Raw genomic sequence first — 57,477 nt, 5'->3', positions numbered from 1 at the left:
GGGTTAAGTAAGGGAAATATTCATGACCAGATTCAAGAAGTAATTTCATATTAAAATTCTAGAACTTTCTTCAGCAATTGAGCACTTTACTTGAAGATTATTGAGCTGTTTAGACATTAGACAGCTCTTTTTTCTTATTCAACTAAAGGGGTAGGTTAGTTGAAGAAGTACAAAATAAAAAGACCAATAAGTGGTCTTTTTTAAAGGGAGATATCTAAAGTTTTTAGTAACGTATCAATTTCTGTTTTAATGGTGAAAAAATGAGGCTTACTTTCATTATCAAATATGAGTAAATAAGGCTTTTCATCTTCGGGAATAATAATGATAACTTCATCAATCAAAGTATTCACCCATTTATTTTCTATACGAAGAGATGGAGTTAAGGGGATTTTAACTATAAAACCTTTGTCTGGAATAGGTTTTATTTTTACAACAATATTGTCAATTTCTTCAATAATTTTTTTGGTCTCTAATTGTATTTCGGGATTTATTGGGATTTTTATAATCTTATGTTTTTGAATATCAAGAAGTTCAATATTTGTTGTACTTTGTGCACTTACTATAATTAGATTAAATAGGAAAAGTATAGGAATTGACGTAAATAATATTTTACGAATCACATTTATCACCTTAGATTTAGACTTACCAAAGAATATTTTGTTATACATGCTTATTCAACTAACGAGTGCTTTACTTGAAGATCGTTGAGTTGCATATGCAGCTCTTTTTTCTTTATTGGACTATAGGGGCAGCTTAGTTGTATAAGTGAAAATATAGTTTTTATTGAAATTTATGTAATAATAGATATATTAAAACATAATTCAGGGAGGTTTTTATGCAAACTGCAATACCAGCTACTTCTATGTTTCTAATTATTGGATTGTTCATTTTAGTTCGTAGAATCCGTTCTATGTACAAACCAACCAAAGGTAGAGGAGGGCGAATAATTCTTCCTATTCTATTTTTAACACCAGGATTTTCATTTCTTCTAAACGCTTCTGGGCACGTCACATACCTTCAATTATCAATAGCAATTTTTTTAGGAGTGGGTTTTTCTATTCCTCTTATTTTATGGTCAGATTATGAAATACGAAATGATGGTTTAATTTATGCTAAGAAAAGTCCTGCTTTTATAATTACTTTCGCCATTATGATTGCTTTACGTTATTATTTTCGACAACATATTTCTACTATCGAATCAGGTACACTCAATATGCTAATTTTCTTACTTGTTATTTGTTATTTAATTCCTTGGAGAATAGCTTGCTATATAAAGTACAAAAAGGTTCTTAAACTAAAAAATACAGTCAGTTTGTAGAACTTCGTATATCTCTAACACCCTCCAAAATGAAAAAAGAAGTATAAGTTTGTGAATAAATGCACTTAAACTAGCGGTTGCTTTAGTTCAATAAACGAGTTATAAAAACAAACGAACATTTAACAAGTAAAAGATCGATTCCTTAAAGGAATCGATCTTTTTTGTTAATTTAGAAGTGGGATTTCTTATTTGCTGTACAAAGACGAGGGGTTTGATCTAAGAAGGATAACGTGAACTTATTGAACTAACGAGGCAGGTAACAAATAGAGGTGATTATCGGTATTGAGCCTGGTCTTTTTTTTGCAACAAATGTAAGTAACAATAATCTTTTATCGTTTTACGATAAAAGATTATTGACTAAGGATGTTTTTTTAATTATTATTATAGCTATAGGAAGTTGAGAAGGCGGTGAATTATGAAACAAAAGGAATTAGCAAAATGGTTAAAATTAATAATTGTTTTTTGCGGATTATTTGGATTGTTATTCTGTATCTTCGTTGGACCAGAAATCGGAAGGAATGTATTACTAGAATCTAAATCTTTAAAGCCGTTATTTAATCCTTTTTTAGTGTTTATTTGGATAACTGGAGTTCCATACTTTATAGCTTTATGTGTAGGTTGGATTATCTGTTCAGATATTAGCGTGGGTAATGATTTTACAGTTGAAAATGCGAAAAGGTTAAAGCTAATAAGTGTGTTAGCAATGATAGAAGGGGCATTATATGCTGTTGCATTGCTATACACCGTTATCATTAGAAATTACAACACTAATCTATTAATGATTCTTTTGCTTATTCTGTTTTTTGCAATTGTTATTTCTGTATTTACTTCTTTGCTTTCTTATTTAATGCGTAGAGCAAGTGAAATAAAGCAGGATAACGAATTTACGATTTGAGGTGTAACATGGTTATCATAGTTAATCTTGATGTAATGCTGGCAAAGAGGAAAATGAGTGTTACTGAATTATCGGGAAAACTAGGTATCACAATGGCGAACGTTTCAATATTAAAGAATGGAAAAGCAAAAGCTATCAAGTTTTCAACTTTAAAAAAAATATGTGAAGTATTAGACTGTCAACCAGGTGATATCTTGGAATATAAAAAAAATGATTAAACTAATTTTTAATGGGAGGAAAATGATTATGAAAAAGTATTTAATTGCATCTACACCAATTTTTTTAGGAGTAATTTGCCTTATTGCAAAAGCAATAATAGGGAGTAACGTGGCTTCAGACGGTACCTTAGAAGAACCCTTTTTCTTGATTCCAATTGGTTTTTTACTATTCTTCTTAGGCATTGTATTAGTAATTGGTATGGCATTAATTTCAATGTTTAAAAAAACTCAAATTTCTAATTAACAAACGTACACTATTTACCTTTTAAACATAATATTAAATTGTAAAATATTTAATTTTATTAATATTATACCAATCTTTAATTATGTAGTTTTATTGTAAAAGTGCAATTAAAAAAGCTCCTTCTTCAACTAAAGAGGCAGTTTAGTACAAGAAGAGTTTAAAAAAATATTAGCAAGGACATTTGGAAACCAATATTCTATAATGGGATTTAAATACAAAAGAGGTGAATGAAATGCGACCCATATTATCAAGGGATTTGAATGAAAAAGATTTCAGAAATTTTTACTGATTAAAAGAAGAACTACTGGTTTTTTGTAGAGAAAATGGGTTAAGTACTTCAGGTTCTAAAGTTGAAATCACAGATAGAATTGTTTTCTTTCTTCAAACATTGCTTTTGGAGTACCAGATACTAATAAGTTTTTTTGGTAATCATTCATAAGGGGAAAATTGATCAAGCAGATGATTTAACAGCGTATGATGCATCTCCTTATCCCAAAAAGGAGTTTGTAATATTGGAAGATATTAAGTATGATTCACCAGAGTTGCTTAAAATAGCACTGAAAACGGGCAGTATTTATCCCGGTAAATATTGGGCGAAAGGTTATAATTTTATACTTAGAAAAGACACAGAGAGAAATATTAACCTAATATTAGTGATAGGTTAGAATAGTGACCAGACAGAAATGAAAGCAGCGAGCTTTAATGCTTCAACAGGAGAATACATTAAACCTAGTTTATCAGTTATTGTTCCTTATTAAGCTAACGGGTGCTTTAGTAGAAGATCTTTGAGTTGTTCAGACAGCTCTTTATTTAATTAAAGGTAGAAAGTATTCATCAGAAACCTCTTCGCAATATCTCAACAAAGTTTAACGCCGAAATTAGGCATACACGCTGCCTTGGGTGAATATCTTAATGGGAAATTACTTTTTAATAATTGGGGTGATACACCTGGGATACTTTGTAACTGTCGAACCAGGCGTCAACGTATTTATAGAGGACATCAATCCAAAGGGAAATAAAACGATACTTTTTATTCATGGATGGCCGCTAAACCATAACCAGTTCGAATATCAGTTCAACTTCCTTCCAACACTTGGATATCGTTGTATCGGAATGGACTGGAGGGGATATGGCAATTCGGATAAACCTTTTAGCGGGTACAGTTTCGATAGATTAGCAGATGATGTCCGCATGGTCATCGAAGCGTTACAGTTAAAAAACATAACACTGGCAGGACACTCTACAGGAGGCGCAATCTCGATTCGTTATATGGCTCGTTACAAAGGGTATGGGGTATCTAAACTCGTCCTGATTGACGCTGCCTCTCCATCTAGCGTTCCAAAAGAATTTACAAATAAAATCATCGAAGATACAAATCATGACCGACCGCAAATGCTGCAAGACCAAACGGGAATTTTTTTCTTTCAGTATATTTCCGAACCGAAATCCGATTGGTTCGTTTTAATGGGATTACAAGCGGCGAATTGGGCGACTTCCGCCATTATGGTCACGCTTAGAGATGAAAATGTTTACAACGATCTTGGTCAGATCGATGTACCCACATTAATTATTCACGGAATTCATGATAAAGTCGTTCCGTTTACCCAAGCTGAGGAAACAAATAAGCTGATCAAAAATTCGAAGCTAGTTCCGTTCCAATACAGCGGCCATTGCGCTTTTTTAGAGGAGCGAGATAGATTCAACCAATTATTATCTTCTTTTGCATAACGACTCGGAATAGCAACACCGTCGCCAATTAATTTGTAAGCGTCAAATAGCCCCCACCTTAAATAGCTACATGCCTTGGTCGAAAAATATCCAAGCCATATGTGCAAAATAGCCATCTATTTGAATAAATTTCAGATAGATGGCCATTCGTCGTGCGTACCGGAAAGGTGCGCATATTAATTGTATTTCGGGCTTACTAACAACTATCGATATCAGTGGAACTTGAAAAAGATGACCCCTAGAGAAATTGCTTCAAAGCTACAAAGTTGATGAAGATATAGCAAATAATGAAAGTTCTATCAAGGTTAATACAGATTTATTTGAACGAATCAATCAGTTCAATAAATTTAATCTTTTAGAAATAATCCAGTATAACAAGAAGATCAAGTAGCAAGTCAATTCCATTACACCTATGATAAATCTGGGAATATAAGACAAGAAGAAAGTGACAAAGGAACATCTAAATTTGAATATGATGCAAATAGTCAGTTAACAAATGAAAAACTGCCAGATGGTTCAACAAATGCTTATGATTACGATGCAGTAGGCAATCGTAAAGAACGCATATCGATTAAACAAACAGATTCCTTTGAATATAACGCAGCCAATCAAATCAAAATAAAAAATGGACAGGCCTACAACTATGATGATGATGGAAATCTAACTCAAGATGAAAACTTTAAGTATGAATACAATGGACTGGGTCAACAAGTTCGAGTGACAGATTTAGCGGATAAAGAGATTGCTAGATATGAATATGATGAAACAAATCTTCGGAGTAAAAAGATTGTGGGTTCTAAATCATACGAATATTATTATGGTAATGATAATTTAACACTGGAAATCATTAAAGAAAACAATAATATATTGGAATATAGATATTATCAATGGAATGGTAATACGCCGCTTGGTATGATTGTGAAGAAGAAAGGTTCGGAAGGTAATTGGAAAGAAAAAATATTCCATTACTGGACGAATCAACGTGGTAATGTTATTTCGATTCGAGATAATAGTAACAATGAAATAGGTTCATATACGTATGGTGTGATTGGAAATGTGTTAGATGAAAAAGGCGAAATTGCTAAGTACAACACTATTCGTTATGCAGGTTATTATTACGATCATGAAACAAAAAATTATTATCTACAAGCTAGATTTTATAATCCTGAAAATGGTAGCTTTTTAGCATTACCTATGAAATAGAAAAGAGATGAAGTAGTTTTGAATATAGAAGAGTTTTCAGAGGTTGAACGATTATTAATAGAGAAATTTGGAAGATTAGATGTTCAAGAAGATGAGTTAGCTTATAAACATTTTATTACAGGAAATCTTGATCGTTTTAATAGGTTATTAACTAACGAGGAATGCATTAATTTAATGATATTGTTTAATCCGCGAAATGATTTTGAAACTCAAGAGTTCTTTGGTATAGAAGAAAAATTCTTAGAAATTTTTAGATATTTATTTAGGAAAAATGGGGAAACTCCAGTGTATATATATTGCCCAGAACTAGAAAGTAAAAGGAAGTATATTTTCAGATACCTGAAGAAGGTGTTAGATAAGCAAGAGTTCTCTCTTTTTAAAAAAATAAAAAATACTATTGTTCCTCATAACGGTTTATTTGAAATTAAGACTCAAGAGCATTTGGAAATTTTCGCAAAGCTATCACTAAGACATTTACATTTTTCTAATTTCTTTTTTGAAGACTCTGTAATAATTGGTAATTACGAATTAAATATTCCGATTTACTGCTTTGATATTTCATATCTCAAAGAATGTGAAAGCGAAGCAAATAAGGTAGGCTTGTATATACGAAGTAAATACTGATTAATACTGTATAATTCAAGCAGTTCGCCATGTTGGTTTATAGAGAAGTCGTTTTATCATTATGATCGAGTTGATCACGAAGAAGGAGAATGTCTCCAACAATGCGAATAAAGTCCGCTGCAAAGCAATGACGAAGCTTGTGAGGGCTGATGCCATTAATACTAATCATATTATAGTTTTGAGAAACTAATTGTTCGAAAATAGATGGATGCCAGGATTAAATGATGAATCAATAATTCATGTTTCCTTTGAGTTAAAAAAGAACAACAATTAGAAAAAAAGAGTAAGTATCCAACAAAATTACATTGTTCGAAAAATATCAATTAACTCTAAAATTATAATATTTAAAATGTACTTAATCCCTTGATACAAAAGGGATTAGGCGCTCTTTTTTATTGTAATATATTGGAGCGGAAAGAAGGATTACCGTTTTTGTTTGGAACATATTGTACTAACGGAGATGGTTAGGTTGAACGAGCAGGGACTTTTTTGGAGGCGAAGAAGTAATTTTGTAAATGAAGAATTATTCTAGAATCTGTAGAGAAATCGAATGGGGTGTGTATCAATGTTAATTAAAGGTTATAAAGTTATGGATCATTTCTTTGTAATGAGGAATGCTTCTATTTTGTCTGGGGTTAAAAAGGTATTATTATAACAATAAATGAATAAAAAAATCGATATATATTTATTGTAAAACGATAAATTCGGTGATAAGATAATATTTATAATAAATAAGTGAGGTGCTTTTTATGAAACAAGTATCAACGCTCTTTTTAAAGGTAGCTGTTGTTCTTATTGGAATTCCGATTCTTGCTTTGTGCATCTTTTTAGTGCCTGAGATCGCGAAGTTTGCAGCAGAATTGTTTCCAAATATTACTTATATTAAATATCTTGTAATAATCTATTTTTACCTAACGGCGATACCTTTTTACTTTGCTCTATATCAAGCTTTTAAACTTTTAATCTATATTGATAAGAGCAAAGCTTTCTCGGAACTATCTATAAGAACTTTAAAAAATATAAAATTTTGTGCAATTATAATTACAACTCTGTATGTGGTAGGCATGCCACTCTTTTATTTCATAGCGGAAATGGACGACGCCCCAGGTATCATAGTAATCGGAATGGTTGTTATTTTTGCTTCGCTTGTAATTGCAGTATTTGCTGCTGTTCTTGAAAAGCTTTTAAAAGATGCGATTGTTTTAAAATCTGAAAATGATTTAACGGTCTGAGGTGAATAAAATGGCAATAATAATCAATATTGACGTCATGTTAGCGAAACGGAAAATGAGTGTCACAGAACTTTCCGAGAGAGTTGGAATAACGATGGCTAATCTTTCTATATTGAAAAATGGAAAGGCAAAAGCGATTCGATTATCAACTTTAGATGCGATTTGTAAGGCTTTAGAATGTCAGCCAGGAGATATATTAGAATATAAAAGTGATGTAGAAACTCAAGAATAATAGACGACAAATTTCTCAAACTAACGAGGTGCTTTAGTTTAATTTGAGATAAATGTGTTCAAACTTTTTATGAGAATTGTATATGACAGCAAAGTAGATTTAGTTGTAATCGGAAATCGTGGTTTAAATGGACTACAAGAAATGGTTCTTGGTAATGTCGTTTAAAAAATTAATAGTGTAAATGTAGCTTTGTAAAAAAGATTGATTAAACTCATCTCACCTCTATAGATTTCTTAGAGGTGAGATGAGTTTTTTATTGGATACTTATGTTAATGGCACTATAAAGATTGTAAAGAAATGTACATAAAACAACTGGGCAGTTTAGTTGAAGAATAATGATACAAAATCTTTAAAAGCTTCAAGGAGGTATTACTATTGGAAATTAAAACGAAGACTTACTTATTGTTGAAGAATTTTAAGGAATGGTCTGAATAACAAAGCCATATAAAAGGTGCAGCGGTTGTGGGTTCATTTGCAATGGGATCTTCTAGTCACCTTCACCAGAGGAGCTAGACATCCGTCTACCAAAATGAGCTACCCTTAAGGTTATTTACCATGTGATTAATTGTCACTTCACTTAAATCAGGTAGGCTTGGCGAATATCTGCTTTTGTGAAAAGTCCCATAAGTAGAGATGCTAATGTTGTTTAGCCTTATAAGCTGACTAATTTACTACTTTCCCTTTGTTATTTAAAATTTTTATTTCATATGAGTCAATATGAGATACTGAGTTCAGTTTTTTAGAATGTAAGATTTCATTTATTTTCTCTTCAAGTCCCATAGTAAACTTATATGTATCTTTATCTAAAGTCTTTATGGATGTATGAATGGTAATGGATTTTTGATAATCCGTATTTATATTTTCAATTATGTCGTAATCTTTAAGTCCTTCCATTAAAGTCGATGTTAAAAGGCTAAGTTCTTTCTGTCTATTTTTAACTTCTTCTGTAATGATAGATAGATCCAGCCTCTCTACAACAACTGTATAGTCTTTTAGTGTTGAGGATTTAATTATACTTTTTGCAATGGACCCCATATCCTTTTTAACGGATTTAAAATATTCTTCATTCGCTTCAACTTGTATCACCAATTCTTTCTTTGAAGTCATTTTTACAACAAAGCCCTCGTATTTTTCATGAAGTTTTTCACTTACTCTTTTCAATGTAGTTATATTTAGAACTTCTTCTTTAGTAGCTAAAGGTTCTTGTTTCTCTTTAGTTGATATAGAAGTATCAACTTCTAAAGGCCGATTTAACAGGCTAAATGAAGCTATTCCTACTATAAGTATTCCAGCAATTATCAATATCCTTTTTAACAAATAATCCCTCCCGTTAAGAAGGTATGCCCTATATCACCTCAAAATGTCACGAAAACACAATGTCCTTCTGGTTGTTTGTATATTGACTGATGATTCCTAAAGGCTGATTGTTGTCATCTTTCAATTATCTAATTTTTGCTACGAGATCTCTTTTCAGTAATGAGTGAGGAGATAAAAATGGCTTTTGGTACTTTGATAAGCATTATTACAAAAAAATAGCTTATCTAATTAATATATAGGTAGATTTACTGTTTAAAGATGTCATGACTCGGGTAATGGGAAAATGATAATGAAAAAAACAGTCTATATGTTTATATTGGTCTATCCAGATTCATTTAAAACTTTGTATCATTTTTCAATAAATGATAATAGTAGATAAATTGGAGGAATTTGAATGAACGGTGAAGTTATCCAAACACGCTATGGAAAAGTAATCGGAATACCATCCGATACGCAAGGTGTAACTGTGTTTAAAGGGATACCGATTGGTGCAGACACGGGGAAAGAAAATAGATTTCGTGCTCCTCAGCCTCCAAAATCTTGGGAGGGTGTAAGAGGTTGTGACCATTATGGAGATCGTTTTCTGCAAAATCCAGATCCAAATTGCCAAGGAGCATTTTGGTTTAGTGAATTTAACTATGCTTCAGAATATAGACCACCAGTAAGTGAAAACGGTCTAGTAGTAAATATTTATCAACCAGAAGTACAAGAAGGAAGAAAGTTACCTGTATATGTTTGGATTCATGGTGGTGCAGGTAATTATGGGAGTGCTTCTGATATTAAATTTGATGCAACCAAACTAGCTGCAAAAGGTGTAATCGTTGTATTAGTTCAATATCGATTAGGTTTCCTTGGATGGTTGACGTTACCTGAACTGTGTAAAGAAAATGAGCACGGTGCGTGTGGTAACTACGCTGTACATGATAATATCTTTGCATTAAAATGGGTTCAAGAAAATATCGAAGCCTTTGGTGGAGCTAAAAATAAAGTCACTATTGGAGGTCAATCTGCAGGTGCTATGCAGGTTATGAATCTTCTACGTTCACCACTTGCAAAAGGTCTTTTCCAACGCGCTATCATTCAAAGTGGATTAACTGGATTCCTAAATGATCCAGGCGCTATGGGAGAAGCTTTTGGAGCAGGAAAACCATTTCCTACAGTAGAAGAAGCTGCCACTCTTTCAAAAGAAGCTATCCGTGAATCGTTTGGTCGTGATGTTACATTGAAGGAACTTCGAGAAATGGAAATGGAGGAATTCCTAAAACCGCCATTTGCTAAAAATATTGAAGAAAAGGGTGTAATGCCGTCCGCAACTATTCTAGAAGACTTAGCTGCCAGAATACAAGGAACGGTACTAGATGGTTATGTGTTCACTGAAGAGTCTATTGACCTTATGAATCCTAGAAATATTGAAGGTATTGATATTATTATGGGTGGAACTACAGATGAAATGACATCCTTGATGGCAGTTAATTCTACAGAAAGCCCAGCCTCAAATGAGATATTAGTTACAAAACTTAAAGCAATGCATGGAGAGGACATCCTGTCTCTTTACTCAACTTCAACAAAAGAAGAAAGTTATGCTTCTTTCTTACGTGCCTTCAGTGATGATGGCTTACAGAGATTGTTATTATCCGCTGGGCTGAACCAAGTGGCCAAAAAACCTTTTGTTTATTCCTTTGCCCATGTAGCTCCAGGTAAAAATGAAGAGTTTTATGGAGCCTATCACTCTGGGGATTTATGGTTTACAATGGGTTCTCTAAAGCCAGGGAGAGCTCATAGAGAATGGAGAAAACTAGACTGGGGGATGATGGATGTCATTACAGATTATTGGTCTAACTTCATTAAAACAGGAAATCCAAATAGGGAAAGTTTATCTGAATGGATACCTTGTGATGAAAAAGATGAATATCCTTTCATGCAGTTTAAGGATGGGCAAGCAAATTTAATTACTACAAGTGGAGAGGAAAAACGAGAACAGTACTTTAGAAAGCGTATATTAGAAAGTTTGAATTTAAATTAAAATTTATACATGCTGAGATGATTAAGTTGTTTAAAATCGAGAGAAGTTACCAAACGAAAAAGTACCGAATTTTTCCGATTTAAGTTACTATAAAAATAAGAAATGTTATTAAACAAAAGGGGAGTTTAGGAGGAATACAATGCACAATCTAAATTTACTGAAATTTCAAGAGGTTGATTTTAGTGATTATTTCAGTCTTGTTTCTAATGAGAAAGTTATGGCACAAATTACCGAGTACGCTATTCCTTTTGAAGAGGCTCAATCCAATTTTCAAAAGTTATTAAAACGAAATGAAAAATATGAACATTCTGGCTCATACAAAGTCTACGATAGTTCAATCAATGAATTTATCGGACTTGGACATTTAACTTTGGATGAAGAAAACGACGAAGTAGCTGAAATTGGCTATATGATAAAGCCAGAGTATTGGGGTAAAGGATATGGAAGTGAAATAGCGAAAGTATTGATTGAAAAAGCTATAAAATCAGAATTAAAGAAACTAAAAGCCATTATTGACCCAGATAATATTGCTTCAAGGAAAATATTAATTAAACAAGGATTTGTCTCTGAGAGGATTTGCGAAATTGGCAGTTTACCTGGAGAAATACTGAGTAAAAAACTATAAAAATTAATTTACTCGAAAGATGGTGTTGAAAAAATCAGATTTATTTTAGGAATCTAAATATAAAACGCTGTATTTCGAATTGTTAATACAGGATTTGAAGGTTGGTTTTTATAAAAGTTATAGATAAAAAACCATAAAAACAGTAATGTTTTATCTTTATCAATTTATGGGTGCTTTAGTTGAAGAAGAGCTACTAAAAAAATAATCAAACGTTTAGACTAAGATCAGTTCATTTTTAATGTTAACTTTCATAACTCTTTAACTTTGATACTACACTTAAAACTAGGTAACCGTTAATTTGGTCGCTTAGTTATTTTTTAATCTGAGTAAGAACGAATGTTCTTTATGATGGATAAAAAGGAGTGGACAATGTTAAAGAGCAATTATTGAAAGCAATGCAGCGTAATCAATTGGTGAACATGATTTATATGTCGAGCAGTGGAGACATAACGAAACGACGTGTGAAGATCATTAAAATATCATCAGATAATTTTCAAGCTTATTGCTTTGTTAAGCGTGCTAAACGTACTTTTATAATAGAAAATGTTCTTGCAGCTATTCCGATTATTCGTAGTGAAGAAAAAGAATTATGATTTTAATAGGAATTCCATTTGAATAGATAAATTGTTGCGATTAAAAATTATAGAGATTTCCAACGTGGCTCTTTTATTGAAGGGATTTTCAATTGGATAAGTCCTGTAACGCTTAAAAATACATAGACTTTTTGAAAGAATTCATTTTGAACATGCTTTTTCAAAATGAATTCTTTTTATTTTCTAATGAATATGGATACAAGTGTTTTTTTAGCGATAATGAAATCCTTTTCATGTGAGTTTTTATAACATATTTTCATTTTATTCTGAAAATTCTGTTGACAAGGAGTGAAAACGAGGTAAAATAAAGGATATAAATAACATGTTAATTTTTATTACATATAAATAATAAGAAAACTAACATGGTGAAAAGGGGAGTTTGAGGATGGATGTTATGTATTTGATGAACAGCCTGTGGACGATGCTAGGAGCAATTTTAGTAATCTTTATGATTGGTGGATTTATCTTACTTGAGGCTGGTTCTACAAGAATGAAAAACGCAGGTCACGTAGCAGGGAAAACAGTCTTTACTTTTGGTTTAGCATCATTAGTTTTCTGGGCATTAGGCTATGGGTTTATCTTTGGTAGTGACACAAATTTCTTTGTCGGTATGTCGGATTTCTTCTATTCAGGAGAATTAGTTAAAGATTCAGGACTTGCTACAACTGTATTTTTCGTCTTCCAACTAGCATTTGCAGGTATATCAGTTACAATCGCACTGGGTGGATTTGCAGAGCGTGCGAAGTTTTCAGCATACGTCATCTTCACTATTCTATTTGGAGTATTAGTTTATCCCGTAATTGCACACTGGATTTGGGGTGGTGGCTGGCTAGCTGAGCATGGAAAACAAGATTTTGCAGGATCAACAGTTGTACATTTAACGGGTGCAATGGCAGCTCTTGCAGCGACTATCTTGCTGAAACCAAGAATTGGGAAATATAATAAGGATGGTTCAGCGAATAATCTTGCCGGTCATAACCAAGTTTATACTGCTTTAGCTGTATTAATCCTGTGGGTTGGTTGGTTTGGATTTAATGCGGGTAGTACTGTTTCAGTTGATGGTGCTTTCTTCGGATTTGTTGCTTTAAATACCAATCTTGCTGCAGCAGCTGGTGCGGTGGCAGCGACTCTAATTTCGTGGGTAGTGTTAGGTAAACCTGATATTACAACAATTTTAAATGGTGCACTAGCAGGTTTAGTAGCAATTACAGCATCATGTGCGTTCGTAGATGTTTGGGCATCTGTAGTCATTGGGTTTGTAGCTGGTGTCATAGTATTCTATAGTACTAGATTTTTTGAAAAGAAAAAAATTGATGATCCAATCTTCGCATTATCCGTACACGGAACAGCAGGTATATGGGGTACATTATCAACAGGTCTCTTTGCTACACCTGAACTTGCGACAGTCGGTAAACCGGGCTTACTTTATGGCGGTGGTTTTGAACAGTTAGGTGTACAGATAATGGGGGTTGCAACATCGGGTGCTTATGCATTTGCTGTATCATTTGTCATCTTATATATCATGAAAAAAGTGATGGGTGGTATTCGTGTTAGCGAGGAAGAGGAAATCATGGGACTTGATATGAGTGAACATGGTAACTACGGCTATCCTGAGCAAATGTTGTTAGAAGAGTCGAACTTATGTCCAGTAGTAGAAACTAAGTAACGTTAATATGTCAAAAGCCCCTTTTAAGGGGCTTTTGGTGTAAAAAGGGAAGTGTTGCTGTGGAAACAGATGTTGAAACATATGAATCTATAAAGGAATGGAGGGATAAAAATATTACCGCCTACCTAGCTGATTCTGTTTCTCTCAATAAGTTTCATGATCAAGTAATGTGCAAAGTATTTGATTTAGCTATCAGTCGCGTGAAGAAGGGTAGCCCCCCCTGTGAATTCTCATGGTTTATAACAGGGAGTGGCGGCAGGTTTGAGCAAGGAGTTATCAGTGACCAAGATCATGGATTGATATATGAAATATCGAATGTAGATAATGATACTTATTTTAAGAAACTCGGTGAAGAAGTATCTTATGGTCTCTACATCGTTGGTTATCCATATTGTCAAGGTAATGTCATGAGCTCAAATCCACTTTGGCGTAAGTCGATGCATGAATGGAAAGAACAGCTTCTAAAATGGATGGATGATGAAAGCTGGGATGCCATTCGTTACTTGCAAATATTTTATGATGCAAGGGTTCTAATAGGAAAAAAATCGTATGTAAAAGAGTTGAAAATGGTTATTTACCAATATCAATTAAAAAATCAGACCGTGTTAAAGCGTTTTATGGCGAACGTCACACATGTAAAGAATGTCATTGGTCCACTTGGTCAAATTTTAGTAGAACAACATGGTATGTACCAAGGTAGTGTGAATCTAAAATATGCAGCATTTTTACCTTATGTGAATGCCATTCGAGTATTGTCTATAAAAGAAGGAATTTATGACACTTCTACATTAGATAGAATGAAATGCTTGAAGGAAACAAAAGAATATTCAAAGGCAATAAAGGATTGTGAAGACAATTTCTTAATGCTATTAAGATATCGCCTGACATTATTTCAAGTGGAATCCTATACAGATACACATTACTTGCATATCGAAAGTCTTCAAAAAGAACAACGCAAAGAAATAAAAAGAATTCTAAAAGATGGTAAGAAGCTGCATGATTATGTGATAGCACTTATCGAAAAAGGGTGTTAACAATGGTTTTTGAACCGTTTATTCAACTATTAAGAGGAATTCAAGGGAAAAGAAACACTGGTAGAATAGGTGATATTCAAAACTCACAGCAAATGGCTTATTTAAGGCATTTGCAAAAAGAGGTGAATCAAGATAAAGCATTAAATACGCCCTTACACGAACTAAATGTAGTAGTTTTTGATATTGAAACAACAGGCTTCTCTCCTGAAAAAGGAGACGGAATACTTTCGATTGGTGCAATAAAAATGAGTGGGGAAATTATTAAGGAAGAAGAGGCATTTTACTCGCTTGTTCATTTTGATCGGAACATTCCCCAGGAAATTATTCAGCTAACTGGTATCACAAATGAGCAATTAATAGAAGCGCCAAGTTTATCCGAAGTTCTCATCCATTTTCTTCAATTTAAAGGAGATTGTACGCTTGTGGCACATCACGCTAATCATGAACGCAATTTTATGCAACATGCTAGCTCAAAGTTATTTCGCACACCTTTCAAGCACCGGATTGTAGATACTTCCTTCCTATATAAAATTGTTGAACCAAAATCAAAAAATGTGAAACTAGAGGATTTATGTGAACAAAATGGTATTTCAGTGGTGAATCGTCATCATGCATTAGGAGATGCAAAGTTAACTGCAGAACTGTGGAGCTTATATGTAGCGGAAATTCAACAATTGGGTTGTAAGACGTTGAATGATGTTTATGAACGGTTTTCGAGGATATAAAAAATACGGTTCAAAAATAAAAAGAAAATAATATGCTATGGAGAGTACATTAGAAGATTTATTAATAACAACAGTGAAAAAATACAATATTTATTGTAATATAATGATGTTTTCATAAATGTTTTGCTTTAGGAAAGTTGATAGGTTTGAGCTAAGATCTACGAATATTCAACTTTTGAATAGTATGACTATTTATGTGAATAAAGTGAATTAGGTAGATAGTTATTAGAAATATGAAAAAGAGTAAATCATATAAAAAGGGGTGTCAGTAAGTTGTAGTTGGACTTATTTGGCAGCCCTTTTTTCATATTGTTGAAACAGGGTCAAAAAACTAAGTGCCATTAGTTGAAGGTGCTTATATATTTTTTAAGAAGAACTAGTCTATTTCTTTATAAATTAGGTGTTTCAATCAAATCTAGTATAAAAACCGAAAATCTTTTAATATTAAAATGTTAAATGTAAAAAATATATTGAAAAAAGAAATGAATATGTGGTATTTTTATATAATATCAATTAGACAACTTATTATACAAGTTGTTCGTTAGATATATAAGTTGTCTATTTTTTCTTGAAAAGTAAGCGCATTCAGATTTCTAAAGAAATAGAGTACTTTAATGTATAAACGACTTTATAAAACAATTACAAAGGAGACTTATTTGATGAGTACAAATCACAAAGAAACACCACACATTAAGCCTAATGGAGTAGAAATTGCAGAGACAATTCTATTACCAGGTGATCCATTACGAGCTAAATTTATTGCGGAAACTTATTTAGAAGATGTAGTACAGTTCAATGAAGTGCGTGGCATGCTTGGATATACAGGTACTTTTAAAGGGAAAAAAATCTCAGTAATGGGTACAGGTATGGGAACAGCTAGCATGGGAATCTATTCATGGGAATTAATCAACGTGTTCGGCGTTAAAAACTTAATCCGTATTGGATCAGCAGGTTCAATTCAAGATGATTTGAACTTGTATGATATCGTATTTGCAATGGGATCTGCGACAGATTCTAATTACGCACACCAATTTAATTTACCAGGTCATTATTCAATTACTGCATCATATGAGTTACTTGAGAAAGCTAAGAAGGTCGCTGATGAAAAAGGATCTCCTGTTCGTGTAGGGAATGTTCTTGCTAGTGATGTCTTCTATAATGCTGATCCTACAGCATTGGAAAGATGGAGTAAAATGGGCATTTTATGCGCAGAAATGGAGTCAGCTGCACTTTACATGAATGCTGCGCAAGCAGGTGTAAATGCTCTTTGTATCTTAACAATTAGTGATCATATCTTCAAACATGAGCAAACAACGCAATTAGAAAGACAAACAGCGTTTACAAAAATGATGGAAATTGCATTAGAGCTAGCTTAATAATTATTTAAGTGGAATATAACGAGTGTGAGTTAGAGGAAACAGTTAAAGAGTATTTAACTGCTTCACAATTTCGAAGTAGATTCCATGTCTTGAATATTATATTAAATAGTAGATTAAATTAAATTTTCTTAAGACAGGGAGCCATAAAATGGTCGCAATTAGTGAAAAATCATCAGCATCACAAAACCATAATGTAAAAAAGGCAGTACCTATAATTTTACTTTTCTTTGTATTCGCATTGACTATTGATAATTCGTTTAAATTAGTTTCAGTAGCAATAGCAGATGACCTTGGAATTTCAGTAACAACTGTTAGTTGGCAAGCTACTCTTGCAGGTCTTGTAATTGGTATTGGAGCGGTTGTATACGCTTCCTTAGCTGATTCAATCAATATCAGAACGCTTTTAATTGCTGGTGTTATTATGATTTGTGCTGGTTCTGTGATGGGTTACGTTTTTAAAGATTCGTATGCGATGATTCTTTTTTCGAGAATTATTCAAACAGCTGGTTTAGCATCTGCTGAAACATTATATGTGATTTACGTTACAAAGCATTTGCCAAAAGCAGAGCAAAAAAAGTTTTTAGGGTTTAGTACAAGTAGTTATTCTCTGTCACTTGTAATTGGTTCTGTAACAGGTGGATATGTTTCAACATATTTACATTGGACAACTCTATTTATAATTCCTTTAGTAACAATAGCTCTTGTTCCATTTATCATGAAATATCTACCGAAAGAAAAGTCTACAAAAAGCTATGTTGATGTAATTGGTTTATTTTTGATTGCAGCAATTGCTACATCGGTTATTCTCTTTATTTCAAACTTTAATTGGCTGTATCTAATTGGTTTTATCATTGCTATGACGTTATTCTTAGTGTATATAAGCAAAAGCCCTAAAGCTCTAATTGATATCTCTTTCTTTAAAAATAAGAATTTCATTAGAACTTTATCAGTTGCATTTGTCATTTATACAGTTCAATTAGGCTATATTTTCACTTTCCCATTTATTCTTGAAGGAGTATATGGCTTAAAACTAGATGTTATCTCATTATTATTAATCCCTGGGTACATTACAGCAATAATCGTTGGTATGCTTTCTGGGAAAATTGCAAAATATTTAAGCAGTAAACAGGCAATCTCTATTGCACTTATTGGTATTGCTGCAAGCTTGTTAATTCCAGGCTTATTTGTTGGAAGCACTGTTGTCATTTTTGTTATTTCTATGATGCTATTCTCAGGTTCATTTGCTTTCATGTATGCACCTATGCTTGAAACATGTATTAGAACAATACCAAAAGATAAATCGGGAACAGCAATCGGTTTCTACAATTTAACATTGAATGTGGCTGCTTCTATCGGTATCACATACACTGCAGCGATGCTTGATAAAGTAGAAATTTCAACTATCCTAATTGTTCTTTCAATTATTGCGTTTGTTAGTTTAGGATTGTTTGTGACTCTATTAAGTAAATTAGAAAAAACTAATTAACGGAAGTTAGTTCAGGTAAATGTGTCACAGATAATAAGCTGTGACACATTTTTTATGAAATAGATGTAATGATTTACTAACTTTATAATACATATTAATGAAATAAATTGATGAGGATCCATAATCTAAAAATAGTATAGGTGTGTGAAGATGGAATTCAAAATTGCAAATATGGAAGAAAGAAAAAAACCATTGTATATAACTGTGTATGATGAATTATATAAACTCATCATGAATGGAACGTTTATGTTAGATAGCAAATTACCGGCAGAACCTGAATTAGCAAAAATGTTCGGAGTTAGTAGAATGACATTAAGACAGTCCCTTTCCCTTTTACAAGATGATGGACTGGTGAAAAGGGTACATGGAAAAGGGAATTTTATTACGAAGATAGCAATAAATAATGAAAAAATAGGTATAGAAAAAATAGGGAATCCTCTGTATAAATCTCATACGAAACAAATAGATGATGTTGAGATGAGTTTCAGAATTGATTTGGATAGTGAATATACCCAGCAAGTATTATGTAGGAAGTCCGCCGCCGTTGTTGCGTTTGAGAGGTGGTATAAAAGTGCAGGGGAAGTTGTTGCCTATGCCTTTACGAATATCGCAATTGAAGCAGTAGCTGAATTGAATTTAGATTTACAAGATAATGATCAATTATTAGAAATGCTTGAAACTAGAATTTATAAGCTTGCAAATAGATCTACGATTGACATAAAGCGTTCAGCTTCTGTTAATTCTTCTTCACAGAAACATAAAGTAGATGGTGGAGAAGACTGTGATTTATTATTAGAGAGTATTTTTATTCATGAGGATTATCCATTAGTTTACAATAAATTCTATATACCTAAAGAATATAGTTGCATAAAAGTAAATGCGGTGAAGTAGAGGTTGTTGATATAACTGCATGTTTTCAAGTTGCTAAGTAATACATAGATAAACCTATTATTATTTCTGATAATTCGAGGTAATTTTAATAAGTTAAATTGTATTTTAGAGATAATAAGATGTAATAGATAAGCTTATGGAAGAAGTAAAGACAACTTAATATAGAAATGCACCCTAATTGTTATACAAAAATAACATTTAGGGTGCATTTTTATTGTAGGGCTTACTATTTTCACTAAATTATAGCTATGCTAGCGTTGATTCAAAGAATATGATTCTTATTAGGAGATGATGAACTTAGGTAAAATAACACAAAACATTTGTTTGTTTATCAAAAAAACACTATTATATATATAATTATGACTACGATTAGTGTAATGTAAAAGGGCACACATATTAATAGAATTAAGGAGAATTACAAGCATGACAGGAAATACTCACATCTTAGGCGGCATTACAGCAGGTCTTGCTTTTGCACAAATTTCAAATTACGATCCATTAATACTCGTTGGTTCAAGTGTAATAGGAGCATTGATACCAGATATTTGCCACAGTGGCAGTAAAATAGGACGGACGTTCCGTATCACATCAAAAGTCGTCAATAAGATATTTGGGCATCGATCGTTCACGCATAGTTTACTATTTTTATTATTAATGTTCGTTGTTATGAATACATATATTTCGAATGAATCAATCACAGCAGGCGTATTACTTGGAATGGTCAGCCATTATCTGCTTGATATGGCTACAAAAAATGGTATTAAGTTATTCTTTCCACTAAAAATCACAGTGCGATTACCGTTTACAACTCGAACTGGAAGTAAGGTAGAGAATATTGTTGCTACTGTATTAACAATTATTAGCGTGTATTTTGCATTTCAAACAATTGTTCATTTACTCTAAAACAGAAATTTCCTCTTAAGTCTTTATTGACTTAAGGGGATTTTTTAATAAAAGGTAAATAATTAACTGAAATTACAAAAATGTTATAATATGGATTTGAGTGAAGGCGATCGAGTGAATTGAAAATATGTGTTGATTAATAGTTATCTTTAAAACAAAAAGTATAGGGGTGTGATGTATGAGGAAGCAAAATTTTAAAATGAAATATCAGTACGAAAATATTACTAAGGGAAATGTTGAAGTATGGTTTTCAGAACCAAAAGAATCTTCCACACAACAATATATCGTGACAAAACCTAATCTTATACCAGAAAAAATTTCTGAGCATTCCTTTTTGAATAATCTATGGTATTACAAGTTAGAGCCAGGTCAAAAATTAGAAATAACAATTGATTATCAAGGTAGCAGAAGAGATAAAACTTATACATCTAACATAACAAAAGAAGAAAAGGAGTTCTTTTTGCGTTCTACAAATCTAATACCTGTAAGTGAAGAGATAAAAAAAGAAGCACAAAGGATTGTAGAAGGAGTAAGTACAGATATTGAAAAGGCTGAAAAATTATTTCTATATATTATAAAAACATACAAGTACTCCTCACATCTTTCTGGAAGAGGGGTTGCAGTTTTTAAAGAAAGGAAGAAGGGTGACTGCGGAGAGTTTGGTGCAATCTTCTGTTCGTATTGTAGAGCTATCGAGATTCCAGCAAGAATGTTATATGGAACTTGGATACTTAAGAAATTTTCACCTCATGCATGGAGTGAAATTTATATTGAAAATGAAGGATGGATTCCAGTTGATCCGAGTATGGGGAGGATGAAAATGTATTTACACCCATTTATAAATATATCATCAGCTATACATTATGGAGTTTTCCCAAATAAGAAAAGATATTTTGGCGATCACGAAGGGAAAAGATTAGCATTTTCTATTGACCCGGAAAGATTATTAGATCCGAAATACATTGATAACCTAGAATATTCACAAGGTGTAACAAAAGAATGCATTGATGGAAATGAAATAGCATGGGGGTATGAATCAATAGAAGGTAAGGCTCCTTTTTTACAGCCTATTTATCCAAAATTACATAGTAAAGAAGATCGAATATCAATTAAAGCATTATTTGGAGAGTGGACTGGACAACACACCTCTATTCTGAAGAATTTAACTTATAAAGTAAAATTGGCAAGTTTCAATATTGGTTTTCTTCTCATAATTATAGAAATGATCAATGATTTCATTATGAAAAACGAAATGTTGCTTAATTTACTACCACTCTTAGCATATCCATTTCTATTACTAGGCACGATTCTATCCATTGTAAGGAATGAGGGGAATCTCCTTCTGTATGTATTAGGCTTTTTCTTAACGTTGTCATGTTTAAGTATACTTACTAATATATAAGGGAACCAGGCACCGATATTATATTTTATTTCAATAATACTAATAATCATGACAATTCATAATATGAGGTAATTCTAAAGTTATATAAATTTATGAGCATTGTCTAACCCATTGGAGTTGAAGTGAAGATAGATGGCTCTTAAATTCCGCAACACTGAAAATAAAAAACACTTAAAACTGTGCAAACGGTATAATTAATAAGCAGAAGTAAACATTAAAAGAAATGCATTGTGTTTTTATAGAAAGAAGATAACGAAAAAATATAAAGTGTTTTTCGTTATTACTTCATTTAAGAGAAAGTATATATAAAGACCAAAAGGAGAAACTATGACAAAAAATAATGAAGTAGGTTGGAACTTTGACAATAGCTATAGCCGTTTGCCAAAGTCATTTTTTTCAAGCATCAATCCAACCCCGGCCATTTCGCCGGAGTTGATAATTTTTAATAGTGAGTTGGCAACATCTTTGGGTTTAAACGTTCAAGAATTACAAAAAGAAGACGGTATTGAAATATTTGCAGGAAATCAGATTCCTGAAGGCGCTTCGCCACTTGCTCAAGCTTATGCAGGGCATCAATTCGGCCATTTTAATATGCTGGGAGATGGCCGAGCAATACTGTTAGGTGAGCACATTTCACCAAATGGTAAGCGAATTGATATTCAGCTTAAAGGTTCAGGTAGAACACCATACTCCCGCGGGGGTGATGGTCGTGCAACACTAGGACCAATGCTACGAGAATATATCATTAGCGAAGCAATGCATGCCTTTGAAATACCTACTACCCGTAGTCTTGCAGTAGTAACAACAGGTGAACCTGTTTTACGCGAAACGGAACTACCGGGTGCTGTATTGACTCGTGTGGCAGCTAGTCATATACGTGTCGGAACCTTTCAATATGCTGCAAACTTCGGCACAATAGAGGAACTCCAGACTCTTGCTGATTATACAATTGAGCGTCATTTTCCTAATATTGAAGCTAATGAAGACAAATATCTTTCTCTTCTTCAAGAAGTGATTGAACATCAAGCAAAGCTTATTGCCAAATGGCAACTCGTTGGTTTTATTCATGGAGTGATGAACACAGATAACATGTCCATTAGTGGTGAAACCATTGATTTTGGTCCTTGTGCTTTTATGGATGTCTATGATCCAGAAACAGTATTCAGTTCCATTGATACTCAAGGGCGCTACTCTTATGGCAATCAGCCGTTTCTAGCGGGTTGGAATCTTGCGCGATTTGCTGAAACCCTATTGCCTTTACTGCATGATAATCTGGAGCAGGCTATCGAATTGGCCCAAGATCAGCTATCAGGTTTTAATGAGTTGTATCAAACCAATTGGCTCGAAGGAATGAGAGCTAAGCTTGGGATATTTAATGAAGAGGCCGAAGATGAAGCTCTTATTAACGGACTCTTAAGTATGATGAAGAAGTATCGTGTAGATTATACTAATACTTTTCGCGCTTTAACTTTAGATGCTATGGATGAAACTGCCCTTTATGGGACTCAAGAATTCTCTCAGTGGTATGAACTCTGGCAAGCTAGGCTAAGCCGACAACAGCAATCTCAAGCATTATCGAATCAGTTGATGCGGGATAGTAATCCGGCGGTAATCCCACGAAACCATCGGGTTGAAGCTGCACTAGAAGCAGCAGTGAAGCAAGGTGACTATAGTGTGATGAAGCAACTTTTGACTGTGCTTTCAAATCCTTATGAGTATTCAGCAGAACAAACAGAATATGCCAAGGTACCTACATCAACAGTACCATACCGTACGTATTGCGGTACTTGATATATAGTCAAACAGTTGTTTAGCATTTAATGACAAGAAAATCCCGCTGGATACTTATCCAGTGGGATTATTTGTTTATTGTACTTGAAATTCTTCTTATTCTATTTATGAAATCAATTTGAATTCGTCATCTAATGATCGTTTATAATGGACGATTGCTGTTTTGCAATTTCTATAACTGGAGATGATTTTGATGGCACGATAAATGTTGGGCAAAAGAAAAAATCGAAGCCTAATTTATCTATCTAAAGAGTTTTAGTATTTACTACAACTAAAAGTATAGATGTAATAGTTTCTACTTTTAGAGATTGGTTTTTTTGATTTAGAATGTACCTTATAGAAGAGTAGTATATGAATTGACCATACTATTTGCTTAGGTGAGCAAAAATTATTATGGATGTAAAGGATGAGGGGGAAGATGAAAAAACAATTGTATATTTCAAATGCATAGAAGGCAGCATTTGAAAATCATAATATTCTTATACCTGATTGCTAAAGTCTAATAATTTATCCTTAAGTAAGGGACTTCTATTTACTCTCGCAAATAAAGGGAGAATAGGAGTAAATCAATTTTAATTATAGTATAATAGTTACTTCAATATGAGATGGAAAAGAGGGAACGGATGCCTACTATACTGGTTGCTGACGACGATGCGGTTATTCGCGAACTCGTTTGTTTATTTTTACGCAACGATGGATTCGAAACACTTGAAGCTGTGGATGGTAAGGAAGCACTGACTGTCTACGCCTCGAAGCATGTGGATCTTGTAGTACTTGATATTATGATGCCGATTATGGATGGTTGGACGTTATGCAAGGATCTTCGAAGAGCCAATCCGGATCTTCCTTTACTTATGCTCACTGCGAGAGGTGAAACATGGGAGAAAGTGAAAGGATTCGAACTTGGAACAGATGATTATTTGACGAAACCATTCGATCCGTTGGAGTTGACGGCTCGTGTTAAGGCACTATTGAAACGATACCGCATTGGCTCCACACAGACGATCCAGTTTGGGAACATCATCCTTGATCGACAGACATTTAAGGTGATGAGTGGGGCAGATTCGCTTACTTTACCACTCAAGGAGTTCGAATTGCTGTATAAGCTCGCTGGAACACCGGGGCAAGTCTATACTCGCGCGCAGTTGATAGATCAGATTTGGGGGATCGATTACGCTGGGGATGATCGAACGATAGACGTACATATTAAACGTTTGCGTGAACGGTTCTCTACTACAACAGATTTTCGTATCGAAACTGTGCGTGGACTTGGATACAGGCTTGAGGTGGACAAATGACCAAATCCTTATATACACGTGTTGTATTGACATTTCTGGTCTCCGTAATCGGTGGCACTATCATTGCTTTTTTTATGTCAACTTGGGTATTTAAAGATAAATTGAACGAAAACTTAAAATTCCCTTTACTTCACTTTGGTCAGGACATTGTCCGGATTTATGAAACACTTCCGTTACGTGAAGCGGAGTCATTCGTAAGTGGAATGAAGCAACTTGATTCATATCATATTCGAATTTATGATGAAACGGGTCAATTCCAGTCATATGGATCGCTTAACGGACACAATCCGGTGACTGTAACTAATGAACAACTAAAGGAAGTACTTGATGGAAAAGTTGTTCAAGTCAATCCGAATGGTGTTGCTAGTTTTTTCTTAGGGTTACCGCTGAAAACGGAAATGGGAACGAAAGCAATGTTTGTAGAGCCGCTAGCACCACCTTCCACCGAATTCACTAGAAAGTGGGCACTAACTTTTTTGACTTATTCGTTGATTGCAGGAAGCTTATTAATTCTAGTCGCAGCCATGTTTCTAATAATGCCGATTAAAAAGCTGACGCAAGCAACCAGGCGTATAGCAGTTGGAGATTTCAACGTTAAGCTGAATATTAAACAAAAGGGTGAGCTTGGTACTTTAGCTCGCAGTTTCGAAGAAATGACTCATGATCTACATCAACTGGAGCAGATGCGTAGGGATTTCGTATCGAACGTGTCGCATGAAGTTCAATCGCCGCTTACCTCGATATCCGGTTATGCTTTAGCGCTCAAGCAAGTAGAACTCACAGATAACGAGAGAAGCCGTTATCTCGATATTATCATCGCTGAAGCAGATCGGATGTCTAAGATGAGTGATAGCCTGCTCAAGCTGAGTTTACTTGAATCACAGTCACAGCAACTGCAGTTGGTCACGTTTAACCTTGATGAACAGATTAGAAGAGTCATCGTTGCGATCCAGCCACAATGGTTCGCTCGTAACATTCATTTCGAGCTCAATTTAAAAGCCGTTCGTCTAATGGCTGATTATGATCAATTAAATCAAGTATGGACGAATATACTCGGCAATAGCATCAAATTTTCCGAGGATGGTGGAGTTATTAATGTCAGCATCGACCAAGATAACAAAAACGTGATGGTACGAATAACCGACACTGGCATTGGTATTTCACTCGCGGATCAGAAGCGTATGTTCGAGCGGTTTTTTAAGGCCGATCGTTCTCATTGTCGTAAGTATGGCGGTAGCGGTATGGGACTTGCCATAGTTAAACAAATTGTATCGCTTCATCAAGGGGACATTCGAGTGGAAAGTGAACTGGGCAGAGGAACGACCATCATTGTCACCTTGCCAATAACAACGTCAACAGATTAGTTAAATTGATAAGTTATCAAATGGATTGTTTAAATCGGAAAGAAATTGAAGAGCAGGGCGAATGTCTAATGTTGGAGTTAGAATGCAACTGACAAGGGACATATAGTAAAAAACCTCACCAAATTGTATGTTGGTGAGGTTTTCTCACGTTTAAATGTGTCACTTTAGGATTTTTTTGATTCAATTATACGTGACTGCCCAAAGAAATACGCAATTTTGCAGTAGGTAGATTAGAAGCTAATGAACGATAATCGGCTCTTATCGAATGTTTCTACTCTTCCACTAGGTATGATGTTTTGAATAAAATAGCCAATTGAAAAGTTGATATTATTAATGTCCATACAAGTGTACCACTACTTCGACTTCGAAATTCCGCTAATTTTCAAGATGGCGTTCATTTGCTTTATGTTGGATAGAACGAGCAAGTTACTAAGTACAAAATAAAGGTGAATCTATTTTATATTTTACAATTAAATTAATTTCTATATCGATTATTATCATACTGGAAAGTAAATAGGAATAGTATTGTTAAAGTAAAAATATTATTGAGGTTGAGAAGATAGAGAACAAAATTGACATGCATTTCATTAAATTCTATTTCCAGGGGATATATGTAATTGAATTTACTAACTGTTTAAGAATGGGCATTCCAAAAGGGGGAAAGGGGTTGAAATCTAGAGTTTTTTCTACTGAATATAGATAGGGCTACTACAAACGATACAGATTTTTTAAGTAACACTAGCATACAAATTTGTACTGACAGGTTATACATTCGTTAACTACTGACACATAGTCCCGCCGTTTTTAAACTAACTAATTTCTATTCTGTTTTTCACAATAAATTGATTTATTCAAGTTTTGCGAGCCTCTAAGTTAAATAGGATAATAGTTTAAAGTTTCTTTAATTAGCATGATAGTCTAATAACTTCATACTGGAAGGTGAATCAGATGTCAGAATATCATCAACAAACATCAACTGAAGTCATGGATATGTTGGACGTAACAAAACAAGGGTTAAGTGATTATGACGTCGAAAAGAGACAAGAAGAATACGGCTATAATGAATTGGTGGCAGGAAAAAGAACAAGCGCAATTGCCGTTTTCTTCGGACAGTTTAAAGATTTATTAGTCATTATTTTAATGATTGCCGCTTTCATTTCATATCTATTAGGTGAAGTAGGAAGTACTATTGTGATTTTGATTGTAGTTATTTTAAACGCAATCCTGGGCACTGTACAGCATGCGAAGGCAGAAAAGTCTTTGGACAATCTGAAAGAACTGACTTCTCCAGTTGCAAAAGTGATGAGAGATAATCAGATTGTTGAAATTTATTCAGAAGATATTGTGGTTGGTGATCTTCTCTATTTGGAAGCCGGTGACTATGTAAGTGCTGACGGGAGATTATTAGAAAACTATAATCTTCGTATAAATGAAAGCTCGCTGACAGGGGAATCGTTGGCTGTAGAGAAAAGCACAGTACCCATTGTAGATGATCAAATTACTATTGGTGATAAAAAAAATATGGTTTTCACTGGGAGCTTTGTCACTAATGGACGTGGTATTGTAATTGTTACAGCTATTGGAATGGAAACAGAAATCGGGAAAATTGCCAATTTACTAGATACTGCAAAGGAGAAGAAAACACCTCTACAAGTAAGTCTAGATCAATTTGGAGAAAAATTAGCATTAGGTATTACGCTAATCTGTTTAGCTATTTTCACTATCGATCTTTTTAGAGGCCGTGAAATAGTGGAATCTTTTATGTTTGCTGTTTCACTTGCAGTTGCTGCAATACCAGAGGCATTAAGTTCAATTGTTACTATTGTGTTGGCTTTTGGGACACAAAAAATGGCAAAGGAAAATGCCATTATACGCAAGTTATATGCAGTTGAAAGTCTAGGTAGTGTTTCTGTTATTTGTTCAGACAAAACGGGAACCCTCACTCAAAATAAAATGATTGTTCAACAAGTATATGTTGATCAAAAAGTTATTTCACATAATCAACTCCATACAGAGAATGAAATCGAGAAGGATCTTATCTTAAAGGCGATCTTATGTAATAATGCCTTGGAGAGAGATCAAAAAGAAATTGGAGACCCTACTGAAATTGCACTAGTAAAATTAGGGAAGCAATACAATCTTGACGAATTAATCGTAAGAGATAAATTTCCAAGAACGGCGGAAATCCCTTTTGATTCAGACAGAAAGCTTATGAGTACAGTGAATCATATTAATCAACAAAATGTCTTGATTACCAAGGGAGCATTAGATGTTCTTCTAGCTAAAATTGTGAAGATCAAAACATCTCAAGGCATCATTGATATTACTGCAGCACATCGTAAAAAAATAGAAGAAGTAAATCGTTCCTTTTCCATGAATGGTTTACGGGTACTAGCGATTGCTTACAAAGAAATTAGAAAAAATCAAACGATTCATGCCTCAGTCGAAAATGATTTAACCTTTTTAGGATTAGTGGCGATGATGGATCCTCCTAGAGAAGAGTCAAAAGAGGCGGTAGAAAACTGTATAAAGGCTGGTATTAAACCAGTTATGATTACAGGGGATCATAAAATAACAGCAACAGCTATTGCCAAACAAATTGGTATTTTAAATGATCCTTCAGAAGCGATTGAAGGATATGAAATTGAAGAGTTAACTGATCAACAACTACAAGAAAAAGTTCCAGATATTTCTGTCTACGCCCGAGTAACACCAGAGCATAAGATACGTATCGTTAAAGCTTGGCAGGAGAAAGGGAATGTCGTTGCGATGACGGGAGATGGAGTCAATGATGGCCCTGCCCTAAAACAAGCAGATATCGGTGTAGCGATGGGGATAACCGGTACCGAAGTAGCAAAAGATGCATCCTCTATGATTTTAACGGATGATAATTTTTCAACGATTGTCAAGGCTATTTCTAATGGTAGAAGCATGTATACCAATATAAAAAACGCCATTCTATTCTTATTGTCGGGTAATGCAGGTGCTATTTTTGTTGTTTTATATGCAACAGTATTAGGTTTACCAGTTCCATTTGCCCCTGTTCATCTGTTATTTATCAACTTACTTACAGATAGTTTACCAGCTATTGCAATAGGTTTAGAGCCACATAATAAGAAAACAATGAAGGACAAGCCTAGAAATATTAACACTCCATTATTAAATAAAAAATTTACTACTCAAGTGGTGCTCGAAGGATTATTAATTGGTATTTCAACCATCATTGCTTTTCAAATGGGATTGTCAACGGGAGATACCCTAACAGCAAGCACAATGGCATTTACAACATTATGTTTGTCAAGGTTAGTACATGGCTTCAACTCGAGGTCAAAAGAATCGATCTTCACAATCGGTATATTCTCGAATAAATATACTTGGCTAGCATTTTTAATCGGATTTATAAGTTTACATTTAGTACTATTTGTTCCATCACTTACGGGTGTATTTGAAGTTGCAAAACTAAGTGGGGTACAATTAGGTATTATTTATAGCTTGTCTATTATGCCGTTTTTAGTGAATCAGTGGTATAAGCTTTTGTTCGTGAGAAATAAATAATATCATAAAGATTCAACAGACACTCTTAGCAGTGTCTGTTTTTTTGCGCTCAAATATTTGAATATTGGGATTCTTGATTTTTTGTCGAAAACTAGAATTAATTCCTATCATTAAAGAATTTATTCTATAGATATATTGCATAATAAGAAAATCATTGGAATAGCAAATTATATAAATATAATCAAAACATTTAGAGAATAATGACTTTGAGAAAAGGGGTTGCATTTCGCCTCATAAGCGAATATTATATTTAATGTTGCAAAAAATGTTCGTGTTTAAGAAGGAGGAATATTAATGTTTCATTTAAAAGAACATGGTACGAATGTTAAGACTGAACTTATTGCAGGAATGACTACATTCCTTACTATGATATATATCGTTGTTGTAAACCCGATAATATTATCGGATGCAGGTGTACCACTTGATCAAGTATTTATGGCAACTATTATTTCAGCTGTAATAGGTACATTATGGATGGCACTTTGTGCGAATTATCCAATCGCAATTGCTCCTGGTATGGGGTTGAATGCATATTTCACTTATGCGGTCGTATTATCCTCTGATGGTAAAATTGATTATTTAACGGCTTTTGCTGCTGTTTTCGTGGCAGGGATAATTTTCATTCTTTTATCTCTGACTCCATTACGTGAAAAACTAATAACGACGATCCCGCAAAATTTAAAACATGCAATTACTGCAGGGATTGGTTTATTTATCGCATTCCTTGGCTTACGTATGGCCAAAGTGGTTGTCGCAAGTGATAGTAACTTAGTGATGCTAGGTGATTTAACTTCTCCTGGTGTACTCTTAACGTTGTTTGGTTTATTCATCACTGTTATTTTAATGGTACGTAATGTAAAAGGTGCATTATTTATCGGTATGATTGTTACTGGTATTGTAGCAGTGCTAACTAATCAATTACATATTGAAAAAGTGTTAGCTCTTCCTCATTTACCAGAAGGAATTTTAATCTGGAATCCAATTGAAGCATTTAGCCAAGTCTTTTCATTTGGATTATATGGCGTTGTATTCTCATTCATTTTAGTTACACTCTTTGATACAACAGGTACAATGGTTGGTGTCGCAAAGCAAGCAGGTTTGATGAAGGGCGATAAATTACCTCGTGCACGACAGGCGTTATTAGCTGACTCAGTTGCCACAACTGTGGGTTCTATGTTTGGTACAAGTCCAACAACAGCGTTTGTTGAATCTTCATCTGGTGTTGCTGCTGGTGGTCGTACAGGTTTAACTAGTTTAACTGTTGCTATTCTATTCATCGTTGCTTCATTCTTTGGTCCATTAGTGGGCGCTGTTTCTGGTGTTGCTGCTATTACTTCTCCAACTTTAATCATTGTTGGTACATTAATGATTGGATCTGTAAAAGATATTGAATGGAGTAAATTTGAAGAAGCGTTCCCAGCATTCTTAATCATTTTAATTATGCCGTTAACTTCAAGCATATCAACAGGGATTGCTTTTGGTTTTATCACTTACCCAGTTTTGAAAATTGTTAAAGGTGAAGCGAAAGAAGTACATCCAATGCTTTATGTTTTTGCTATTCTATTTGCATTCCAATTACTATTCTTACCTCACTAATATAGGAAATGCTCACGGCACATTTAGATGCAGTGGGCATTTTTTTCTTGTTTTAGAATAATTTTGGTAGTTCTAAACTTTTCAATACAACAAATAAACTGATTCCTGGATTTTCACATGATTATCCTCTTATCAATTATGTGTTAATATATACCTATGTAATAACATTTAGGGTGATATTTAAGTAGTATAAAAACAAGTTAGCTCTTTTAAAGCTTTAATGGAGTAACTAGTTACTATAAATAAGCATATTTTGTACATAGAAAACAGTACGTTTCATGATTGAAAAGGTATGAATCATCAACCACTTATTGTGAATAATAGGATTAATGGGAAGTGGAGTAACAAGATATTTATCTGAAAAGAGGACATAGTAATGGAATATAAGAGTATTGAAGAACTAGAAATTAAAGCTCAACAAGCCCGCGGTCTTACCTTTAGAGAAATCGACAAAAAAGGTCGTTTATTAAAAAAAGGAGCCACAGGTGCATTAGGTAATATAATAGAAGAAAGCTATTTTGAATATGAAATCAATAGTAAAGCAGAAGCGGATTTTGCTGAACTTGGTGTAGAGCTTAAAGTAACACCTTTTAAACAAAACAAAGATAAAAGCCTTTCAGCTAAGGAACGTCTCGTTTTAAATATTATTAACTATATAGAAGAAGTAAATTATACATTTGAAACATCAAGTTTTTGGAAGAAAAATCAAAAAATGTTGTTAATGTTTTATGAATGGAAAAAAGAACTAGAACGTGGTGAATATAAAATTATTGAAGCAATTCTTTATGAATTCCCTGAAGAAGATTTAATTATCATCAAAAAAGACTGGGAGTTTATCGCCGATAAGATTCGCCAAGGAAAAGCTCACTTACTTTCTGAAGGAGATACGCTATATTTAGGGGCTTGTACAAAAGGAGCCAATAAAAATTCTTTACGTAAACAGCCTTTTTCAGATGAGCTTGCTATGCAGCGAGCGTTTTCACTGAAAAGTTCATATATGACATCTATTGTTCGGGAATACATATCCAAAGAAACATTAACGTATTTTTCTTCTAAAAATGAATTGAAAGAAAAAACAATAGAACAGCTGTTAAAAGAAAAATTTGCTCCATATATCGGTATGACTTTCTATGAAGTTGCTGATCAATTACAAGTTAAAATTAATCCTAGTAATCGATCATCTGTTGCGAATTTAATAAGTGCTTTATTAGGAGTAAAGGGAACTAAACTAGATAAAGTTGCAGAATTTGCAAAGGCAAATATTCAGTTTAAGACAGTTCGCTTGCAACAAAATGGTAGACCACAACAAAGCATGTCATTTAAAAACATCGATTTTCATGAAATTCTTGAAGAAGAATGGGAAGATAGTTACATTCGAAACTATTTTCTCGAAATGCAGTTACTATTTGTAGTATTTCAGTTTGATAAAGAAAATATTTTGCGCTTTAAAGGTATTAAACTTTGGCATATGCCAATGGAAACAATTGAAGTTGAACTCTTTAATTATTGGACGGAAATCCGCCGTGTGTTAAATGAAGGTGTCGTATTAACTAAAACGAAAAAAGGGATTGAAAATAACTTTCCTAAAACAAATCATAATGGTGTATTGCACGTTCGACCTAAAGGAGCAGATGGAAACGATAAAATTCAACTACCTGATGGGCAATGGATAACGAAGCAATGTTATTGGTTGAATGCAGGCTATGTTGCTGAAATAGTTAAGGAGTAGGTGTAATAATGGCAGGATATATTTTTACGTTAGATAGTTTTGATTCATTATCAGAAATAATTAATAATGGAATTTATAGTACAAATCTAAATATTCCTAGTAAGGATGTTTGGAGCAAACATCATGAGGGGACATTTGCAGATTATCTTTCAATGTCAGAGGGAGATAACGTTTATTTCTTTATTAAAAGAAAAATATACGGTGTAGGTAAATTGAAAAATATAGAAGGAGACTGTAAATTATTAAACTTTCCAGATGCGGATATTCCTCAAAGTAAAAAATTTCAAGATTTACAGGATCAAATGATTTTGAATAAAACTGAATTTAATTTAGGGAATCGCTTTATCTGTACTTTTGAAGGGGCTCCTCATTTTTATAAACAAGGTATTGATATGGATGACGTTTTAGAATCTAATCCGCAATCTTTTAAAATGCTTAGAGTTTTATGGAAACTTTCATTTATTAAAATTGATGACATTGAAAATAAGGCATTATTGGATGTCATATTAAAAACGAATGAATCAAAAATGTTCGATCAAGAAAATATCTTCGATACATCCATACTTCTACATGATAGAGTAAGAGCGTTACATAGTGAAAGATATAAGGTAACATCTGAAAACATATTAGAACTTGCATCTAGCGAAGCCTTTATAAAGCATGAAATGGCAATAGAAGCTGGAATTATCTCCTACATAAAAAACAACCCAAATGGAGAATTTGGTCATTGGGATTACCTTTCACACCAAGTGGTAGCTTCTCCATTTAAACCTGTAGACTATATGGATAAAATGGACGTTTTCGGTTATAAATTCATTCCGAACTTTCACACTGTATCAAAATATTTAGTAATTGAAATAAAAAAAGATAGTGCAACAGTTGATGTTATTCATCAAATTATGAAATATGTTGACTGGGTCAATCAGGAATATACTTTCGGGGATTATGATATGATAGAAGCTTTTGTTGTTGCAAGAGATTTTCCTGTAGATGTAATAGAATTAAAAAAGCTAATTGGTAGAAGAGTTTTTACAAAAGGAAGAAGACCTCCTAAAACAAGTGAGTGGTTTAATTTGAAGTTGTTGAAATATAGTTACAATAAACAATTAAAAAAATTACAATTTGAAGAAGTTAAGTGATTTATATGAAATTATGACTTAAAGTTAAGGGTATTGGAACCTAATTTGAAAAAAATTAAAATATATTAGCTGGAACAGTATTAATTATAGGTACTTAGTCCTGTTTCCGCCTAATTTGATATTATTAATATGGCAGTATTATTAGTTTTGATCTTGACTTAAGGTACTCTTTTTCATTATAATAAAGAAAGATAAGAAAGGATGTTCGCTATATGAAAAATGCTCTAAATGTAGTCGAGTTATTTGCGGGCGTGGGTGGATTTCGATTAGGTTTGGAAAAAGCGAACTCAGATGTTTTTAAAACAGTTTGGGCAAACCAATGGGAGCCATCGCGCAAAACGCAAGATGCATATGATTGTTATACTCGAAACTTCAATAGTGGAATTCATAGTAATGAAGATATTACGACAGTTCCTGATGAAGTATTCCAAAAGTTAAACATAGATTTATTAGTAGGCGGTTTTCCTTGCCAAGATTACTCCGTAGCTCGAACTTTATCAAATGAAAAAGGACTTGAAGGCAAAAAAGGCGTATTGTTCTGGGAGATTAAACGAGTTCTTGAAAACTCACATCCTAAATATGTACTTTTGGAAAATGTCGATCGTTTATTGAAATCACCGTCAAAGCAACGTGGGCGTGATTTTGCAATTATGCTAGCGACATTCCGTGATTTAAACTATATTGTGGAATGGCGAGTAGTGAATGCAGCTGAATACGGATGTGCACAAAAACGTCGTCGTGTCTTTATTTTCGCATATAAAAATACACTTGATTTTGCGGAAAAACAACTTGATTATAATTCACATGATATTGTATTTAAAGAAGGATTTTTTGCTAATACTTTCTCTGTAAAACAAGAACCTTATAAAGAACGTATTAGTACAGTAACTTTACCTGAAGATATTGTGGAAATTTCGGACGAGTTTTCTTTTTCTTTCCATACAGCAGGAGTGATGGTGAATGGGAATGTCTATACAGCACAAACAATTGTAGAAAACGAAAAATTCATTCCACTAAAAGATATTTTAGTAGAAGAAGTTACAGTAGATGAAAAGTACTATCTAACACCTGCTCAAGTTGAAAAGTTCACATATTTACGAGGACCGAAAAAAATTGAGCGTACATCAGCAGAAGGTCATAAATACATTTTCTCTGAAGGTGGTATGTCTCCAACTGATGATTTAAATGGGCCAGGCCGTACAATGTTAACAAGTGAAGCTTCAGTTAACCGTAGTACACACATAGTTGAGATTGATGGACGAAAACGTTTCTTAACACCTATTGAGTGCGAAAGATTAAACTCATTCCCAGACAACTGGACCGCAGGAATGCCGGAACGTATGCGTTACTTCTGTATGGGGAATGCATTAGTAGTTGATCTTATTAAACAGATGGGATTAACAATTTTAGATATTGAAGTAAATGAGCATATTACTTCAGAACAAATAATGTTAATGTTATGACGTATGCTGCATCTCAATCTTAATGATTGTAGGTGCAGTTTTTTTCTGAGCTTAAATACAATTTTCATTTTAATTTGGCATTAAGCTAGAAATGGTATTTCTATAAAAATTCTTAGAAGTATTAAGAATCAACCAGGAATCCAGTAAAACTACCATCTTTTATTGAAGAAAAGTCAATAGAAATGATTACTCTGAACGAATTTCACTCAGTTTTTAAGGAGAAGAATAAAATTAGAGAGGACTACTTCAAAGCTAATAGGATTTAATTTTGCAAATACCGTCATCTTTTGTATGATACAAATGAGGAGTGAGGACTATGCAATTTCAAACAACAAGATCATTTATTTTAGCATCTGCATCACCACGACGTAAGGAGCTTTTTGGCCGTTTAAATATACCATTCGAAATCGTTACTGCTGATGTAGAAGAAACGAGTGTACAAGCGTCAGAAGTGTCGCAATATGTTACAGAGGTTGCACTATTAAAAGCGCGCGCAGTTGCGAAATTATCACCAGGTCAAGTAGTCATTGGCGCAGATACAATCGTAGCAAAAGACAATCAATTACTACATAAACCTAAGAGTCATTTCGAAGCAATGGCACATCTTCGCACTCTACGTAATACAGCACACGAAGTTTTAACTGCTGTAGCAATCATTGAAGAGGATGGAACAGAAACAACAGTAATTGAAAAAACGACAGTCATCTTTAAAAAAGTTTCTGATGCATTGTTAGAAGCATATGTCGCAACTGGGGATCCTTTTGATAAAGCTGGTGGTTACGGCATACAAACTGAAGGTGTCTTTTTGGTCGATCGTATTGAGGGGGATTATTTAAACGTAGTTGGCTTACCGTTAGCATCGTTATGTGAGCATCTCATTGCTAGAAAACTAATCACATTATAAAAAGCAACTATTTCAGTTTTTGTTTCGAAAAGTTAATGATACAAATTGTACATAAAAAGAGGACTTCAATTTTGAAGTTCTCTTTTTCCTTTTAAAGTCTATATTTTTTAAACACTTTAGAAGGAGATAGATCATTCGTTTCATCGGATTTATAACATTCTTTATCATGGTATGGAAGTTCTATGTCATTCCAATCGAAGTCATCTTCTACACATTTTATAAATAAGTCATATCCTTCTTCATCCTAAAGAATCTCCAAATCTATTAAATGAATGGAACGATTATTCACTGATGGTACCTTGTAGGATGACCTTAATACTTCCTTTTTCTAAATCTAATCAAAATAAATTAATTTAGATAAGAAACATTTTCACGGCATTTTCGACATAAGTTCTTAATAACGCTCTCATTTCTTACGGAGTTATCAGTACGGATGAAGGGGGAAAAGTATTGATTGTCGATGGGGTATTTTCTGGTGGGGGAATTAAAGGCTTTGCATATTTAGGAGCATATCAAGTGCTTGAGGAAAGGGACATTCATTTTAATCGAGTAGCTGGAACGAGTGCAGGTGCTATTTTCGCAAGTTTTATCGCAGCTGGATTTACCTCAACTGAAATAGAGAAGATGTTAGATGAACTGGATGTTTCTTCGTTGCTTGATCCACCTAGAACATTGTTTGGATTGTCATTTCTGAAATGGCTAAATCTATATTTTAAAATGGGATTATATCAGGGAAAAGCACTAGAAAAATGGTTTTATAAAAAACTAGCAATTAAAGGCATTTATACATTTGGTGATTTACCAAGCGGTTCTTTAAAGCTCATCGCTTCTGATTTAACGAATGGCAAAATGCTAGTACTCCCAGACGATTTAAAAAACTATGGGGTAGATGGGGAGTCATTTTCAGTTGCACGCGCTTTACGAATGAGCTGTGGAATTCCTTTTTTCTTTGAGCCGGTCAAACTAAAGATTGCAAATGAAGAATCAATAGTAGTAGATGGAGGAGTACTTAGTAATTTTCCGATATGGATATTTGATGATGATAGTGGTTGGAAAGAACGGCCAGTTATTGGATTGAAGCTAAGTCATCCTAGAGAAGAAATGGAACCGCAAAAAATTAATAATGGACTCCAATTATTTGAAGCACTCTTTACAACTATGAAAGATGCACATGATGAGCGATATATTTCTCGTAGACTTGAAAAGGACATTATTTTCATACCCGTTGAAAATTACAGCGCGACACAATTTGATCTAAATCAAGAAACAAAAGAAAGTTTAATCAGTATTGGAAGAGAAAGCACATTGCAATTTTTAAAAACGTGGCAAAACGTTTTTTAGTAATAAAGTTGTTTATTATAAATTTAAAACTGTAAAAACCTCCTACCAATTAATTTGATAGGAGGTTTTTACAGTTATTTATTTATTTATTTATTTATTTCTGTATTAAAGAATTCCAGTATCTTTTTATAAACGAAAATTTCGTTCGCCTTTTTCGTGAATCCATGTCCCTCATCCTCTAGCACAGTATATCCCACTTCTCGTCCTTTTTCCGTCAACGCAGCTACGATTTGGTCAGATTCCTTTTGTACAACACGAGGATCGTTCGCCCCTTGAATAACTAACATAGGCTTAGTCATACCGTCTAAATACGTAATTGGTGAATCAGCTATTAATTTATCTTTATCCTTCTCTGGATCACCTATCCATTGCTTCATAAATGGTCCCCAAAACTCCGGAACAGATTCAATAAATGAAAATAAATTACTTGGACCAAAAACATCGACAACCGCTTTAAAATAATCTGCATGACGGCCGTGTAGGAGAAGTGCCATATAGCCTCCATAGCTACCACCTAAAAGCAGCATTTTATCACGATCTGCATAGCCTTTTTCAATAAGCCAATCAATCCCCCTAATATTATCAAGACGAGGGCCATGACCCCAATCACCTTCAACCATTTTCATAAAGTTTAAACCATAATTCGATGATCCTCTAAAGTTAGGTGCAAAAATAGAGTATCCTTGGTTAACAAGGAATTGGAACATCGATCGAAATGATTTACGTTCATTAGCTTGTGGACCACCATGTGGCCATAAAATAACATAACCATTCGAATCTTCTTCCTTTGCCTTGAATAAGAGTGCCTCAATTTCTAAACCATCAAACGATGGATAGCGCAGCACTTCGGGTTCCACCAAATCCTCGTCTCGAATACCTGGTACTCTATAGTGCGTTAACTCTAACCAGGAACTTCCTGTTTCCTTTGAAACAAAAATATTATTTGGTTACGTAGCCGTTTTCCCAAGCAAATATAAATGTCCGCTTGGCATGATAACCATTTTCTCAATAATATCTACAGGTATTTCGATTTTTTCATTTGTTCCATCTGCAATTGTATAACGATAAAGCCGATCCTCTACACCATAAGAACCAACAATATATAGTGCATTCTCTTTTTTTGAATAATAAATACTTGTAAAGTCTTCTTTTTCTAATTGAAGCACCTTTTTAAATTGTCTCGACTGAATGTCAAATTTCGCTAAATAGCTAAGATCGTCATCATAGTTTGTTAAAAAATAAATTTCGTCTTCAGAAGTATATACAAAATCGGATACTGTATGCTGCTCATCCGTTGGTGGTGTGAGCAATACATTCTCAACATCGGTCTGTACATATGCTAATGAATTCGTATTACCAAACGATTTAATATAAACAAATGATTTTTCTTCAGGGCTAACTGTAGCGATAAAAGTAGGCGCAACACTACCTTCTATAAGTATCTTTTCCTTACCACTCTCAATGTCATAAACTAGACTATTTAAATACTTCGCATTCCCATCAGTTGTAGAGTAATATAGATTTTTACCATTCTCGGTCAAATGTGCGTAGAGATGACGCTCTCCCTCTTTAAAGCGAATAGGTACTTGGCTTCCTCCCTCAGGTGCAATCGCATAAATTTGGCTATTTTCATCACCATCTTTATCAAATCCAGCTAAAAGGAATTCACCTGTTTTCGAATATGTAATAAAATTAGAGATTTGATTATTAAAAGTTAGTGGATATGGAAATTTTTTCTCTACATCCATTCCCCATAGATTAAAATGACCATTAAAATTCGTACATAATACAATCTGCTTTTCATCAGGACTTACGGCAAAATCACTAACGGTTAAATTTTGTAAAAAATTTGTTATATCCGGCTTTCCAAACTGAATCATAGCTATTCCTCTTTTCTTAAAGTTAATAAATACGAGTAACATCTCTTAATATGTACAATTATAAAATGCTCGAATGTAAACAAAAGAGATATCTAAATATTCTTACTTTATATTATACAAGATAAAATAAAAAATGTAATTAAATTCCAATTAGGGTCATCTTTTTAAGGGTTTACTTGTTTTTAAACGAATATATTGTCAATAAACTACTTAATCATGGAGCTGTAAGGGTTTGAGTTCAGTATTGTACCGAGCTCAAGCATTTTATTTTTGCCTTTTTACGTTATAATGAATGGGGAAAATTGAATGCTTCATACTAAAGGGAATTATTTATAGAGGTGGACAGTTATACATGAAGAGCAGTATTAATTACATCTTAATTACAGGAATCATTATTATTATTATTTTTACTATTACCTTTAGTTTATTTTATAAATTTAGCCAAATAGAAGATGACAAATATGTTCTTCTTGGGGATGAGGCGCCAATCCCAACGGAGCTACATCCTATTGTGGAAGAGAATAAAAACATCTTATTAAAAAAAGCAGCTGAAATAGATATTGATGTCATGATAACAGAAGGGCTTAGACCATTTGAAAAGCAGGATGAGTTGTACAACCAAGGTAGATCTACTAAAGGCAACATCGTCACATATTCAAAGGGAGGAGAATCTTTTCATAATTATGGATTAGCCTTTGACTATGCCATTAAGAATACAAATGACGGAATAGAATGGGATATTGAATATGATGGCAATCACAATGGACAATCTGATTGGTTCGAAGTTGCTGAACTAGCAAAGGAGCTTGGATTTGAATGGGGTGGAGATTGGCGGAAATTCAAAGATTATCCGCACTTACAAATGACCTTCGGATTGAGTATTCCTATGCTTCAAGAAGGGTATCGCTTAGCTGAAGATCATAATACAAAATGACCATCCCAAATGTTTGCTTTGGAGATGGTCATTTTTTGGTCCGTTCTCTTAAAGAATGTTGCAACTAAGGTATTAAAAAAACAGAGTTTGAGCTTTAAGTCGTGTAAAATCAACCTTAATTTTTTTGTATTGAATAAATCATTTGTTTAATTAAAGCTCGCCATTAGTGAACTAAGGTAATTGATATTTACTGATTTTTCTTATTTCACTTCATGTAATGTCTTAATAAATCCAGTAAACTTTTCTATATTAAAATTTACTGATGGACGAATAAATACTTGATAAATATATCTCCCAATCTTCCAATGAGCATACCAACCATAATATTGTGTATTTTGTTTATGTAATAATATTGTTATTTCTATATTTCCTATTAAGAATTTTTCTTTTTTAACATTCCAACTTTGTCTTACTCCTATATTTTCTCCTTCTTTATAAGAGAGATTTTCGATCATCTCTTCTGGAGCTAACCAAAACCAAATACCATCAGTATAATTAACCTTTGATCTATATAGGAAATGAGTTTCTACACCAAATTTATATTGATTGAATCCTATTGAATCCAGGAAAAAATCTTGATATTCAAATGCTGGTATATAAATGTTTTGCAAAGAAATTTTTTTGTTGATATCGAAATTATTTTCATACCATTTCACCCTAGAAATCTCATCTTCTTGCCACTTAGGTATACCATATCTTGCTGTATAACTCGTAGTTGTATATGATTTTTCTCCCAATTTTTTAATAGCAAACGACCCCGTTGGTGTAAATGATTCAATAATTCTTATAAGCTCATCTTCTTCAAATCTTCCTTTTAAAACAGATAATTCTACATTTGTGAACCATCTAGCATAACAAGCAGCTTGATTTCCTTTGTAATCTATACCAATAAAACCAACAATCCCGTTAATCTCAAAAGATTTACCAGGAGAAACAAGATTAGTATCTGCATATACAGTAGGAATTCCCCAATCATAATAAAACTGTTTAACTCTTACTACTCTATTTTTACATAAAATTTCAAAACGTATCGAAGAACGAGAACTTCTTGTTTCTTTTTTTAGAGATATATCCTTAACTGAACAGTCATTAGGCAAGTTAAAAGGACATAATATAACGAAATTAACAGATTCTTGCGCTAGTTCAAATGTTGAAACATTAACATTTTGATTCAATATACCATACTCCATTACATTATATTTTTTCCGTTATTTAACTAATCTGCTTTAATTAAATAATGGAGAATTATAGTTTTTAAAGTTCTTATTTACAAATGCAACTGCTTCCTAAAAGTAGCTGAAAAAAGGATGCTTTTTTCCTATCGATATTATTTGCATTTGATCTAACCGCAATTCTTGCAATATTACTTATATGTTACTCTTTTTAGTTTACTTAATTTGTAGTGTATTTTACAATTATTAAGTATTGTGGTTAATTGTGGTTTTTAAGCATTTCTTATATGGAGAATTAAACTAATAAATATAGAACGAACAAACTTATAAATGAAAAAAGGTCAAAAAATAGAGGATAAAAGAAATGATGAATTTAATAATAATTCTTGTAATAGTTGCAATCGCTTTTTTTATCTATAATATTTTAATGATAAAAAAGAAAAGACTAAAAAAGTTTAGGAAAGAATGGGAATTAGGAAAGTTTAATTCAAAAAGTGAACATGATGAATCAGTGTCAATGTACTGGGAAAATAAAAAGAATAATGAACAAAGATATGACGGGATAGATCAGTTGACGTGGGATGATCTTGCTATGAATACTGTTTTCAAAAAGGTAAATTACACACAGACTTCTGTTGGATCGGAATATTTATTTAATCAGCTTCGAGATATTGATCCATCGCTTAAAAATATACAAGATAAAGAAAGACTTTACACATTACTGGAGAGTAATCAAGGATTAAGAGAAGACATCCTACGCATATTATCAGGGCTTGGAAAACAAGATTATACAAACTCGTCTTCCTTTTTTTATGTGAATCAAAGTAACTTAAAATATGTAGCTATATATGTATTGCTTGCTTTAATGCCATTTGCTTCAACCATTTTGATGTTTTTCAGCTTAAAGTACGGGATTTTTAGTTTAGTAGGATCTTTTCTAATTAACTTATTTGTATACTATAAAAATAAACCAGCGTTAGAGAATAATTTATACTCCACATCGTACATAGCATCTATCATCAATACTGGTAAACGCTTTGCATCCGTCAAACATTTGGAATTTACAACATTTGCGGAGGAGTTCAAAGTCAAAGTTCAGCCAATCAAAAAAGTTTTAGTTTTAAGCAATATTACTTCAATAGGAAGAGGCAACGGAGATTTTGATATTATTTTTGAATACATTCGTATACTATTTTTGTTGGATTTTATTACCTATAACAATATTATTAAAACGATTTCAAAACATAAAGAAGAATACCGTGATTTATGGCAACTTATTGGTCAACTGGATGCAGGGGTAGCAGTTGCGTTTTACAGAAAATCATTAGATACATATTGTATCCCTACATTTATGGAGAAAGAGGAACTTTCATTTAAAAATATGTTTCATCCACTTATCAATGAACCAGTAAAAAACACGTCAAATCTATACAAGAGCACACTCATTACAGGGTCTAATGCATCAGGGAAATCTACGTATATTAAAGCAATTGCTATTAATACAATCTTGGCACAAACGATTAATACAGTGTTAGCAGAAAACTGGACAATGAAACCTAGCTATATTGTAACTTCAATGGCGATTCAAGATAATGTTTTAGATGGTGATAGTTACTTTATAGCTGAAATTAAGTCACTCAAACGTATTATCCAACTGTGTGAGCAAGGTAAACCATGCATCTCATTTATTGATGAAATACTAAAGGGAACTAATACGATTGAACGGATAGCAGCATCGGCTGCTATGATGGAATGGCTTTCTTTGAATAAAGGTATGAATATCATTGCTTCTCATGATATCGAATTAACCGAAATCGCCAAAAGTACTTATACAAATTATCACTTCAGTGAGTCGATTGAAAATGGTCAAGTTCATTTTGATTATACAATTCATTCTGGACCGTCAAAAACGAAAAATGCGATTAAGCTTCTTGAAATATTGGATTATCCACAAAACATAACAAACAAGGCGAATGGGTTAGCCGAGTATTTCTTAGAAAAGCATGAATGGAAATAAATGGAAGAATTTAAAAGATTGTAAATTGAAAAAAACGCCCCGTCGAGAAATAGCCTATTAGTATAAATAACATTGCAAATAAGAATAATCACTATGTTTGAAAAAGACTCTAGAGCTAATCAATTGTATGTTGAGATAATATAATCTCCAATAACACAATATGCCGACTATCATTCAAGTTGATAGTCGGCTATTTGAGTTGTATAACTTATTATCTTATTACTTTAAATTTTGAAATTGAAGAACTATAAAATTTTATAATTCGGAAGGCGAATAGTTCAACATTGCATCAGATAATTATTTTGAAATTATTAAAATATTTTGCAACTTTTTTTAGTCTTTAAACGAGGATAGGGTGAAAGGTGGGAAAAGATGGAGCTAGAAACAATATATATCACCTATATGAATGATATATATCGCTATTTATATTCACTTACCAAAAATCATACTACTGCTGAGGATTTGCTTCAGGACACTTTTACAAAAGCGCATATCACTCTGCTTGGTCAAGAAATTCAAGATATCAAACCTTGGCTTTTTAAGGTAGCTTACTATACATATATCGACAGTACACGGAAAGAGCTCCGGTATATGATATCAGACAACGTTGATCAAATCTATTCGACTACACCGGAACAAATCATTGTAGAACAAGATGCATATCTAAAACTATTAAGCCTATTAGAACAAATTAAACCAATTGAAAAACAGATTATTTTGTTATGTGATGTGAATGACTGTACAAACGAACAAGCAGCAAACATTTTAAATTTGAAATTGAATACATTGAAAAGTCATTTAGCGCGAGGACGTAAAAAAATGCGAGCACTTATTGTGAAGGAGGAATAGAGATGGATTCTTATGAACAATTATTACAACAAGCAAAGGATAGTGAAAAGATAAATACACCTTCTACTAATGTTGTAAAAAAAGCCATTGCATCATCTAAAAGGAAGCTTATTTTAACGACGCTAACAATTGCACTTTTAATTGTTCCGACTTGCTACATGCTAACATTTTTGTATTATGCTTTTGGTACAAAATCCACAACATTAATGGATGTTACAAGCCAGACACTTTATGTAACAGACCCTAATACTACGTTAGAGGAACTTGAATTTGATATGGATTTTTCACTTTTTTCGATGCTATTATCTTTTGAGCAATATAAGCAGATTGGTGATGAGGTCTACCCGATTAAACATTATGATACACGCTTTATGTTGAATGATTTAGTAGAAAAAACGACTACTTCTAAGTTAGAAAAAACGTATCCAAAATACCCGACTATAACAAACCAGTGGTTAGTTCATCCAGAAAATCAAGCTGAATTTAATACATCTGAGGAGTGGCAAGTCTTAAAAGGATTACCTGATGAGACGGTTGTGGAAGCATATATTTCTTTAAACAATTTATTTACAGTTGAAGAAGTAATTCAGGAAATGCCGAAGGTAGATGTCACATGGGCAGCGATCTATACAGGTGTAGAAGACAAAATGCTAAGTGCTAATGGTAATGTTGTATCGCCAATTGGTTATCCTGTACAACAAGATTATACAAATTGGTCACCATTTAAAAATTCTACATCTCATGAACAAACTTTTTTGTCGATTCTTCACTTTTTAGCTAATTATGAGGATATTGCGACAGCTGTTTCCTCACATAAAAATTTGGAACTGAAAGAAAGAATATCTTATTTAGAGAAACAAGACATGAAAACCTACGCTGTCGTCATTACAGGACCTAAAGCAGAGATTGAACAGTTAAAAGATAACACAATGATTAAACACTTAAAACTTGGGGAGGTTAAATTATGGAATTGGGTGCGTTAAAACAATCGATTTTTAGCTTGTTTGGCTGGGCTAGTGTTGGCTTAGGCTTATGGATTCTTATTATGATTAATAGTTGGATTATCATTGGTTATGGTGCCCCTTTCATTAGTGGTTCTACTATCTTCATTATCTTGACATTTGCTTTCGGAATCCTTGCCATTATTTCAAAATCCAGCCGTTCTCTCGGGATTTTGGGCATTTTTCTTGGATGTTTTTTGGTGTTCTTTATGATTGTCATATTTTTTGTTGGTTGGGCTATCATTCCGTTTCCATAAGAAAAACTTTCATAAATGACTTTATGATGCCTGAACAAATTGATTGTTGGTTTTTTAATTATTATTCACTGAATTAAAGTGATGACGCGAAGTATATCACTACATAAAAAAAGTAGTCATTTAATTTAAGTAGTTAATTTCATAATCTAAAATGCCCTCCAAATTTATTGGAGGGCATTTTATTTTGTAAGCCCCAGTATTTTTCCTTTACTGAGGAGAGCTAAAAAAAACTACATTACAATCATCAGGTATGACAAACAGTACATCCAGTTTAAATGATATGTATGCCGTACTGCAGCTCACACATAAACAATTCATTTACAAATTTAATAAAATGACAATACTATTTAACTTTTAGATTAATGTTCACTCTTTCAATCGATGGATTATTTATTACAAACTCCAAAGAAAGCGTGAAGATAATGGATAATATGAAACAAATGCTAAAATGTATTGAATTTATTAATAAACCCCGATGATTTACGTTTATTAATAAAAATTTACAAATTGTTAATGATAAAGAATCATTACATTAACAAATAATGTAAAAATAAATGTTACAATGAACAGGCTATCAGATGTAATGAAAAACGGTTTCGATAAAACCATCTAATTTAGGAGGATACTCTAATTGTCAAAAACTAAAGTATTGATTATCACTCAAAATTTTCATCCTGAAATTGGTAGCCACGCAAATAGAATGAATAATATTTTTCAATTACTACAGTTAGATGACTATGAAGTCTCTGTCTTGACTACAGAACCTTCTTATCCAAACAAACACCTTTATGAGGATAGGAAGTTCTGGAATAATGAAACGTTAAATGATCATGAGAATATTCATAGAGTACATGTTAAAAATAGGAAATATGCATTTAGTATGTTAAATAGATTAATCCACTATATTGAAATCTCATTAAAAATGCTATTTTTTGTTTTATTTGATAAACAAAAATATGATGTAGTATTCGTTACATCGCCAGCTATATTTATGGCATTTGTTGGAGTCATAGCGAAAATTAAGTATAAATCAAAATTTATTTTAGACATTAGAGATCTTTGGCCCGAATCATTAAAAGGGGTTGGAGTTTTTAATAACAAGTGGATCATTAAGTTTTTTTCCATATTAGAAATTTATTTATATAGAAAAGCAAACTACATCGTCATTAATAGCATTGGTTTTATGGATTATATAGTGAAAAAGTCAAAAGTAGACCGCAACAAAATCACATTCATTCCAAATGCTGCCAGAGAATTTGAGGTAAATGTAGTAAACAAAAAAGATGAACAATTTAAAGTCATCTATACAGGAAATATTGGACTGGCTCAGGATGTAGATTTTCTCAAAAAATTAGTTTATCGCTTGGCCGAGAACCATATTATGATCACTATCGTTGGCTATGGACAAAAGAAAAATGAGCTATTCAAGTTTGTTAGCGATAACAAATTGGCTAATGTAACAATCGAAAATCCTACTACTCGACATGAGTGTTTAAAGTTAAATGCAAAACATCATGTTGGTGTATTGGCATTAAATGATAAAGAGGTATTTGAAACAGTCTTACCAGGTAAATTAATAGATTATATGTCATCTGGATTGCCAGTTGTAGCAGCTGTTTCGGGATATTCAAAAGAACTTATAGAAAATAATCGAACAGGCTTTGTTTCTGAAAATCGAGATGCTGCTGAAATAGTAGAATATATTTTGAAGTTAAAAGATAATCCTGAAATACGACAAGAAATAGCTGATAACAGTACGAATTTGATAAAAAAACATTTTTTATGGGAAAAAAATATAAAAAAACTAACATGTTTATTTGAAAGTGATTATAAATTCAGAGAAATAGAGCCATTAAATAGAAAAATAGATAGGGATTTAACATTATGAGTAAAAACGTATGTATGTTTGTTTGGAACAATTTCACTAACGATGCTAGAGTACTGAGGGAATGTACCGCGTTATCAGAAGAGGGCTATAAAGTAGACCTTATTTGTATTCATGATCCAACTGATAAAAAAATGAAATTTGAAGAAAAGAGAAGTGAAAACTTTAATGTCTTTAGAGTTCGGAGATACCCCATTCTCTTTACCATACTTCAGTCATGTCTCAGATTTTGTTTGAAGTATAAATTAGCAGGAGGAGTTGCGGCATTCATTTGGGTGTTTTCAGTTTATTTTTTTCCTTTAGCAACTCTTTCATTAACTTTTCTGGGATTACTTCTTTTAAAGACAAAGGTTAAAACAGTGCTTATTAGAGGGAGTATAATTTGTCGGATGATTATGAAGGGCAGCAAAAAAAAGTATGATCTGTATCATTCCAACGACTTAAATACATTGCCCCAAGGCTTTATTTGTTCCAAATGGCGACTGAAAAAGAAACCACTTATCTATGATTCCCATGAAGTACAAACAAGTAGAACGGGCTATGATAGTCCAATTTATGGCATGGTGGAGCAGCATTTTATTAAAAGAATTGATTCTATGATAGTAGAAAATCATACAAGAGCTAAATACAATGAAGATTTATATGGATTTTATCCGAATGTAGTGCATAACTATCCATTTTTGCATACAGAAGTTTTAAATGAAAGAGTAAATCTTCATAAAATACTTCAGCTACCTGCAGATGAAAAGATACTTCTTTACCAGGGAGGAATACAAGCTGGAAGGGGCTTGAAACAATTAATACAAGCCGTTCCAAAATTTAAGGAAGGAATACTTGTATTGATTGGCGACGGTAGAATTAAACCTGATTTAGTCAAAATGGTGAATGAAATGAATCTTCAAGAGAAGATAAAATTTATACCAAAAGTACCACTCAGTGAATTACCGAAATATACAAAGAACGCTTATCTCGGATTCCAAGTATTAAATAACACAAATTTTAATCATTATTCAGCTTCTTCAAATAAATTATTTGAATATATGATGGCAGGTGTACCAGTAGTAGCATGCGACTTTCCTGAAATCAAAAGAGTAATTGAGGGAGAAAATACAGGAATATGTATCGATTCTCATAATCCAAGTGCCATTGCTGATGCAGTGAATAGACTATTAGAGGATAGGGAATTACATAACCAATTGAGTGAAAACAGTTTAAAGGCTAGTAAAATTTATAATTGGGAAAGCGAAAAAGAATGCTTCCTAAATGTTTATTCAAAGAGAATATCAGGTTATTTAGCGATGGAAACAACCATATCTCATTAAAAATAATAGGAGTGTTAATTTTGGATTTAAAAACAAATGACACATCTGAAGAGCTGGATCAACTAACGAAACGACTAATATATGAAAAGCAGTCGAAAATAAGCATTTTTGAAGAGCTTTTAAGAATTTATGAAAGTGAAGAAAAGTTACTTTTGTCGTATAAACAATTATCTGCCCAGCATTATGCAATCAGTAATGCAAAACTAGCAAAAGTTACTTATGCATATTGGAGATTATTGAAAAGAATTAAGCGAGGCAAGAAAAATGAAAATAGCTAATTTGGATGAGCAAATCAATCAAATCAAATCGAGAAAAGAACTAATCGAGAATGCTATAAAAAAAGAGAAATATGAGATTAATCACTTATTAGTAAATTGCAAATTACCTGATAATATAGCCATGGAACCAATTTCTTTATTCAATGACGAGACAGATACATCAATCAAAATGGATAAAGAAGAGTATTTATCTTATAGGGAAGAAGTTGCTGATTTCGAGTATTTTGAAAGTATAAAACCGCTACTTGAAATGATACCAGATAGCAACGGCAGTCGTTATTATCAAAAGTATAAAGTGAATGTTGGAATCATAGCGGATGAGTTTTTATATCAGTCCTACAAAGATGTAGCAAATTTTTATCCGATCACATTTTCTAATTACAAAAATTATAAAAGCAAACTAGATATTTTATTAGTTGTTAGTACTTGGAAGGGCTTGGATAAGGCTTGGGAAGGTTTAGGGAATCCTTCTTCACGAAAAAGAGAAGAAGCACATAAAATAATACATTTTTTTAAAAAGAATAAAGTTCAAACGGTGTTTTACTCTAAAGAAGATCCTGTTAACTATGAAGCATTCATAGGATTAGCAAGAAAATGTGAGTATGTATTTACTACAGCAGTAGAGAAGATTGAAAGTTATCAAAAAGACTGTCGTCATAACAACATCTTTGTATTAGAGTTTGGTGTGAATCCACTTTATCATAATCCAATTGGGATAAAAAATATTCAAAAAAGTAGTGATGTTTTCTTTGCGGGATCATGGCTTAACAAATATCCAGAAAGACAAAAGGAAACAATTGAAATATTTGATGGAGTAATCAAGGCTAATAGAAGATTAAAAATAGTCGATAGAAATTTTCAACTAAATAAGCCTAACTACTTCTTTCCATCAAAGTATTTACAATATAGTTCACCAGCTATAGAACATGAATATCTTCAAAAAGTTCATAAATTATATGATTGGTCTATCAACTTAAATTCAATTAAATTTAGTGAAACAATGTTTGCGAATAGAATTTACGAACTACAAGCAATAGGAAATATTATTATCTCTAATTATAGTGTAGGGGTAAATGATAAGTTTCCAAACGTATTTCTAGTGAATGACCGGAACGAGTTAAAAGATATTCTGAATGGGTTTACTAATGAAGAAGTGTATAAACATCAAGTGGTGGGCATTAGAAATGTCATGTCTTCTCATACTACGTTTGAAAGATTTAATTATCTATTAGACTGTATTGGTTTTAACAGGCAACTATATTCTAAGAAAGTACTGGTTGTTGCTAATTTAATGAGTGATGATGTTATACGAGATTTTGAAAATCAAACGTATGTAGAAAAGCATTTAATAACTGAAGCTGACTTTGATGAAAAAGTAAAAAAAGATTATGATTTTATCGCTTTTTTTAATTCAAAATACAATTATCAAGAGTATTACCTAGAAGATATGATAAATGGATTTAAATATACGAATTCTGATTATATTGCAAAAAATAGTTATTATCATGGCAGCGAGCTAGTCGAAGGTCTTGAACATGCTTATATAAATGAGATGACAGATAAATATAAAACAGTATTTTGGTCAGAAGCTTTTCAAGCAAATGAATTGTTGAATATGAAGCAAAAACAGATAAGAGAAAATGGCTATTGTATTGATCATTTTGAAATAAATACAGCATTTAAAAATGATCAATTAGAAAGTGATGTTAGAACGTATGAATTATCTGTCATCGTACCTGTTTTTAATAATGGAAAATACTTGTTAAACAAGTGTTTTAATAGTCTTAAAAGAAGTAGTATTTTCGAAATGATGGAGATCATCATTATAGATGATGGTTCTTCAAAAAAAGAGACGATCGCTACAATAAATAGAATAGCTAGGGAACATCCTAACGTCGTAACCTATTTCTATCGTGAAGGAGGAAGTGGGAGTGCTTCTAGAGCTAGAAATAAGGGAGCAGAACTTGCCACTACCGAATATGTGACGTATTTAGATCCAGACAATGAAGCTGTTAATGATGGTTATGACAAATTGTTAAATATATTAAAAAATAATACTGAAATAGATATAGCCATAGGAAATATGATTAAGCTAAATAATTCTAAAATTGGTAATTTTAAATATTTTGAAACTGTAATTAATGCTTGTCGTAGCGACATTATTAATGATCCCAAAAAACTATTAATGGATACCGATTTAAGGACACAAAGTATTCAGGCATTAGTAGTGAAAAGGGAAATCATCATCGATAACAATTTGAGAATGGTTGAAAATGCAGGTGGACAAGATACGTTATTCTTCCAAGAATTACTGTTGCATTCAAGTAAAGGGGCTGTGATTGATAAGGATATACATATTTACTATGCAGCTGTGTCTGGATCTGTCACGAATACGGTAACGAAAGCGTTTTTTGAAAAGTATTATACATTAGAGAAAGAAAGACTACCGTTTTTGATAAAAAATGACCTGTTGGATTTATATATGGAAAGAAGATTTAACTTCTACTTTAGAAATTGGTATCTCATTAGAATTAAAAAAATTAAGCATGAGGAACAACAAGAGGCTATTGATACGCTCTACAAGATATATTCATTGTATAAAGAGTATATAATTCAAAAATCCGTGGATATAGAAAAATTTGCTGCTCTATATGAGAAAAGAAAATATAAACAGATTATAAAATATTTTTCTAGTATGAATTGAGATGTTGAAATTATTTTGAAAGGAAGTGAGATGTAAAAGATAACTTTTACTTCGCAAATAGCGAATACGAATAGAGGAATTTCAATGTCACTTGTCACTATTTTGCAATTGGTACATCATCAATCTATTGAACTTACTACCATGAATATTGGAGGGAAATAATGATGAAATTATGCACTATTGGCCTAGGGTATATCGGTTTGCCGACATCTATCATGTTTGCAAAACACAATGTAGAAGTAGTAGGAGTAGATGTGAAGAAGGACGTAATAGATGCACTGAATAATGGTGAAATTCATATAGAAGAGCCTGGATTACAAGCATCACTTGATGAAGTCATTGCAATGGGTACTTTTAGAGCGTCAATTACTCCAGAACCGGCTGATGTGTTTATTATTGCTGTTCCTACACCTAATAATCAGGACCTATATAGATCTTGTGATTTAACCTATGTTATTAATGCAATAAAATCTATATTACCCTATATAAAAAAAGGTAATATAATAATTGTTGAATCGACTATTGCTCCTCGTAGTATGGATGATGTGATCAAACCGTTAGTAGATCAAGCAGGCTTTGTTGTTGGAAAAGACATTTTCCTTGTACACTGTCCTGAAAGAGTACTACCAGGGCAGATTTTCCATGAGTTAGTGTTTAATAATAGGATAGTTGGTGGAATTACTCCTGCATGTGAAGAAGCAGGGGCTATCGTTTATAGTACTTTTGTAAAAGGTGAAATTATTAAAACGGATGCAAGAACAGCGGAGATGTCTAAGCTGATGGAAAATACATTTAGAGATGTGAATATAGCACTTGCAAATGAATTGGCGAATGTATGTCATCGATTAGAGATAAATGTATTAGATGTTATCGAAATGGCCAATAAACATCCACGTGTCAATATACATACACCAGGCCCAGGTGTAGGGGGTCACTGCTTAGCTGTCGATCCATACTTTATCGTTGCAAAGGCACCAGAAATTGCTCAGTTAATAAAGTTATCTCGTACGATTAATACCTCTATGCCTCATTTTGTAGTAGAGAATATCAATAAACTAATGAAAAATGTCGAAGGAAAAGTAGTTACTATTTTAGGTCTCACATATAAAGGGAATGTGGATGACATTCGTGAAAGTCCAGCTATTGAAGTGTTCAAACAATTACAAGCAGAGCATAATTATGAAGTGCGAGCTTATGATCCACACGTTAAATTAGATTGGGTTTTACAAGATTTAGAGCAAGCTGTAAAAGACTCTGACCTCATCGTTGTATTATCAGATCATGATGAGTTTAAGGAATTTGGAGATCCTGATTTTTCTACTATGTCAAATATAAGGATTTTTGATACAAAAAATGTAGTGAAACGTGTTCCGAATTATGTTGAATATATTAATTATGGAAACCTTTATAACTATACTAAAAAGAAAGCTACTGCTGTATGAATTTTGTTTGGCAGATTTTAAAAGAACAATTTTCACATCTTAATTTGATATTTCGATTAAGTATATATGAAGAAAAAGGTAAGTATGCAATGCACTATTTGGGTGCTTTATGGCAAATATTAAATCCATTCATTCAAATTGGTGTTTATTGGCTCATTTTTGGTTTAGGAATAAGAAAGGGTTCTCCTGTTGAGGGAACCCCGTTTTTCCTATGGCTGATTATAGGGTTAGTACCGTGGTTATATATCAGTAGGACAATTACACAAGCTTCAAATAGTGTATACGCAAAAGTAAATTTAGTAGCTAAAATGAACTTTCCCGTAAGCGTTCTACCTACTATTATAATCGTTGGTAATTCAATATCATTTCTACCTATGATTATTCTAACTTTTGGGATTACTCTAGGATATGGTATTTTCTCTGGAATATATTTAATACAAATACTATATTATTTAGTTTGCCTGTATTTATTTCTGTTTGCATTGACACTGCTTTTATCAACACTTACAACTATTATTCGAGATATTCAGATAATAATACAATCAATTGTTCGGTTAATGATGTTTTTCTTACCAATCGTGTGGAATGTTCATAACTTCCCAGAATTGTTAGTCAGTATTTTGAAATTGAATCCTTTATTTTATATTATTGAAGGGTTTAGGTACTCTCTCTTAGGAGGGGGATGGTTTTTTGAGGATATTCCGTATACCTTTTATTTCTGGAGTATAACTATTCTAATACTTACAATTGGTTCTTATATACATTTAAAATTTCGTGATAGATTTGTTGACTACCTATAGTCGGAGGAAAAGAAATGAATCCGAAAATTCGATTTATGAATGTATCAAAAGGTTTCAGTTTATATAGTAAGCAATCTGAAAAACTATTTGATATCGTATCTCTTAAAAAAAATAGAGATCATTTTTTCGCTCTTAGAAATATTAGTTTTGAAGTGAATGAAGGAGAAGCAATTGGTCTTATTGGTTTAAATGGTTCTGGCAAATCTACTCTTTCAAATTTATTAGCGCAAGTAATACCTCCAAGTTTAGGTAAGGTCGAAATAAATGGAGAAACATCACTAATTGCTATTTCTGTAGGATTAAATAATTCGTTAACAGGTTTAGAAAACATTAAGCTAAAATGTTTGATGCACGGTTTAAGTAGCGCTGAAATTAATCAATTAAAATCAGCTATTATAGATTTTGCAGATATAGGGAAGTTTATTAACCAACCTGTAAAAAACTATTCAAGTGGCATGAAATCTCGTTTAGGTTTTGCAATATCAATTCATACTAATCCTGATATTTTAATTATAGATGAAGCCTTATCTGTGGGAGATCAAACATTCTACAAGAAGTGTCTGGATAAGATAAATGAATTTAAAAGCCAAGGAAAAACGATTATTTTTGTAAGTCACTCATTGTCCCAAATAGAAGCATTTTGTGATAGAGTGATGTGGATTCATTTTGGACAAATAAAAATGTTCGATGAAGCAAAAAAAGTGATTAGTGAATATAAAAAGTTTATAAACTGGTTTAATTCCTTAAGTGAAAGTAAAAAGAAGAATAGTAGAAGTGAAATGTTAGAAGAACAATATAAAGAAGTTTCAAACGGCCAAATTCAACAGGTGAAGCGTAAACGTGGGAAATCGAATTTGGTATTTATGCTACAAATTTTAATATTAATATTTATAATGATTTCAAGCGCTACTTATATGTTTTAACCACGAAAGATAAGGTTAAAAAAAAACGTCTAGCCAATTATTAATAGACTAAACTATAAATAGGGAGTTAATTGGAGAATCTGAATTCGAGGGCGTAACTCGCTTTTACTCTACGGGGCTTTTTGCGGGGTGGTTTTGCCATGTTGAATGATAGAACTGAAGCGTTAGTTTAATAAAAAGGGAGGGGCGTTACATATCTGTTATATAAATATGTAACGTCCTTTTAATTATATGGTTTCAATTTAGGACTTGATAGTTAATGGTAGGGCAGTTTTATTTATATCAACAGGAAAGAGAATAGGAGATATAAAAAACATCATCAGTTATTTGGTATTTTGATAGTAAATTTATACTAGATTTTTAAAGTGTAATCATTCAAAATGAATATAGTGAAAATAATTAGGAAGAGGAGGCATGTTACATGAATGATGTGATGACTCGAAATAATGTGAAGATAATGGGGCAAGGGGAGCAAACGATTATTTTTGCCCATGGATTTGGCTGTGATCAGAGCATGTGGCAATATATTGCGCCTAAATTTGCAGAGAATTATCGTGTAGTTTTATTTGACTATATAGGGTCAGGAAATTCAGATATTACAGCGTACCAATCCGAAAAATACAGTACGCTTCAAGGCTATAAGCAGGATGTATTAGATATAATTGAAGAAATGGACCTTCAAAATATACTGTTCATCGGCCATTCTATTAGTTCGATGATTGGTATGCTGGCAGCGATTGAGCGACCGGATTATTTCGATAAGTTAGTAATGATTGGGCCATCCCCTTGTTATTTAAATGATACAGATGGTTATAATGGTGGCTTTGAACAAAATGACATTAAAGAATTACTTACTATGATGGAGATGAATTTTGCAGGGTGGGCTAGTTATATGGCGCCACTTGCTATGGACCAAACTAAAGATCCTAAGCTAACTCATGAACTAGAGAATAGCTTTGTCTCAACGAACCCACGTGTTGCAAGAGAGTTTGCGGAAGTAACATTCTATTCAGATTTTCGAGAAAGAGTACCATTCTTAAAAGTACCAACACTTATTATTCAATGCTCGAATGATAGCATTGTTCCAATTGAAGTAGGGCAGTATTTAAATAAGCGTATAGAAAATAGTACGCTTCAAATTATAGAAGCTAGAGGGCACTATCCACATATAAGTCAGCCTGTAGAAACAACTAAAATAATAGTAGATTATCTAATGAAATAATTTATGTAAGGGAGTTCAATTATGGATGTACGATTAAGGGAGGCACCTTGCGGATTTATATCTTTTGACCACAATGGATATATAATAGAGGTCAATAATACCTTTCTTGAATGGATGGGCTTTAAACAAGAAAATTTAGTAGGGAAACATATTGAGTCGTTATTGACGATGGCCAATAAACTGATTTTTCATTCTTATTTTTATCCTAATATTAATTTACATGGGCATGTAGAAGAACTGTTCATTAACTTCACAAGCCAGACTGGTGAGTCCGTTCCTTATTTAATGAATGCTAGACGATTTGAGCAGGATGACATAGAAGTGATAGACTGTATTTTAGTTCAAATGAAGAAGCGAATTGACTACGAATTAGAGTTGCGCACGACTAAAAAACAAATGGAAGAGGCTTATTTAGAAAAAAATCGAGCTCTAGCAAAGCTAGAACAAATTTATATTGAAATTGAAAAGAAACAAATTGAGCTAATGGAAATCAATTCGGGTTTAGTCCAAATATCGAATACTGATAAGCTGACTGGCATTCCCAACAGAAGATTCTTTCAAGAAAAACTAGAAGAGCAAATTGTGATATACCGTAAAGAAGAAAAACCATTTTCTTTACTTATTATTGATATAGATCATTTTAAAAAAGTGAATGATACATATGGTCATCAAATTGGAGATATCGTACTTGTGAAATTGGCTAATATTCTAAAAAATCAGGTGCGATCAGATGATATTGTTGCTCGATTTGGAGGCGAAGAATTTACAATAATTCTTCCAAATACTGATGTTGACGAAGCAATATTAATTGCTCAGAAGTTAAATAGAGCAATTGAATTAGCTGAATGGACAGAGACAGGGAATCTAACAGTA

The 57,477-nt window shown here is 32.9% G+C and carries 50 protein-coding genes and 1 pseudogene (1 of these 51 running past the window's edge); 46 read left to right on the top strand and 5 right to left on the bottom strand.

Going from position 1 to position 57,477, the window contains the following annotated elements:
• Positions 1–200: 200 nt before the first annotated feature.
• Positions 201–620 carry a hypothetical protein gene (locus BK137_RS08805; protein ID WP_038181061.1) on the bottom strand — a complete coding sequence of 140 codons (420 nt, stop codon included), beginning with the start codon at positions 618–620 and terminating at the stop codon, positions 201–203.
• 215 nt (positions 621–835) lie between these two features.
• Here BK137_RS08805 and BK137_RS08800 point away from each other — a divergent pair, with 215 nt between their 5' ends.
• From BK137_RS08800 to BK137_RS08750, 11 genes and pseudogenes are all read left to right on the top strand, one after another.
• Positions 836–1,318, top strand: a complete 483-nt coding sequence (locus tag BK137_RS08800; protein WP_038181063.1) for a CcdC family protein — start codon at positions 836–838, stop codon at positions 1,316–1,318.
• A 415-nt stretch (positions 1,319–1,733) separates the two neighbouring features.
• Positions 1,734–2,213: a DUF2975 domain-containing protein gene (locus BK137_RS08795; RefSeq protein WP_038181064.1), complete on the top strand. Its 480-nt coding sequence runs from the start codon at positions 1,734–1,736 to the stop codon at positions 2,211–2,213.
• Positions 2,214–2,221: 8 nt separating this feature from the next.
• Positions 2,222–2,431, top strand: coding sequence for a helix-turn-helix domain-containing protein (locus BK137_RS08790; protein WP_038181065.1), 210 nt, complete (start codon positions 2,222–2,224; stop codon positions 2,429–2,431).
• A gap of 28 nt (positions 2,432–2,459) precedes the next feature.
• Positions 2,460–2,675, top strand: coding sequence for a DUF3955 domain-containing protein (locus tag BK137_RS08785; RefSeq protein WP_038181067.1), 216 nt, complete (start codon positions 2,460–2,462; stop codon positions 2,673–2,675).
• A 304-nt stretch (positions 2,676–2,979) separates the two neighbouring features.
• Positions 2,980–3,114: an SAP domain-containing protein gene (locus BK137_RS22970; protein WP_235175705.1), complete on the top strand. Its 135-nt coding sequence runs from the start codon at positions 2,980–2,982 to the stop codon at positions 3,112–3,114.
• A gap of 73 nt (positions 3,115–3,187) precedes the next feature.
• Positions 3,188–3,340, top strand: coding sequence for a hypothetical protein (locus tag BK137_RS22640; RefSeq protein ID WP_235175685.1), 153 nt, complete (start codon positions 3,188–3,190; stop codon positions 3,338–3,340).
• Between the two features lie 283 nt (positions 3,341–3,623).
• A complete protein-coding gene (locus BK137_RS08775; protein WP_038182935.1) occupies positions 3,624–4,403 on the top strand; it encodes an alpha/beta fold hydrolase in 780 nt (259 codons plus the stop codon).
• A gap of 408 nt (positions 4,404–4,811) precedes the next feature.
• A pseudogene (locus BK137_RS23070) lies at positions 4,812–5,606 on the top strand (RHS repeat domain-containing protein); the annotation flags it as partial.
• A gap of 18 nt (positions 5,607–5,624) precedes the next feature.
• Entirely contained in the window at positions 5,625–6,230 is a 606-nt protein-coding gene (locus BK137_RS08760; protein WP_038181078.1) for a hypothetical protein, read from the top strand.
• A gap of 749 nt (positions 6,231–6,979) precedes the next feature.
• Positions 6,980–7,462, top strand: coding sequence for a DUF2975 domain-containing protein (locus BK137_RS08755; RefSeq protein WP_038181081.1), 483 nt, complete (start codon positions 6,980–6,982; stop codon positions 7,460–7,462).
• Between the two features lie 10 nt (positions 7,463–7,472).
• A complete protein-coding gene (locus tag BK137_RS08750) occupies positions 7,473–7,694 on the top strand; it encodes a helix-turn-helix domain-containing protein (protein ID WP_038181085.1) in 222 nt (73 codons plus the stop codon).
• A 663-nt stretch (positions 7,695–8,357) separates the two neighbouring features.
• On the opposite strand, the gene BK137_RS08745 is transcribed toward BK137_RS08750, so the two are convergent.
• A complete protein-coding gene (locus BK137_RS08745; RefSeq protein WP_038181087.1) occupies positions 8,358–9,011 on the bottom strand; it encodes a hypothetical protein in 654 nt (217 codons plus the stop codon).
• Positions 9,012–9,405: 394 nt separating this feature from the next.
• On the opposite strand from BK137_RS08745, the gene BK137_RS08740 reads away from it, so the two are divergent.
• The 21 genes from BK137_RS08740 to BK137_RS08640 all read left to right on the top strand — a co-directional run bounded on the left by BK137_RS08740 (position 9,406) and on the right by BK137_RS08640 (position 37,918).
• Positions 9,406–11,034, top strand: coding sequence for a carboxylesterase/lipase family protein (locus tag BK137_RS08740; protein ID WP_051448607.1), 1,629 nt, complete (start codon positions 9,406–9,408; stop codon positions 11,032–11,034).
• 139 nt (positions 11,035–11,173) lie between these two features.
• Positions 11,174–11,659 (top strand): GNAT family N-acetyltransferase, encoded by a 486-nt coding sequence (locus BK137_RS08735; RefSeq protein ID WP_038181109.1) that lies wholly within the window; start codon positions 11,174–11,176, stop codon positions 11,657–11,659.
• A gap of 362 nt (positions 11,660–12,021) precedes the next feature.
• Positions 12,022–12,252: a WYL domain-containing protein gene (locus BK137_RS08730; RefSeq protein ID WP_327192112.1), complete on the top strand. Its 231-nt coding sequence runs from the start codon at positions 12,022–12,024 to the stop codon at positions 12,250–12,252.
• Positions 12,253–12,637: 385 nt separating this feature from the next.
• The gene (locus BK137_RS08725; RefSeq protein WP_038181111.1) at positions 12,638–13,918 is read left to right on the top strand and encodes an ammonium transporter; all 1,281 of its coding nucleotides are present in this window, start codon (positions 12,638–12,640) and stop codon (positions 13,916–13,918) included.
• A gap of 59 nt (positions 13,919–13,977) precedes the next feature.
• Positions 13,978–14,952, top strand: a complete 975-nt coding sequence (locus tag BK137_RS08720) for a DUF294 nucleotidyltransferase-like domain-containing protein (protein WP_038181113.1) — start codon at positions 13,978–13,980, stop codon at positions 14,950–14,952.
• A 2-nt stretch (positions 14,953–14,954) separates the two neighbouring features.
• Positions 14,955–15,677: an exonuclease domain-containing protein gene (locus BK137_RS08715; protein ID WP_038181116.1), complete on the top strand. Its 723-nt coding sequence runs from the start codon at positions 14,955–14,957 to the stop codon at positions 15,675–15,677.
• A gap of 659 nt (positions 15,678–16,336) precedes the next feature.
• Positions 16,337–17,053: a purine-nucleoside phosphorylase gene (gene deoD, locus BK137_RS08710; RefSeq protein WP_038181119.1), complete on the top strand. Its 717-nt coding sequence runs from the start codon at positions 16,337–16,339 to the stop codon at positions 17,051–17,053.
• Between the two features lie 151 nt (positions 17,054–17,204).
• Positions 17,205–18,542: an MFS transporter gene (locus tag BK137_RS08705; protein WP_038181121.1), complete on the top strand. Its 1,338-nt coding sequence runs from the start codon at positions 17,205–17,207 to the stop codon at positions 18,540–18,542.
• A gap of 150 nt (positions 18,543–18,692) precedes the next feature.
• The gene (locus tag BK137_RS08700; protein ID WP_038181124.1) at positions 18,693–19,433 is read left to right on the top strand and encodes a GntR family transcriptional regulator; all 741 of its coding nucleotides are present in this window, start codon (positions 18,693–18,695) and stop codon (positions 19,431–19,433) included.
• A 423-nt stretch (positions 19,434–19,856) separates the two neighbouring features.
• Positions 19,857–20,336, top strand: coding sequence for a metal-dependent hydrolase (locus BK137_RS08695; RefSeq protein WP_038181128.1), 480 nt, complete (start codon positions 19,857–19,859; stop codon positions 20,334–20,336).
• Between the two features lie 178 nt (positions 20,337–20,514).
• Positions 20,515–21,738, top strand: a complete 1,224-nt coding sequence (locus tag BK137_RS08690; RefSeq protein WP_038181131.1) for a transglutaminase-like domain-containing protein — start codon at positions 20,515–20,517, stop codon at positions 21,736–21,738.
• Between the two features lie 327 nt (positions 21,739–22,065).
• Positions 22,066–23,529, top strand: a complete 1,464-nt coding sequence (locus BK137_RS08685) for a protein adenylyltransferase SelO (RefSeq protein WP_038181134.1) — start codon at positions 22,066–22,068, stop codon at positions 23,527–23,529.
• Positions 23,530–24,152: 623 nt separating this feature from the next.
• Complete coding sequence (locus tag BK137_RS08680; RefSeq protein WP_038181137.1) at positions 24,153–24,827, top strand: response regulator transcription factor; 675 nt, start codon at positions 24,153–24,155, stop codon at positions 24,825–24,827.
• The gene (locus tag BK137_RS08675) at positions 24,824–26,191 is read left to right on the top strand and encodes a sensor histidine kinase (protein ID WP_038181139.1); all 1,368 of its coding nucleotides are present in this window, start codon (positions 24,824–24,826) and stop codon (positions 26,189–26,191) included. Before BK137_RS08680 ends, BK137_RS08675 begins: the two co-directional genes overlap by 4 nt.
• Positions 26,192–27,139: 948 nt before the next feature.
• The gene (locus BK137_RS08670) at positions 27,140–29,746 is read left to right on the top strand and encodes a cation-translocating P-type ATPase (protein WP_038181142.1); all 2,607 of its coding nucleotides are present in this window, start codon (positions 27,140–27,142) and stop codon (positions 29,744–29,746) included.
• Positions 29,747–30,040: 294 nt separating this feature from the next.
• Positions 30,041–31,342, top strand: a complete 1,302-nt coding sequence (locus BK137_RS08665) for an NCS2 family permease (RefSeq protein WP_038181144.1) — start codon at positions 30,041–30,043, stop codon at positions 31,340–31,342.
• A gap of 376 nt (positions 31,343–31,718) precedes the next feature.
• On the top strand, positions 31,719–33,071 hold the full coding sequence (locus BK137_RS08660) for a Sau3AI family type II restriction endonuclease (RefSeq protein WP_038181147.1): 1,353 nt from the start codon (positions 31,719–31,721) through the stop codon (positions 33,069–33,071).
• An 8-nt stretch (positions 33,072–33,079) separates the two neighbouring features.
• A complete protein-coding gene (locus BK137_RS08655) occupies positions 33,080–34,210 on the top strand; it encodes a hypothetical protein (protein ID WP_038181150.1) in 1,131 nt (376 codons plus the stop codon).
• 212 nt (positions 34,211–34,422) lie between these two features.
• On the top strand, positions 34,423–35,673 hold the full coding sequence (gene dcm, locus BK137_RS08650; protein ID WP_038181154.1) for a DNA (cytosine-5-)-methyltransferase: 1,251 nt from the start codon (positions 34,423–34,425) through the stop codon (positions 35,671–35,673).
• A gap of 316 nt (positions 35,674–35,989) precedes the next feature.
• Positions 35,990–36,577 (top strand): Maf family protein, encoded by a 588-nt coding sequence (locus tag BK137_RS08645; protein ID WP_038181158.1) that lies wholly within the window; start codon positions 35,990–35,992, stop codon positions 36,575–36,577.
• A 450-nt stretch (positions 36,578–37,027) separates the two neighbouring features.
• Complete coding sequence (locus BK137_RS08640) at positions 37,028–37,918, top strand: patatin-like phospholipase family protein (RefSeq protein ID WP_038181160.1); 891 nt, start codon at positions 37,028–37,030, stop codon at positions 37,916–37,918.
• An 86-nt stretch (positions 37,919–38,004) separates the two neighbouring features.
• On the opposite strand, the gene BK137_RS22895 is transcribed toward BK137_RS08640, so the two are convergent.
• Both BK137_RS22895 and BK137_RS22890 read right to left on the bottom strand, forming a co-directional pair.
• Positions 38,005–38,775: an alpha/beta hydrolase family protein gene (locus tag BK137_RS22895; RefSeq protein WP_327192113.1), complete on the bottom strand. Its 771-nt coding sequence runs from the start codon at positions 38,773–38,775 to the stop codon at positions 38,005–38,007.
• Between the two features lie 90 nt (positions 38,776–38,865).
• Positions 38,866–39,798 (bottom strand): TolB family protein, encoded by a 933-nt coding sequence (locus BK137_RS22890; protein ID WP_327192114.1) that lies wholly within the window; start codon positions 39,796–39,798, stop codon positions 38,866–38,868.
• A gap of 352 nt (positions 39,799–40,150) precedes the next feature.
• Between BK137_RS22890 and BK137_RS08630 the strand changes: the two genes are divergently transcribed.
• Positions 40,151–40,732 (top strand): M15 family metallopeptidase, encoded by a 582-nt coding sequence (locus BK137_RS08630; RefSeq protein ID WP_038181162.1) that lies wholly within the window; start codon positions 40,151–40,153, stop codon positions 40,730–40,732.
• A 200-nt stretch (positions 40,733–40,932) separates the two neighbouring features.
• Here BK137_RS08630 and BK137_RS08625 read toward each other — a convergent pair whose 3' ends face one another.
• The gene (locus BK137_RS08625; RefSeq protein ID WP_038181166.1) at positions 40,933–41,907 is read right to left on the bottom strand and encodes a hypothetical protein; all 975 of its coding nucleotides are present in this window, start codon (positions 41,905–41,907) and stop codon (positions 40,933–40,935) included.
• Positions 41,908–42,268: 361 nt separating this feature from the next.
• On the opposite strand from BK137_RS08625, the gene BK137_RS08620 reads away from it, so the two are divergent.
• The 13 genes from BK137_RS08620 to BK137_RS08560 form a co-directional block, all read left to right on the top strand.
• The gene (locus BK137_RS08620; RefSeq protein WP_038181169.1) at positions 42,269–43,921 is read left to right on the top strand and encodes a MutS-related protein; all 1,653 of its coding nucleotides are present in this window, start codon (positions 42,269–42,271) and stop codon (positions 43,919–43,921) included.
• A gap of 372 nt (positions 43,922–44,293) precedes the next feature.
• Positions 44,294–44,770 carry a sigma-70 family RNA polymerase sigma factor gene (locus tag BK137_RS08615; protein ID WP_038181170.1) on the top strand — a complete coding sequence of 159 codons (477 nt, stop codon included), beginning with the start codon at positions 44,294–44,296 and terminating at the stop codon, positions 44,768–44,770.
• Between the two features lie 2 nt (positions 44,771–44,772).
• Entirely contained in the window at positions 44,773–45,753 is a 981-nt protein-coding gene (locus BK137_RS08610; RefSeq protein ID WP_038181172.1) for an anti-sigma factor, read from the top strand.
• On the top strand, positions 45,735–46,028 hold the full coding sequence (locus BK137_RS08605) for a hypothetical protein (protein WP_038181174.1): 294 nt from the start codon (positions 45,735–45,737) through the stop codon (positions 46,026–46,028). The genes BK137_RS08610 and BK137_RS08605 overlap by 19 nt, the downstream gene beginning before the upstream one ends.
• A gap of 631 nt (positions 46,029–46,659) precedes the next feature.
• Entirely contained in the window at positions 46,660–47,916 is a 1,257-nt protein-coding gene (locus tag BK137_RS08600) for a glycosyltransferase family 4 protein (protein WP_038181175.1), read from the top strand.
• Positions 47,910–49,235 (top strand): glycosyltransferase, encoded by a 1,326-nt coding sequence (locus tag BK137_RS08595; RefSeq protein ID WP_164491922.1) that lies wholly within the window; start codon positions 47,910–47,912, stop codon positions 49,233–49,235. The genes BK137_RS08600 and BK137_RS08595 overlap by 7 nt, the downstream gene beginning before the upstream one ends.
• A 20-nt stretch (positions 49,236–49,255) precedes the next feature.
• Entirely contained in the window at positions 49,256–49,513 is a 258-nt protein-coding gene (locus BK137_RS08590) for a hypothetical protein (RefSeq protein WP_038181180.1), read from the top strand.
• Positions 49,500–52,217, top strand: a complete 2,718-nt coding sequence (locus BK137_RS08585) for a glycosyltransferase (protein ID WP_038181183.1) — start codon at positions 49,500–49,502, stop codon at positions 52,215–52,217. The genes BK137_RS08590 and BK137_RS08585 overlap by 14 nt, the downstream gene beginning before the upstream one ends.
• 164 nt (positions 52,218–52,381) lie before the next feature.
• Positions 52,382–53,659 carry a nucleotide sugar dehydrogenase gene (locus BK137_RS08580; protein ID WP_038182954.1) on the top strand — a complete coding sequence of 426 codons (1,278 nt, stop codon included), beginning with the start codon at positions 52,382–52,384 and terminating at the stop codon, positions 53,657–53,659.
• Positions 53,656–54,459 carry an ABC transporter permease gene (locus BK137_RS08575; protein ID WP_038181186.1) on the top strand — a complete coding sequence of 268 codons (804 nt, stop codon included), beginning with the start codon at positions 53,656–53,658 and terminating at the stop codon, positions 54,457–54,459. The genes BK137_RS08580 and BK137_RS08575 overlap by 4 nt, the downstream gene beginning before the upstream one ends.
• Before the next feature lie 14 nt (positions 54,460–54,473).
• A complete protein-coding gene (locus BK137_RS08570) occupies positions 54,474–55,382 on the top strand; it encodes an ABC transporter ATP-binding protein (protein WP_038181189.1) in 909 nt (302 codons plus the stop codon).
• 421 nt (positions 55,383–55,803) lie between these two features.
• A complete protein-coding gene (locus BK137_RS08565) occupies positions 55,804–56,604 on the top strand; it encodes an alpha/beta fold hydrolase (protein WP_038181191.1) in 801 nt (266 codons plus the stop codon).
• Positions 56,605–56,625: 21 nt separating this feature from the next.
• On the top strand, positions 56,626–57,477 hold the 5' portion of the coding sequence (locus tag BK137_RS08560; protein WP_038181194.1) for a sensor domain-containing diguanylate cyclase. The gene runs 126 nt beyond the window's last position; only the first 852 of its 978 coding nucleotides appear in the window; it begins with the start codon at positions 56,626–56,628; its stop codon lies beyond the right edge, outside the window.

Origin of the sequence: Viridibacillus arenosi, assembly GCF_001955655.1 — a bacterium.
Classification (GTDB): Bacteria; Bacillota; Bacilli; order Bacillales_A; family Planococcaceae; genus Viridibacillus; species Viridibacillus arenosi.
This window is presented reverse-complemented; position numbering and strand designations above follow the sequence as displayed.

What these genes read in the sequence shown, in the direction of transcription:
- BK137_RS08670 (WP_038181142.1), top strand. Translation starts at nt 27,140, where the DNA reads ATGTCAGAATATCATCAACAAACATCAACTGAAGTCATGGATATGTTG.
- BK137_RS08675 (WP_038181139.1), top strand. Translation starts at nt 24,824, where the DNA reads ATGACCAAATCCTTATATACACGTGTTGTATTGACATTTCTGGTCTCC.
- BK137_RS08615 (WP_038181170.1), top strand. Translation starts at nt 44,294, where the DNA reads ATGGAGCTAGAAACAATATATATCACCTATATGAATGATATATATCGC.
- BK137_RS08790 (WP_038181065.1), top strand. Translation starts at nt 2,222, where the DNA reads ATGGTTATCATAGTTAATCTTGATGTAATGCTGGCAAAGAGGAAAATG.
- BK137_RS08795 (WP_038181064.1), top strand. Translation starts at nt 1,734, where the DNA reads ATGAAACAAAAGGAATTAGCAAAATGGTTAAAATTAATAATTGTTTTT.
- BK137_RS08685 (WP_038181134.1), top strand. Translation starts at nt 22,066, where the DNA reads ATGACAAAAAATAATGAAGTAGGTTGGAACTTTGACAATAGCTATAGC.
- BK137_RS08755 (WP_038181081.1), top strand. Translation starts at nt 6,980, where the DNA reads ATGAAACAAGTATCAACGCTCTTTTTAAAGGTAGCTGTTGTTCTTATT.
- BK137_RS08585 (WP_038181183.1), top strand. Translation starts at nt 49,500, where the DNA reads ATGAAAATAGCTAATTTGGATGAGCAAATCAATCAAATCAAATCGAGA.
- dcm (WP_038181154.1), top strand. Translation starts at nt 34,423, where the DNA reads ATGAAAAATGCTCTAAATGTAGTCGAGTTATTTGCGGGCGTGGGTGGA.
- BK137_RS08690 (WP_038181131.1), top strand. Translation starts at nt 20,515, where the DNA reads ATGAGGAAGCAAAATTTTAAAATGAAATATCAGTACGAAAATATTACT.
- BK137_RS08705 (WP_038181121.1), top strand. Translation starts at nt 17,205, where the DNA reads ATGGTCGCAATTAGTGAAAAATCATCAGCATCACAAAACCATAATGTA.
- BK137_RS08620 (WP_038181169.1), top strand. Translation starts at nt 42,269, where the DNA reads ATGATGAATTTAATAATAATTCTTGTAATAGTTGCAATCGCTTTTTTT.
- BK137_RS08715 (WP_038181116.1), top strand. Translation starts at nt 14,955, where the DNA reads ATGGTTTTTGAACCGTTTATTCAACTATTAAGAGGAATTCAAGGGAAA.
- BK137_RS08645 (WP_038181158.1), top strand. Translation starts at nt 35,990, where the DNA reads ATGCAATTTCAAACAACAAGATCATTTATTTTAGCATCTGCATCACCA.
- BK137_RS08740 (WP_051448607.1), top strand. Translation starts at nt 9,406, where the DNA reads ATGAACGGTGAAGTTATCCAAACACGCTATGGAAAAGTAATCGGAATA.
- BK137_RS08565 (WP_038181191.1), top strand. Translation starts at nt 55,804, where the DNA reads ATGAATGATGTGATGACTCGAAATAATGTGAAGATAATGGGGCAAGGG.
- BK137_RS08785 (WP_038181067.1), top strand. Translation starts at nt 2,460, where the DNA reads ATGAAAAAGTATTTAATTGCATCTACACCAATTTTTTTAGGAGTAATT.
- BK137_RS08630 (WP_038181162.1), top strand. Translation starts at nt 40,151, where the DNA reads ATGAAGAGCAGTATTAATTACATCTTAATTACAGGAATCATTATTATT.
- BK137_RS08605 (WP_038181174.1), top strand. Translation starts at nt 45,735, where the DNA reads ATGGAATTGGGTGCGTTAAAACAATCGATTTTTAGCTTGTTTGGCTGG.
- BK137_RS08735 (WP_038181109.1), top strand. Translation starts at nt 11,174, where the DNA reads ATGCACAATCTAAATTTACTGAAATTTCAAGAGGTTGATTTTAGTGAT.
- BK137_RS08610 (WP_038181172.1), top strand. Translation starts at nt 44,773, where the DNA reads ATGGATTCTTATGAACAATTATTACAACAAGCAAAGGATAGTGAAAAG.
- BK137_RS08695 (WP_038181128.1), top strand. Translation starts at nt 19,857, where the DNA reads ATGACAGGAAATACTCACATCTTAGGCGGCATTACAGCAGGTCTTGCT.
- BK137_RS08700 (WP_038181124.1), top strand. Translation starts at nt 18,693, where the DNA reads ATGGAATTCAAAATTGCAAATATGGAAGAAAGAAAAAAACCATTGTAT.
- BK137_RS22890 (WP_327192114.1), bottom strand. Translation starts at nt 39,798, where the DNA reads ATGATTCAGTTTGGAAAGCCGGATATAACAAATTTTTTACAAAATTTA.
- BK137_RS08800 (WP_038181063.1), top strand. Translation starts at nt 836, where the DNA reads ATGCAAACTGCAATACCAGCTACTTCTATGTTTCTAATTATTGGATTG.
- BK137_RS08660 (WP_038181147.1), top strand. Translation starts at nt 31,719, where the DNA reads ATGGAATATAAGAGTATTGAAGAACTAGAAATTAAAGCTCAACAAGCC.
- BK137_RS08570 (WP_038181189.1), top strand. Translation starts at nt 54,474, where the DNA reads ATGAATCCGAAAATTCGATTTATGAATGTATCAAAAGGTTTCAGTTTA.
- BK137_RS08580 (WP_038182954.1), top strand. Translation starts at nt 52,382, where the DNA reads ATGAAATTATGCACTATTGGCCTAGGGTATATCGGTTTGCCGACATCT.
- BK137_RS08665 (WP_038181144.1), top strand. Translation starts at nt 30,041, where the DNA reads ATGTTTCATTTAAAAGAACATGGTACGAATGTTAAGACTGAACTTATT.
- BK137_RS08575 (WP_038181186.1), top strand. Translation starts at nt 53,656, where the DNA reads ATGAATTTTGTTTGGCAGATTTTAAAAGAACAATTTTCACATCTTAAT.
- deoD (WP_038181119.1), top strand. Translation starts at nt 16,337, where the DNA reads ATGAGTACAAATCACAAAGAAACACCACACATTAAGCCTAATGGAGTA.
- BK137_RS08680 (WP_038181137.1), top strand. Translation starts at nt 24,153, where the DNA reads ATGCCTACTATACTGGTTGCTGACGACGATGCGGTTATTCGCGAACTC.
- BK137_RS08750 (WP_038181085.1), top strand. Translation starts at nt 7,473, where the DNA reads ATGGCAATAATAATCAATATTGACGTCATGTTAGCGAAACGGAAAATG.
- BK137_RS08725 (WP_038181111.1), top strand. Translation starts at nt 12,638, where the DNA reads ATGGATGTTATGTATTTGATGAACAGCCTGTGGACGATGCTAGGAGCA.
- BK137_RS08655 (WP_038181150.1), top strand. Translation starts at nt 33,080, where the DNA reads ATGGCAGGATATATTTTTACGTTAGATAGTTTTGATTCATTATCAGAA.